At 63.5% G+C, this 57,011-nt stretch carries 54 protein-coding genes (2 of these 54 running past the window's edge); 26 read left to right on the forward strand and 28 right to left on the reverse strand.

The genetic code is table 11. The features are described 5' to 3' along the window. From ASG39_RS16940 to ASG39_RS16970, 7 genes are all read left to right on the forward strand, one after another. Nucleotides 1–1,052, forward strand: partial view of a Gfo/Idh/MocA family oxidoreductase gene (locus tag ASG39_RS16940; protein ID WP_277995973.1) — the 3' portion only. 1 nt of this gene lie to the left of the window's left edge; 1,052 of the gene's 1,053 nt are visible here — the last part of the coding sequence; its start codon straddles the left edge of the window (only 2 of its three bases are visible, at nt 1–2); the stop codon is at nt 1,050–1,052. Continuing rightward, nucleotides 1,049–1,951: a sugar phosphate isomerase/epimerase gene (locus ASG39_RS16945; RefSeq protein ID WP_062596151.1), complete on the forward strand. Its 903-nt coding sequence runs from the start codon at nt 1,049–1,051 to the stop codon at nt 1,949–1,951. The genes ASG39_RS16940 and ASG39_RS16945 overlap by 4 nt, the downstream gene beginning before the upstream one ends. Nucleotides 1,952–2,012: 61 nt before the next feature. Continuing rightward, nucleotides 2,013–3,245 carry a sugar ABC transporter substrate-binding protein gene (locus ASG39_RS16950; protein ID WP_062596152.1) on the forward strand — a complete coding sequence of 411 codons (1,233 nt, stop codon included), beginning with the start codon at nt 2,013–2,015 and terminating at the stop codon, nt 3,243–3,245. A 166-nt stretch (nt 3,246–3,411) separates the two neighbouring features. Beyond that, nucleotides 3,412–4,314 (forward strand): sugar ABC transporter permease, encoded by a 903-nt coding sequence (locus ASG39_RS16955; RefSeq protein ID WP_062596235.1) that lies wholly within the window; start codon nt 3,412–3,414, stop codon nt 4,312–4,314. Further along, nucleotides 4,311–5,138, forward strand: coding sequence for a carbohydrate ABC transporter permease (locus ASG39_RS16960; RefSeq protein ID WP_062596153.1), 828 nt, complete (start codon nt 4,311–4,313; stop codon nt 5,136–5,138). Before ASG39_RS16955 ends, ASG39_RS16960 begins: the two co-directional genes overlap by 4 nt. Next, complete coding sequence (ugpC, locus tag ASG39_RS16965; protein WP_062596154.1) at nt 5,135–6,229, forward strand: sn-glycerol-3-phosphate ABC transporter ATP-binding protein UgpC; 1,095 nt, start codon at nt 5,135–5,137, stop codon at nt 6,227–6,229. The genes ASG39_RS16960 and ugpC (ASG39_RS16965) overlap by 4 nt, the downstream gene beginning before the upstream one ends. A 179-nt stretch (nt 6,230–6,408) precedes the next feature. Further along, nucleotides 6,409–7,251, forward strand: coding sequence for a GGDEF domain-containing protein (locus tag ASG39_RS16970; RefSeq protein ID WP_062596155.1), 843 nt, complete (start codon nt 6,409–6,411; stop codon nt 7,249–7,251). Nucleotides 7,252–7,278: 27 nt separating this feature from the next. Here the strand turns inward: ASG39_RS16970 and ASG39_RS16975 are convergent, their stop codons facing one another. The 3 genes from ASG39_RS16975 to ASG39_RS16985 all read right to left on the reverse strand — a co-directional run bounded on the left by ASG39_RS16975 (nt 7,279) and on the right by ASG39_RS16985 (nt 11,080). After that, nucleotides 7,279–8,802 (reverse strand): altronate dehydratase family protein, encoded by a 1,524-nt coding sequence (locus ASG39_RS16975; protein ID WP_062596156.1) that lies wholly within the window; start codon nt 8,800–8,802, stop codon nt 7,279–7,281. Nucleotides 8,803–8,804: 2 nt separating this feature from the next. Then, nucleotides 8,805–9,815 (reverse strand): zinc-binding alcohol dehydrogenase family protein, encoded by a 1,011-nt coding sequence (locus ASG39_RS16980; protein WP_062596157.1) that lies wholly within the window; start codon nt 9,813–9,815, stop codon nt 8,805–8,807. Between the two features lie 110 nt (nt 9,816–9,925). Beyond that, nucleotides 9,926–11,080 carry a D-mannonate oxidoreductase gene (locus tag ASG39_RS16985; protein WP_062596158.1) on the reverse strand — a complete coding sequence of 385 codons (1,155 nt, stop codon included), beginning with the start codon at nt 11,078–11,080 and terminating at the stop codon, nt 9,926–9,928. A gap of 192 nt (nt 11,081–11,272) precedes the next feature. On the opposite strand from ASG39_RS16985, the gene ASG39_RS16990 reads away from it, so the two are divergent. From ASG39_RS16990 to ASG39_RS17005, 4 genes are all read left to right on the forward strand, one after another. Further along, the gene (locus ASG39_RS16990; protein WP_062596159.1) at nt 11,273–12,184 is read left to right on the forward strand and encodes a GntR family transcriptional regulator; all 912 of its coding nucleotides are present in this window, start codon (nt 11,273–11,275) and stop codon (nt 12,182–12,184) included. Between the two features lie 96 nt (nt 12,185–12,280). After that, complete coding sequence (locus ASG39_RS16995; RefSeq protein ID WP_062596160.1) at nt 12,281–12,565, forward strand: WGR domain-containing protein; 285 nt, start codon at nt 12,281–12,283, stop codon at nt 12,563–12,565. Nucleotides 12,566–12,679: 114 nt separating this feature from the next. Then, nucleotides 12,680–13,786, forward strand: a complete 1,107-nt coding sequence (locus ASG39_RS17000) for a PAS domain-containing protein (RefSeq protein WP_062596161.1) — start codon at nt 12,680–12,682, stop codon at nt 13,784–13,786. Continuing rightward, nucleotides 13,783–14,262: a response regulator gene (locus ASG39_RS17005; protein WP_062596162.1), complete on the forward strand. Its 480-nt coding sequence runs from the start codon at nt 13,783–13,785 to the stop codon at nt 14,260–14,262. Before ASG39_RS17000 ends, ASG39_RS17005 begins: the two co-directional genes overlap by 4 nt. A gap of 55 nt (nt 14,263–14,317) precedes the next feature. On the opposite strand, the gene ASG39_RS17010 is transcribed toward ASG39_RS17005, so the two are convergent. The 3 genes from ASG39_RS17010 to ASG39_RS17020 form a co-directional block, all read right to left on the reverse strand. Beyond that, on the reverse strand, nt 14,318–16,543 hold the full coding sequence (locus ASG39_RS17010) for a PAS domain S-box protein (protein ID WP_062596163.1): 2,226 nt from the start codon (nt 16,541–16,543) through the stop codon (nt 14,318–14,320). Between the two features lie 232 nt (nt 16,544–16,775). Further along, entirely contained in the window at nt 16,776–17,501 is a 726-nt protein-coding gene (locus tag ASG39_RS17015) for a hypothetical protein (protein WP_062596164.1), read from the reverse strand. 58 nt (nt 17,502–17,559) lie between these two features. After that, on the reverse strand, nt 17,560–18,363 hold the full coding sequence (locus ASG39_RS17020) for an NAD(P)-dependent oxidoreductase (RefSeq protein WP_062596165.1): 804 nt from the start codon (nt 18,361–18,363) through the stop codon (nt 17,560–17,562). A 124-nt stretch (nt 18,364–18,487) separates the two neighbouring features. On the opposite strand from ASG39_RS17020, the gene ASG39_RS17025 reads away from it, so the two are divergent. From ASG39_RS17025 to ASG39_RS17055, 7 genes are all read left to right on the forward strand, one after another. Next, a complete protein-coding gene (locus ASG39_RS17025) occupies nt 18,488–19,222 on the forward strand; it encodes a FadR/GntR family transcriptional regulator (protein ID WP_062596166.1) in 735 nt (244 codons plus the stop codon). Between the two features lie 70 nt (nt 19,223–19,292). Then, nucleotides 19,293–20,198 (forward strand): 5-dehydro-4-deoxyglucarate dehydratase, encoded by a 906-nt coding sequence (gene kdgD / locus ASG39_RS17030; protein WP_062596167.1) that lies wholly within the window; start codon nt 19,293–19,295, stop codon nt 20,196–20,198. Between the two features lies 1 nt (nt 20,199). Continuing rightward, nucleotides 20,200–21,348 (forward strand): mandelate racemase/muconate lactonizing enzyme family protein, encoded by a 1,149-nt coding sequence (locus ASG39_RS17035; RefSeq protein WP_062596168.1) that lies wholly within the window; start codon nt 20,200–20,202, stop codon nt 21,346–21,348. Further along, nucleotides 21,348–22,229 (forward strand): amidohydrolase family protein, encoded by an 882-nt coding sequence (locus ASG39_RS17040; protein WP_062596169.1) that lies wholly within the window; start codon nt 21,348–21,350, stop codon nt 22,227–22,229. The genes ASG39_RS17035 and ASG39_RS17040 overlap by 1 nt, the downstream gene beginning before the upstream one ends. Nucleotides 22,230–22,291: 62 nt before the next feature. Next, nucleotides 22,292–23,266, forward strand: coding sequence for a TRAP transporter substrate-binding protein (locus ASG39_RS17045; protein WP_062596170.1), 975 nt, complete (start codon nt 22,292–22,294; stop codon nt 23,264–23,266). An 87-nt stretch (nt 23,267–23,353) separates the two neighbouring features. Further along, complete coding sequence (locus ASG39_RS17050) at nt 23,354–23,875, forward strand: TRAP transporter small permease (RefSeq protein ID WP_062596171.1); 522 nt, start codon at nt 23,354–23,356, stop codon at nt 23,873–23,875. Beyond that, on the forward strand, nt 23,875–25,155 hold the full coding sequence (locus ASG39_RS17055; RefSeq protein WP_062596172.1) for a TRAP transporter large permease: 1,281 nt from the start codon (nt 23,875–23,877) through the stop codon (nt 25,153–25,155). The genes ASG39_RS17050 and ASG39_RS17055 overlap by 1 nt, the downstream gene beginning before the upstream one ends. Before the next feature lie 383 nt (nt 25,156–25,538). Here ASG39_RS17055 and ASG39_RS17060 read toward each other — a convergent pair whose 3' ends face one another. Next, entirely contained in the window at nt 25,539–26,510 is a 972-nt protein-coding gene (locus ASG39_RS17060) for a 3'-5' exonuclease (RefSeq protein WP_062596173.1), read from the reverse strand. A 115-nt stretch (nt 26,511–26,625) separates the two neighbouring features. Here ASG39_RS17060 and ASG39_RS17065 point away from each other — a divergent pair, with 115 nt between their 5' ends. After that, complete coding sequence (locus ASG39_RS17065) at nt 26,626–26,832, forward strand: hypothetical protein (RefSeq protein WP_062596174.1); 207 nt, start codon at nt 26,626–26,628, stop codon at nt 26,830–26,832. Nucleotides 26,833–26,972: 140 nt separating this feature from the next. Beyond that, a complete protein-coding gene (locus ASG39_RS24265; RefSeq protein WP_092936807.1) occupies nt 26,973–27,140 on the forward strand; it encodes a Thivi_2564 family membrane protein in 168 nt (55 codons plus the stop codon). Between the two features lie 62 nt (nt 27,141–27,202). Here ASG39_RS24265 and ASG39_RS17070 read toward each other — a convergent pair whose 3' ends face one another. After that, the gene (locus tag ASG39_RS17070; RefSeq protein WP_062596175.1) at nt 27,203–27,970 is read right to left on the reverse strand and encodes a siderophore-interacting protein; all 768 of its coding nucleotides are present in this window, start codon (nt 27,968–27,970) and stop codon (nt 27,203–27,205) included. A 207-nt stretch (nt 27,971–28,177) separates the two neighbouring features. On the opposite strand from ASG39_RS17070, the gene ASG39_RS24270 reads away from it, so the two are divergent. Next, nucleotides 28,178–28,396 (forward strand): hypothetical protein, encoded by a 219-nt coding sequence (locus tag ASG39_RS24270; RefSeq protein ID WP_062596176.1) that lies wholly within the window; start codon nt 28,178–28,180, stop codon nt 28,394–28,396. After that, nucleotides 28,393–28,797 carry a PadR family transcriptional regulator gene (locus ASG39_RS24275; RefSeq protein WP_062596177.1) on the forward strand — a complete coding sequence of 135 codons (405 nt, stop codon included), beginning with the start codon at nt 28,393–28,395 and terminating at the stop codon, nt 28,795–28,797. The genes ASG39_RS24270 and ASG39_RS24275 overlap by 4 nt, the downstream gene beginning before the upstream one ends. A gap of 66 nt (nt 28,798–28,863) precedes the next feature. On the opposite strand, the gene ASG39_RS17085 is transcribed toward ASG39_RS24275, so the two are convergent. The 18 genes from ASG39_RS17085 to ugpC (ASG39_RS17170) form a co-directional block, all read right to left on the reverse strand. Then, entirely contained in the window at nt 28,864–29,244 is a 381-nt protein-coding gene (locus tag ASG39_RS17085; protein ID WP_162242445.1) for a PRC-barrel domain-containing protein, read from the reverse strand. Between the two features lie 237 nt (nt 29,245–29,481). Beyond that, complete coding sequence (gene ugpC / locus ASG39_RS17090; protein ID WP_062596179.1) at nt 29,482–30,585, reverse strand: sn-glycerol-3-phosphate ABC transporter ATP-binding protein UgpC; 1,104 nt, start codon at nt 30,583–30,585, stop codon at nt 29,482–29,484. Nucleotides 30,586–30,588: 3 nt separating this feature from the next. Next, nucleotides 30,589–31,419, reverse strand: a complete 831-nt coding sequence (locus ASG39_RS17095; RefSeq protein WP_162242446.1) for a carbohydrate ABC transporter permease — start codon at nt 31,417–31,419, stop codon at nt 30,589–30,591. Continuing rightward, the gene (locus tag ASG39_RS17100) at nt 31,416–32,342 is read right to left on the reverse strand and encodes a sugar ABC transporter permease (protein ID WP_062596181.1); all 927 of its coding nucleotides are present in this window, start codon (nt 32,340–32,342) and stop codon (nt 31,416–31,418) included. The genes ASG39_RS17095 and ASG39_RS17100 overlap by 4 nt, the downstream gene beginning before the upstream one ends. A gap of 84 nt (nt 32,343–32,426) precedes the next feature. Next, nucleotides 32,427–33,686: a sugar ABC transporter substrate-binding protein gene (locus tag ASG39_RS17105; protein ID WP_062596182.1), complete on the reverse strand. Its 1,260-nt coding sequence runs from the start codon at nt 33,684–33,686 to the stop codon at nt 32,427–32,429. Between the two features lie 34 nt (nt 33,687–33,720). Continuing rightward, a complete protein-coding gene (locus ASG39_RS17110; RefSeq protein WP_062596183.1) occupies nt 33,721–34,902 on the reverse strand; it encodes a PLP-dependent transferase in 1,182 nt (393 codons plus the stop codon). Further along, nucleotides 34,899–35,591: a FadR/GntR family transcriptional regulator gene (locus ASG39_RS17115; RefSeq protein WP_062596236.1), complete on the reverse strand. Its 693-nt coding sequence runs from the start codon at nt 35,589–35,591 to the stop codon at nt 34,899–34,901. Before ASG39_RS17115 ends, ASG39_RS17110 begins: the two co-directional genes overlap by 4 nt. 345 nt (nt 35,592–35,936) lie before the next feature. Continuing rightward, a complete protein-coding gene (locus ASG39_RS17120; protein WP_062596184.1) occupies nt 35,937–36,821 on the reverse strand; it encodes a ribokinase in 885 nt (294 codons plus the stop codon). Then, nucleotides 36,818–37,693, reverse strand: coding sequence for a MurR/RpiR family transcriptional regulator (locus ASG39_RS17125; RefSeq protein WP_062596185.1), 876 nt, complete (start codon nt 37,691–37,693; stop codon nt 36,818–36,820). The genes ASG39_RS17120 and ASG39_RS17125 overlap by 4 nt, the downstream gene beginning before the upstream one ends. Further along, a complete protein-coding gene (locus ASG39_RS17130; protein ID WP_062596186.1) occupies nt 37,690–38,670 on the reverse strand; it encodes an ABC transporter permease in 981 nt (326 codons plus the stop codon). The genes ASG39_RS17125 and ASG39_RS17130 overlap by 4 nt, the downstream gene beginning before the upstream one ends. 50 nt (nt 38,671–38,720) lie before the next feature. Beyond that, complete coding sequence (locus ASG39_RS17135; RefSeq protein ID WP_062596187.1) at nt 38,721–40,232, reverse strand: sugar ABC transporter ATP-binding protein; 1,512 nt, start codon at nt 40,230–40,232, stop codon at nt 38,721–38,723. A gap of 60 nt (nt 40,233–40,292) precedes the next feature. Continuing rightward, nucleotides 40,293–41,357 carry a substrate-binding domain-containing protein gene (locus ASG39_RS17140; protein ID WP_062596188.1) on the reverse strand — a complete coding sequence of 355 codons (1,065 nt, stop codon included), beginning with the start codon at nt 41,355–41,357 and terminating at the stop codon, nt 40,293–40,295. Between the two features lie 82 nt (nt 41,358–41,439). Then, a complete protein-coding gene (locus tag ASG39_RS17145; protein WP_062596189.1) occupies nt 41,440–42,423 on the reverse strand; it encodes a sugar phosphate isomerase/epimerase family protein in 984 nt (327 codons plus the stop codon). A 199-nt stretch (nt 42,424–42,622) separates the two neighbouring features. Then, nucleotides 42,623–43,078, reverse strand: coding sequence for an RbsD/FucU family protein (locus tag ASG39_RS17150; RefSeq protein WP_062596190.1), 456 nt, complete (start codon nt 43,076–43,078; stop codon nt 42,623–42,625). 52 nt (nt 43,079–43,130) lie between these two features. Then, nucleotides 43,131–43,991 carry a carbohydrate ABC transporter permease gene (locus ASG39_RS17155; RefSeq protein WP_062596237.1) on the reverse strand — a complete coding sequence of 287 codons (861 nt, stop codon included), beginning with the start codon at nt 43,989–43,991 and terminating at the stop codon, nt 43,131–43,133. 80 nt (nt 43,992–44,071) lie between these two features. Continuing rightward, the gene (locus tag ASG39_RS17160) at nt 44,072–45,181 is read right to left on the reverse strand and encodes a sugar ABC transporter permease (protein ID WP_132536656.1); all 1,110 of its coding nucleotides are present in this window, start codon (nt 45,179–45,181) and stop codon (nt 44,072–44,074) included. Between the two features lie 103 nt (nt 45,182–45,284). Next, nucleotides 45,285–46,955, reverse strand: coding sequence for a hypothetical protein (locus ASG39_RS17165; protein ID WP_062596192.1), 1,671 nt, complete (start codon nt 46,953–46,955; stop codon nt 45,285–45,287). A gap of 82 nt (nt 46,956–47,037) precedes the next feature. Then, nucleotides 47,038–48,099: a sn-glycerol-3-phosphate ABC transporter ATP-binding protein UgpC gene (ugpC, locus tag ASG39_RS17170; RefSeq protein ID WP_062596193.1), complete on the reverse strand. Its 1,062-nt coding sequence runs from the start codon at nt 48,097–48,099 to the stop codon at nt 47,038–47,040. Nucleotides 48,100–48,367: 268 nt separating this feature from the next. Here ugpC (ASG39_RS17170) and ASG39_RS17175 point away from each other — a divergent pair, with 268 nt between their 5' ends. The 4 genes from ASG39_RS17175 (at nt 48,368) to ASG39_RS17190 (ending at nt 54,123) form a co-directional block, all read left to right on the forward strand. Beyond that, nucleotides 48,368–48,808 carry an RbsD/FucU domain-containing protein gene (locus ASG39_RS17175; protein ID WP_062596194.1) on the forward strand — a complete coding sequence of 147 codons (441 nt, stop codon included), beginning with the start codon at nt 48,368–48,370 and terminating at the stop codon, nt 48,806–48,808. A 148-nt stretch (nt 48,809–48,956) separates the two neighbouring features. Then, the gene (locus tag ASG39_RS17180) at nt 48,957–51,035 is read left to right on the forward strand and encodes an ATP-dependent helicase (protein WP_200943899.1); all 2,079 of its coding nucleotides are present in this window, start codon (nt 48,957–48,959) and stop codon (nt 51,033–51,035) included. Between the two features lie 94 nt (nt 51,036–51,129). Continuing rightward, a complete protein-coding gene (gene dinB, locus ASG39_RS17185; RefSeq protein ID WP_062596239.1) occupies nt 51,130–52,263 on the forward strand; it encodes a DNA polymerase IV in 1,134 nt (377 codons plus the stop codon). A 477-nt stretch (nt 52,264–52,740) separates the two neighbouring features. Continuing rightward, entirely contained in the window at nt 52,741–54,123 is a 1,383-nt protein-coding gene (locus ASG39_RS17190) for an FAD-containing oxidoreductase (protein WP_062596195.1), read from the forward strand. Nucleotides 54,124–54,186: 63 nt separating this feature from the next. Here ASG39_RS17190 and ASG39_RS17195 read toward each other — a convergent pair whose 3' ends face one another. Together ASG39_RS17195 and ASG39_RS17200 are read right to left on the reverse strand one after the other, a co-directional pair. Beyond that, nucleotides 54,187–56,193 carry a HAMP domain-containing methyl-accepting chemotaxis protein gene (locus ASG39_RS17195; RefSeq protein WP_062596196.1) on the reverse strand — a complete coding sequence of 669 codons (2,007 nt, stop codon included), beginning with the start codon at nt 56,191–56,193 and terminating at the stop codon, nt 54,187–54,189. Between the two features lie 154 nt (nt 56,194–56,347). Then, a protein-coding gene (locus ASG39_RS17200) for a bile acid:sodium symporter family protein (protein WP_082477324.1) crosses the window boundary here: on the reverse strand, nt 56,348–57,011 show its 3' portion. 332 nt of this gene lie beyond the right edge of the window; the window shows 664 of its 996 coding nt (coding positions 333–996); the start codon falls outside the window, past its right edge — the gene reads right to left on this strand; the stop codon is at nt 56,348–56,350.

Below are 57,011 nucleotides of genomic sequence, written 5' to 3' on the forward strand. Positions count from 1 at the left end.
TGACAGCATACAGAGCCGTTTTATGCGGGTGCGGAGCTATGGCCAAAGGCTGGCTGAAGGCGCTTGCCGCAGACCCGCTTCTCCGCAGCCGCATCGAGATCGTCGGCCTGGTCGATCTCGATCGCGCCACGGCGGAAGCGCTCGCCCGCGAGTTCGGCCTCTGCGATGCCGCGATCGGAACCGACCTGCCCTCGATGCTGGAAGCGACGCAGCCGCAGATCGTCTTCGACGTCGTCATTCCCGCAGCCCGCCGCGCCGTCGTCTCCGCCGCGCTCGCACAGGGATGCCACGTGCTGAGCGAAAAGCCGATGGCGACCTCGCTCGACGAGGCCCGCGAGCTTCTCGATCTCGCCCGAAAGGCCGGCCGTCTCCACGCCATCGTCCAGAACCGCCGTTTCATCTCCGGCGTGCGGCGCATGAAGCGGCTCGTGGAGAGCGGCGCGATCGGCGCGCTGACGGCGGTCCATTGCGACTTCTTCCTCGCCCCGCATTTCGGCGGCTTTCGCGACCAGATGCAGAACGTGCTGCTGCTCGACATGGCAATCCACACCTTCGATGCCGCCCGCTTCGTGTCCGGCAAAGTGCCACTGTCGGTCTATTGCGTGGAAACCAACCCCGTGGGCTCGTGGTATGCGCATGGCGCTGCGGCCAATGCCGTCTTCAAGCTGTCGGACGATGCCGTCTTCACCTATCGCGGTTCCTGGTGCGCGGAAGGCCGACGCACGAGCTGGGAGAGCGAATGGCGGTTGGTCGGTTCGAAGGGCATGATGACCTGGGACGGCGAGGACATGTTCGATGTCACGGTTTCCGGTCACGAGCTCGGCCTTCTCCACGGCGCCCGCGCCCTGCCGATGCCGGACGCCGCCGACGCAGCGGAAACGCTCGGGCATACCAGCGTCCTCCTCGATTTCATCCGCGCGATCGAGACCGGCGGCGAGCCGGAGACGATCGGGCACGACAATATCAAGAGCCTCTCCATGGTGTTCGGTGCCATCGAGAGCGCCCGGACCGGCCTTGCCGTCGATCTTTCAGCAGAAGGACAAAAGTCTTGAACAATCCCGCAAATTCCATCCGCGTCGGCACCATGATCAGCGCGAGCGCCGGACAGGCGGCCACCCGCATCGGGCAGATCGCCGATCTCGGCTTCGAAAGCTTCGAGCCCTTCTTCTGGCAGACCACCAACGGGCAGGATCTGGCAGACCTCGGCAAGCGCTGCCGCGAGGCGATCGGGGATCGCGACATCACGATCTCCACCATCGGCATGTTCGGCAATCCGCTGGAGGAGCAGGACCTCGACCTGCAGACGCTGCAGGGATGGAAGGACTGCATCGACAATGCCCATCACTTCGGCGCCACCTGCGTTGCCGGTTTCACCGGCCGCGTTCGCGACAAGCCCCTGCCCGAGAGCCTGCCGCGCTACCGCGAGATCTGGAGCGAGCTTGCCCGCCGCGCCGCCGACAAGGGCGTGAAGATCGCCTTCGAGAATTGCGCCATGGACGGCAACTGGCAGAGCGGCGACTGGAACATCGCTCACAACCCGGATGCCTGGGAGCTGATGTTCAACGAGACCCCGGACGACAATATCGGGCTCGAATGGGAGCCCTGCCACCAGATGGTCTACCTGATCGACCCGCTGCCGCAGATCCGCAAATGGGCATCCAAGATCTTCCACGTTCACGGCAAGGACGCGACGATCCGCTGGGATGTCATCCGCGAGCATGGCATCTTCGGCAAGGAAAAGTTCGTGCTCATGCGCACGCCGGGCTTCGGCGACAGCAACTGGACCGACATCATCTCGGAACTGCGCCTCGCCGGCTGGTCCGGTTCGATCGACATCGAGGGCTGGCACGATCCGGTCTATCGCGACGCGCTGGAAATGACCGGGCAGGTGCACGGCCTGAACTATCTTAAGACATGCCGGGGCGGAACTTTCGTGACCGACCCGCAGTGAGACGGCCGGGCGCCATGGAGGATGGCGCCCGGAGGAAAACCCGTAAACCAAGGAGGAGAACATGACCATGAAGACCTGGCTTGCCGCCGGTGCGCTCGCACTGGCCACCGCTTCCACGTTCGTGCCCGTCGCGCACGCCGAAGACGTGAAGATCACCGTCTGGACGCTCGACCGCGATATCCAGCCGGCACCGAACCTCATCAAGGATTTCAACGCGCTGAAGAACGGCATTACGGTCGAACATCGCCAGATCCAGTTCGACGACGTTGTCAGCGAGGCCATGCGCGCCTATTCGACCGGTCAGGCGCCCGACATCATCGCGATCGACAATCCGGAGCACGCGCTCTTCTCGTCGCGCGGCGCCTTTCTCGACCTGAGCGACAAGATCGCTGCCTCGACCGTGGTCAAGACCGAGAACTATTTTCCCGGCCCGCTCGCCTCCGTCATGTGGGACGGCAAGTATTTCGGCATTCCGAAGGCCACGAACACGATCGCGCTCTACTACAACAAGGACATGTTCAAGGCGAAAGGTCTCGATCCCGACAAGCCGCCGCAGACATGGGCGGAGCTGCTCGATGCCGCGCGCAAGCTGAACGATCCGGCCAAGAACGTCTATGGCCTGGCCTTCTCGGCAAAGGCCAACGAGGAAGGCACCTTCCAGTTCCTGCCCTGGGCGCAGATGGGCGGCGCCTCCTATGAAACGATCAATGCGCCGGGTGCCGTGAAGGCGCTCGAAACCTGGAAGACCATCATGGACGAGAAGCTCGCCTCGCCCGACACGCTGACGCGCGGCCAGTGGGATTCCACCGGCACCTTCAATTCCGGCAATGCCGCCATGGTCATCTCCGGTCCGTGGGAGCTCGACCGCATGAGCACCGAGGCGAAGTTCGACTGGGCCGTGACCCTGCTTCCCGTGCCGGAAGCCGGCGCCGAGCGCTCCTCCGCCATGGGCGATTTCAACTGGGCGATCTTCTCGACCACACAGCATCCGGACGAAGCCTTCAAGGTGCTCGAATATTTCGCCTCGCAGGACGACCGGATGTTCAAGGACTTCGGCCAGCTGCCCGCCCGCTCCGATATCGCCATTCCTCCGACCGGCAACGACAAGAAGGATGCGGCGCTGAAGGTGTTCGTGGAGCAGCTGAAATATGCCAAGCCGCGCGGCCCTCATCCGGAATGGCCGAAAATCTCCAAGGCCATCCAGAATGCCATCCAGGCCGCGCTGACCGGGCAGATGAGTGCGCAGGACGCGCTCGACCAGGCGGCAGAGAAAATCAAGTCGGTTCTCGGCTAAACGGGCTTCCTCCCGGAGAGCATGGTGACCGGAGGAGGTCCAAGGTCCGCTTGCCTCCTCCGGTGCCGTGTTCGGGCACCGCCTGCACCCTGTCCAACCTCATTCCGACGCATGACCACCGCGGGACCGCGCCCCGTTGCCCGGAAAAGCTCTGATGGGAGCGACGATGAAACGCATCTTCTCCAGTCTTGCGGACGGAAAAGGCTTCGATATCGCCTTGATCGTCTTCCCCTTCGCCTTCCTGTTCGTGATGGCGGGTCTGCCGCTTGTCTATAACGTCATCATGAGCTTCCAGGAGGTCGACATGTTCAGCCTCGGTTCCTTCGCGCGGCCCTTCGTCGGTTTCAAGAACTACGTGACGCTGTTCTCGCAGCCGGAGACCTGGCCGATCCTCAAGAACACCGCGATCTTCGTCTGTGCCTCGATCGCCGGTCAGTTCGTCGTCGGCTTCGGGCTCGCGCTGTTCTTCTGGACCAATTTTCCCGGCGCCTCGTGGCTGCGCGGCCTGTTTCTCGTCTCCTGGGTCATGCCCGGCCTCGTGGTCGGCGCCATCTGGAACTGGATTCTCTCCGGCGATTTCGGCGTTCTCAACTACCTCCTGAACACGCTCGGCATCATCGACGGCAACATTTTCTGGCGTTCCGATCCGGCCTATGCGCTCTGGGCCGTCATTATCGCCAATATCTGGCTCGGCACCTCGTTCAACATGATCCTCCTGTCGGTCGGCCTTTCCGCCATTCCGAAAGACCTGTTCGAGGCGGCGGAACTCGACGGCGCCAATGCCATCCAGCGATTTACGACGATCACCCTGCCGATGATGCGCTCGACCATCGGTGCCGTCATCTCCCTCGGGCTGATCTTTACCCTGCAGCAATTCGACCTGTTCGCAGCCATCACTTCCGGCGGGCCGAACAATGCCTCCAACGTCACCCAGTACTGGGCGTGGGAGCTGTCGTTCCGGCAATACGACTTCGCGCAGGGCGCGACCATTTCGGTGGTCATGATCGTCTTCGTGATGATCGCGTCCATCGTCTATGTCAGGTCCACACGGCACGAGGTGCGCGGATGAGCGACGTGTCGAAACACCGGCTGATGCTGGCGATCGCCTGCATCCTCGCGGCCGTCTATCTCTTTCCGCTCTACTGGATGTACGTCACGTCGCTGAAAAGCGGTTCGGCGATGTTTGCAACGCCGCCCGGCCTGTTCCCGGTCGATCCGCAGTGGAGCGTCTACAGCTATGTCTGGGAATCCCGGGACATGGGTCGCTACATGTGGAATTCGCTGGTGATCGCTGCCGGCTCGGTCGCGCTCATCGTGCTTCTCGGCACGGGCTGTTCCTATGTGCTGGCCCGATACCGCAGCCGCTGGGTCGATGTCGGCCTGTTTCTCATCCTCATGCTGCAGGTTCTGCCGGCCTCGCTGCTGATCACCCCGATCTTCGTCGGCTTTTCCCAGCTCGGTTTGCTGAACACCCCGCGAACCGCCGTCATCATCGCCATCGCGGCAAAGAGCATGCCGTTCTACGTGGTGCTTGTGCGCTCGACCTTCATGAGCGTGCCGATGGAGCTCGAGGAAGCCGCGCTCGTCGATGGCAATTCGCGCGTCGGTGCGTTCTTCAACATCGTGCTGCCGCTCGCCCGCAACGGCATTCTCGTCAGCGGCATCCTCATCTTCATGCAGGCCTTCGGCGAGTTCGTCTATTCCAAGTCGATGATCCAGAACATCGAGCTCCAGCCGGCCAGCGTCGGGCTCAATTCCTTCATGGGGCCGAACACCAACGAGTGGAACAACATCCTGGCGTTTGCCTCGATGTATGTGACGCCGATCCTGGCCATCTTCGTCCTGCTTCAGCGCCGCATCGTCTCCGGCCTCACCTCGGGAGCCCTCAAATGAGCAACCAGACCGACCTGCAGATCGCGTTGACAGCCGTCAACAAGCATTATGGCGCCTATCACGCCCTGAAGAATATCGACCTGCGCATCGCGAAGGGCTCGTTCGTCGCGCTTGTCGGCCCGTCCGGCTGCGGCAAGTCCACGCTGCTGCGCTCCATGGCAGGGTTAGAGTCCATCACCAGCGGTGACCTCTTCATCGCCGGCGAGCGAATGAACAACGTGCCGCCGCGCAAGCGCGATCTTGCCATGGTCTTCCAGTCCTATGCGCTCTACCCGCACATGACGGTGGAGGAGAACCTGACCTACAGCCTGCGCATTCGCGGCGTGAAGAAGGCCGAGGCGAAGAAGGCGGCCGAGGACGTCGCGGCCACCACCGGTCTTTCCGGCCTCATGGGTCGCTATCCGCGCGAACTCTCCGGCGGCCAGCGCCAGCGCGTCGCCATGAGCCGCGCCATCATCCGCCATCCCAAGGCGTTCCTGTTCGACGAGCCGCTCTCCAATCTCGATGCGGCCCTGCGTGTCCACATGCGCAAGGAGATCCGCGCGCTGCACGACCGGCTGGGCGCCACCTCCGTCTACGTCACGCACGACCAGATCGAGGCGATGACCATGGCCGACCATGTCGTGGTGATGCGTCAGGGCATCATCGAGCAGCAGGGTGCGCCGCTCGATCTCTACGACCGACCCGTCAACCGCTTCGTCGCCGGTTTCATCGGTTCGCCGGCCATGAACTTCGTGCCGGCGGTCGCCGGCGACGACGGGCGGTCGCTGCTGCTCGATCTCGGCGACGGGCAGAGGCTTGCCCTCGATCGCCCGATCGCCGCCGGCCGGCCGCTGATCGCGGGCCTTCGACCGGAGCATCTGGTGATCGATCCGACCGGCGCGGGCCCGATCCGGCTTCGGGTCGCCGCCGTCGAAAGCACGGGCTCCAGCAGCTACATCACCACCGCCAGCAAGCCGGAGATCGTCCTCGTCACCAATGGCCGCAGCCCGGTCGCGCCCGGGGACATGATCACAATCGGTATCGCTCCGCAGCACGTTCACGTCTTCGACGCGGAAACCGAGGCCCGCATCGAGATGCTGACAGGATGATGCGACAACGAGGGAAGCGATAAGACTCCGTAAAGCACGCCGAGCGACTTCCGTGAATTGCGAGGCTTTCAGGCGTGAAGTGAAAACCTTTCAGGGCTCAAGAGAAGGAGGACCGCCACATCTAGGGTAATTTATTAGAAGATGCTCACTAGGCTGCGGCATAAAGGAGATCTCACGCCATGATCGGCTGGGTGAAACGCCAGATACTCGCCTTCTGCGCAACCAACGCCTTCGCGTCGCGTCGCGATGTGTTTTCGATCGCCATGCGCTCCGCCGTCGGTGTCATCTTCGTCGGCGATATCCTGAATGTGATCGGACATGTGGTCCTCGATCGGTTCGGCCTGCTGCCCTACCCGCTCGTGCCGGCGGCCACCGTCGGCGCGCTGATCACCACCCTGCTCGGCATACCGCTGATCTTCACCGTCCTCTATATCGTCGGTCTCGCGATCCACGACCTCTCGATCTCCCGCGCACGCTTCGAGGAACTGAGCCGGACCGACCAGCTGTCTGGCCTCCTCAACCGCCGCGCCTTCCTCGATGCCTATGCGCACCATCGAGGCCCCGCGTCCCTCGTCATTTTCGACATCGACCGCTTCAAGGCGCTGAACGACAGCTTTGGACATGAGGCCGGCGATCGGGCGATCGTGTCGGTCGCCGCCGTTCTCAAGGCGATTTTCCAGACGCCGCACGTGGTTGCCCGGATTGGCGGCGAAGAATTCGCGGTGCTCGTCACAGGCATGCACGACGCGGATCGCCTGGCCCTTGCCGGAGCAGCCGTGAGCCGTATCGCGGGCACCGTTATCGACCTTGGCGATGTCGATACGGTCGTTACGGTCTCTGCAGGGGTCGCGGAGTTTGCGCAGCACACAGAGTTCGCGCAGCTCTTTGCAGCAGCCGACAAGGCCCTCTATCTCGCCAAGTCGTCCGGCCGAAACCAGGTTCTGCACGAGACCGAAATCCCCGAGCCGATCCGCAGGGGTTCCAGCCACCATTCTCCGGTGCACTCGGTCCAGTCGGCGTAACCGGGCCCGCGAGTCTAACGCTCCCTGTTACATCGTGGCGCCCAGCTGCCAGGGAACGAATTCGTTTGCGCCATAGCCGAGCTCCTCGGACTTGGAGCGCTCGCCGGAGGCAACGCGCAGGACGGTCTGAAAGATCTCGCGACCCTTTTCCTCGATCGAAACGCCTTCGAGGACGTCCCCGCAATTGATGTCCATGTCCTCTTCCATGCGGCGGTAGAGATCGGAATTGGTGGCAAGCTTGATCGACGGAGTCGGCTTGCAGCCATAGGCCGAACCGCGGCCGGTGGTGAAGGCGATGACATTGGCGCCACCTGCCACCTGCCCGGTGGCGGCGACCGGATCGTAGCCCGGCGTGTCCATGTAGACGAACCCCTTGCGATCGATCCGTTCGGCATAGCCGTAGACGCCGCGCAGGGTCGACGTGCCGCCCTTGGCGACGGCGCCGAGCGACTTTTCGAGGATCGTGGTCAACCCGCCTGCCTTGTTGCCGGGCGAAGGATTATTGTTGAGCTCGCCACCGGCCCGCGCCGCATATTCCGTCCACCAATCGATCAGATCGACGATCTTCCGGCCGACCGCCTCGCTTTCCGCCCGCCGCGTGAGCAGGTGCTCTGCGCCGAAGATTTCGGGCGTTTCGGAGAGGATGGCCGTGCCGCCCTGCCGCACGAGCTGATCCACCGCCGCGCCGAGCGCCGGATTTGCCGTGAGGCCGGAATAGCCATCGGAACCGCCGCACTGGAGCGCGAGCGTGATTTCGGACGCAGCGACGGTTTCGCGACGCGCCTTTGCGGCAACCGGCAGGAGATCGCGGACGCGTGCCACACCGGCCTCGATCGAGCGGCGTGTGCCCCCGGTTTCCTGGATCGTCAGGCTCTGGAAATGATCGCCCTCGACGATCCCATATTGCTGCTTCAGGCGCGGAATCTGAAAGACTTCGCAGCCAAGGCCGACGAGCAGGACGGCCGCGAGATTGGGATGCGTGGCATAGCCCCACTGGGTGCGTGCAAGGATGTCGTACCCCTCGCCCGTGGAGGCCATGCCGCAGCCGGTGCCGTGGGTGAACGGGATGACGCCGTCGATCTCCGGATAATCCCGGAGAATGCCGGAGCGTTCCACCGCCTCGGCAATGAAGCCGGCGACGGTGGCGGAACAGTTCACCGACGACAGGATGCCGATATAGTTGCGCGTGCCGACGCGCCCGTCCGGGCGGCGAAAGCCCTGGAATGTCTCCGGCACCTCGCCCGCCAAGAGGCCGCCGTCGGGGCGAGCCTCGGTGGCAAAGGCGTAGTCGCGAGCGAAATCATGGATCGCCACATTGTGCTCGTGCACCCAGTCGCCCGGGGCGATCGCGGCCGCGGCGAAGCCGATGATCTGGCCGAACTTGCGGATCGGCTCGCCTTCGGCGATCGGCACGAGCGCGATCTTGTGCCCCTTGCCCACCGCGCTGCGCGCCGCCACGCCGTTTGGCAGACGGTCGCCCTTCGACACGCGGTCGATGGCGATGACCACGTTGTCGGCATCGTTGAGGCGCAGGACACGGGGCGTCGGCATGGTCAGACCTCCAGAATGGCTTTGATGGTGCCGGCGTCCGGGCGCAACCACTGCGGAAACAGCTCCGGTCCGTCGGCCAGTGCGCCACGATGCGTGATCAGCGCGTCGACCGGCACGCGGCCGGCCGCCAACTGGCGCACGACCTCGGCAAAATCGTCGGCCTGCGCGTTGCGGCTGGCAAACAGCGTCGCCTCGCGTTTGTGAAACTCGGGGTCCGAGAAGGTGATGTCCGTGCGCACGACGCTGACGAGCACGTATCGCCCGGCATGCGCGAGGAAACCGAAGCCGCGCTGCATGGCGGTGGCATTGCCGGTCGCGTCGATGACGACGTCGAAGAAGTCGCCGCCCGTCATTCGCGACGCCTCTGCCTCCGCCGACGCATCGGCCCTGATCGTCGCATCGGCGCCCAGCCGGTCGAGGGTAAAGCCCAGGCGATCCTCGCGGACATCCATGACGGTGACATGGGCGCCGCGCGCCTTGGCGAAGATGATCGCCGACATGCCGATCGGCCCGGAACCGACCACGAGAACCCGGTCTGCCGCGGACACGCTGCCGCGCTTCACGCCATGCGCGCCGATGGCCAGGAACTCGATGGTGGCGGCGGCATCGAGCGAGGCGCTTCCGGCGGACACCACGTTTCCTTCCGGCACGCAGAGATATTCCGCCATGCCGCCATCGCGATGGACGCCGAGCACGGCGATGGTCTGGCAGGCATTCGACACGCCCTTGCGGCAGGCATGGCAGGTTCCGCAGGAGAGATAGGGCACGATATAGACGGCTTCGCCAGCTTTCAGGGCGCTGCCCTCGGGCGCGCGCTCCACGGTGCCCGAGAGTTCATGTCCCATGATCCGGGGATATTCGAGGAAAGGATGCTTGCCCTGGAAGATGTGGTAGTCCGTTCCGCAGATTCCGACGCGACGGATGCGGACGAGCACCTCGCCCGGCGCCGCCACGGGAACGGGACGGTCGATGACCGAAAGACGGCCGGGCTCGTTGCAGATCAGGGCTTTCATGACATCACCTTAGCAGATCGTTCGTCGTCTCGTCTCGTCTCAGGGCAGAAGCCGGAAGACCCGGCTTCTAGAATAGCGTCGTCATCAGGTCTGGGCAGGGTCGCCGTCGCTCAAGCCTTGGCCCTTCCCGTCTCGATCGTGGCGTCGCTCTGTGCGGCGACGAGGTTGCGCAAAATCGGTGCCGGAGGCGTTTCACCCGACTGTGCGACCCAGGCCAGGAAGGCCGCGATGCGCCGCTCGATCTTGACGCCGTGGTTCTGAGCGATGTCGGCCACGCGATGATCGAGAAACGGGTTGTCGAACCGTTCGAGTGTGACATCGACATAGGCCTTGGCCGCGTCGGCCATGCCGTGTGCGCCAAAGCCCGGCACGACCTCCTGCCGATAGACGGCGAGCAGCCGTTCGCGAATGGCGGCATCCTGCAGGAGGGCCCGGACCGTTTCGTCCGGCGCGCGGCCTTCGCGCAGCCAGATCTCTGCGAGAACGGTGTGGCCGAGGTTGAGGATGTGCAGTTTCAGCCGTTCGAAGGATTCGAGATCGTCCGTCAGGACGACCGAGGGATGGTGAAACGGCAGCGACAGCCCCGGCTTGGCCTCGATCGCCCAGAGGGCGTAGGGCTCGGCCACCGCGCCGACGGGTTCGATCGGCTCGGAAACGATGCGGTCCACCAACGTGTTGGCGAAAAGGATATCGGTCTCGACAGAGGCGCGGAACGCGTCGTCCGCGCCGGCGTCCGTGGCAAGCGAAAGGACCGCCTCTTTCAGCCTGTCGCCGTTGCGGTTCAAGAGCTCGCAGGGCAGCACGGTGAGCGGACCACCCTGCGACCGCCAGCGATGATGCAGCAATGCGGTGAGCTTGCCGACGAAGGAAGCAGGCACGCGGCCTGACAAAAGCGCCGCGCTGCGATCGCCTGCCGGCACCTCGTATCCGCGGTCGCCCGTATTCGAGACGACGAAGGCCGCGTCCGCGGCGAAAAGCGCTTTCAGCCTTGCCCAATCGGCCTCGGCCGAGAGACCGCCATCGACGGATGTGACCGCGATCCGACGCTCGACCCTTTCGCCGGCTTCGATGCCGCGAATGATGACGGGGTACCCTTCGGGTCGGCCGAAGGCTGCGACGCGACCGGCACGCTCCGGGGCGCCCGACACCTGCACGATGGTGATGGGTCCGATCGCCTGACCGGCCTCCCGCGCCTCGTGAACGAAAAGATCGACATGCGCCTGGAGAAATCGGCTCGTTCCGAACTGGATGATCCGGGTGCTCACGTGCGCATGGTCCTGACGCGGAGCACCAACCCGATGGTCCCGTCGCTCCGTCTTTTCGTCATGCGCTTGACCCTCCCCGGTCTTCCTTGCATTTTATATGCAAAGAGCAAGGCGGCGCGCAACGTTTTATTGTGTTTGCTTGATGCAATAGACAGGATGGGCTGCTGACGAAACAGGCTGGGAGGCACTGGGGTGAAAGGGAATGCCGTCTACAAGCGGAGCTACAATGGCTGCCTTTCGATCTGCGAGACCCTTGCGCCTGGCGCCGAGATGCCGTCCGAAAACGAGATTTCGCAGTCTCTCTCGGTCAGCCGCACGACGATCCGGGCGGTCATGGCCGGGCTGGAAGCCGCGGGCATCCTCACGCGCCAGGGGGCATCGCGCCGTCTGACGCGTCGTCCCGAACCGACGGATGCCTTTCCCGATACGCAGACCGTGTCCACCAGCGCCACGGTCGAGCGGCGCTTCCTCGAATGGATCCTGCAAGGCCATATCGGCCCCGGCCATTTGCTGACGGCGGCGGAACTGGCGCGGCAATTCGGGACATCGACCACGATCATCCGCGAGCATCTGCCGCATTTCCAGCATTTCGGCCTCATCGAGCGACGGCCAAACAGCGCCTGGCTCTTCAAAGGCGTCACGCCGGCCTTCGCCCACGAGATCTATGACGTGCGCGAAATGTTCGAGCTGCGCGCGGCGCGCAGCTTCATCGCCCTTCCCGATCCGTCACCGCCCTGGCAGCGCATGCGGACGATCGAGAGAGAACATCGGGCGCTGCTGGCGGACATCGACACGGGCTATGCCCTGTTTCCGGATCTGGACGAGCGCCTCCACCGCACGGTGCACGAAACCGCCGACAATCGCTTCATCAAGGATTTCTACGACATCATCTCGATGCTGTTTCACTACAACGCGCAGTGGGACGCCGAGGACGAGAAGCAGCGCGCCTTTACGGCGCTGAGCGAACACCTCGCCTATATCGAGGCTCTGCTGCGCCGCGACCTGAAGGCGATCGACCGTGCCTGCCGCCAACATCTGAAGACGGCTCGCTCCAATCTGCTGCGCTCCATCGAGCTGCGCCTGAAGAAGCCGCCGTCGCTCTGAACGTTTCCAGTATCGATCACGCGGATGAATCGGACGCCTAGGATCGATTCATAAGTTTGGTTGGACGCTGCAGGGCTGCCGGGCGATTCTTGTGGCATGAGCCAGCACCCCTTCTATCTCTACATCGAGCGCACCCAGCCTGCGAAAAATATGGCCCGGTTCTATGCCCTCTCGATCGAACCATCTCTGTTCGGGAAGACGTCCCTGGTGCGTCGTTGGGGTCGGATCGGGACCACGGGACGCGAGAAGATCCATCTTTTCGAGAACGAGGCAGACGCCGTGACGCTGTTCCTGGCCGTCGCGCGCCGGAAGCGAGATAGAGGCTACGTGCCGAGAGCCGTGAAATCCAATCACGCCGCCGCCGCGTATTGCCTTGCGTGACCGAGACTCAGACCTGGCAATTTCGCAGATTCTCATATGGCCGGAACAAAGGGCGGTACGAGGGCATTGTGAGGTGCCGTTGTAACTGCCTTCTTTTCGGCGCCTGGAGTACGCATGAGCCAGAAAGACGATTGGCATCTGACGGAAATCCTCGATTACGAGCATGGCCGCGGTGACCCGTTTGCCGCAGCTGTCCGCGCGACGCGTATGGCGATGGTCATTACCGATCCCGCGCAGCCCGATAATCCGATCGTCTTCTGCAACGAGGCGTTCCAGCACCTGACCGGTTACAGCCGCGAGGAGATCATCGGCCGGAACTGCCGTTTCCTACAGGGCGAAGGCACAGACCGGTCCAGCGTCGCAAGGATCCGTGCCGCCATCGATGCCGCGGAAAGCATTCACGTTGATCTGCTGAACTACCGAAAGGACGGCTCGACCTTCTGGAACGCTTTGTTCCTCAGCCCCGTTCGCGGCGAAAGCGGCGATGTCCAGTTCTTCTTCGCCTCTCAACTCGATGTGACCGACCGCGTCATGGCACAGGAGACGATCGCCGCTCAGAAGGCGGCCGTCGACAGCGAGGTGAAGCGCCGGACGGCCGATCTCGAAAAAGCGCTGGAAGCCAAGACCCTGCTGCTTCACGAGGTCGATCATCGCGTCAAGAACAACCTGACGATGATCGGCGCGCTGCTGCGGCTGCAGGTCCGCTCGATCGACGATGCGGATATACGCGCAAAGCTCGAGACCATGATGGAGAGGATCGATGCGCTGGCCACCGTTCACCGCCGGCTCTACCAGGCGGATGACGTGACGCGCTTCGACGTTGCCGCCTTCGCCGCCAATCTCGCCTCCGACGTGATCGGCGCAAGCGGCCGCAGCAATATCCGCCTGCGATGCGATATCGAGCCGATCGAAGTGCGTTCCGAGCATGCTTCGGCGCTCGGACTGATCCTCAACGAAGTTCTCACCAACGCCATCAAGCATGGGCTGCGGGAGAACAGGGCGGGATCGGTTTCCATCTTCGCGACGCGAGACGGCGAGGAAGCCACCTTGTCGATCGAGGACGACGGCGTCGGTCTGATCATGGATCCGGCGTCCTCAGGCCTCGGCCATGCCTTGATCAAACGCCTGTCGCCGCAAAGCGGCACGACCGTCGCCTGGGACCGCCTGCCGACGGGCACCCGCGTGACGTTGAGAATACCGGAAATGGAGCACACATCATGACCCCCTCCCCCACACCCTTCAAGGCTTTGCAGGTGCTCATCGTCGAGGACGAGCCCCTGTTGGCGATGGATGTGGAGATGATGGTCGAGGAAGCGGGCCACAGCGTCGTCGGCGAGGCTGCATCGCTCTATGAGGTCGAGGCAATGCCGACCGAGCCGGCGCCGGACCTTGCTTTGGTCGATATGCAGCTTGCCCGCGGCACCAACGGGCTCGATGTTTCGCGGCTGATCCAGGACCGCTGGCCGTCTGCCGTTATCGTGTTCGTCACCGCGAACCCGAAGAAAATTCCGGAGGATTTTTCCGGCGCGCATGGCGTCATCGCCAAGCCGTTTTCCCGAAGCGGGTTCATGTCTGCGCTCAACTACCTCGGCGAAGGCATCGCCGATCCGCCACCTGCGTCCAGCCAACCGTCGAGCTTCGTCGCCGCGCCATCGGTGCTCGAAATCTGGTCGGCCAGATCCCAGATGGACGGATAGGTTCGAAGGAAGGGAGCGCCACTCGAGCTCTCTCGCAAGAAACGCCGGAGCGCACCTACTCCGTTTGCTGAAGCTGCGTCAGCAGAGCCTGCATTTTCACAACGAGGCCCGACGGTGCGTAATCGACATCCGTGCCGCCGGAGCCTGCCAGGCCCATGCGCAGCAGCTTCGAGCCGAAGCCTTTACGCTCGGGCGGCGTGACCGACGGTCCATCGGTCTCCTGCCACGTCACGTGCAACGAACGTTCCGGGCCCTTCCCCTCGATCAGCCAATCGATCGCGACGCGGCCATGCTCGTTCGACAAGGCGCCGTATTTGACCGCATTGGTGCCGAGTTCGTGCAACAGCAAGGCGAGCGACAGCGCACCCTTCGGCCCGACGATCGTGCGGGGGCCGCGCAGATCGAACCGTTCCGCAGGGGCCACGCTTTCGAGCGTGGTCGCCATGATCGCCTGGATGGGCGCCGAATCGTGATTGTCGTGCAGCAGGACGTCATGGGCACGGCTGAGCGCATGCAGCCGCTTCTCGAAGGTGCGGACGTGCGCCTGCTCGGTCACCGGTCGCAGGGTCTGCGTCGCGATGGCCTGCACCATGGCGAGCATGTTCTTCAGCCGGTGCGCCATCTCCCGGTTGATCAGTTCCTTCTCGGCCTCGACCACCTTGCGGTCCGAAATGTCCGTCACGGCGACGACGGCGCCCGAAAGTTCGCCCGATAGATCCTTGATCGCCTCGCCCACGATCGAGAGCCAGGTCTTGCTGCCGTCCGGCCGGTGATAGAGCACCTCGGCCTTGGCGCGGTCGCACTCCCAGGCCATGATCCGCGCCAACGGATAGTGTCGCGGGTCGAAAGGCGAGCCGTCATGGTTGGTGGCGACGAAGATGTCGTAGTCCTCGACCGATCGTGCTGCCGTCGCATCGTGACCCAGCAATTGCTGTGACCGTTCGTTCTGGAGGATGATGCGACCCGTCGGCGCCTCGGCCAGAAGGACGCCGACCGGCATGGTATCGATGATCGTGGAGAGCTGTCTCTGCTGGTCGCGAAGTTCGGCTTCGAGCTTCAGCCGCTCGGTCACCTCGACGAAGAGAACGACGAAGCGTTCCTGGTCGAGAGGCTGCGCATGCCCCTCGTACCAGCGACCGGTCTCGCCGACCTGCCGCACGAAGACGAGCGGTTCCCCGGATCGGACGACCTCTGCAAACGCGGGAATCCACGCGTCTTCGGCCCCTGCAAAAACGTCCCGAACCGTTCGCCCGACGGCAGAGGACGGCGCGACGCCGACGAGATCGCCCCAGGCTCGGTTGACCTCGACATAGCGCCAGTCGATCACCTCGCCATCGCTGCGGCGGATGAGTTCGCCGAGGATGAACCCTTCCTCCAGCTGCTCGAAGAGCCCGCGCCAATGCGCCTCGCTCTTCTGCAGGCGTTCTTCCGCCTGTTTGCGGGCGGTCACGTCGGAAAAAACGGAGGCGATCTGGTCCGCACCGATCCGCCGGATGCGGTTCTCGAACCATTTTCCGCCGATTTCGGTGGCCCTGTTCACGTGGACGATCGGCTCGCCATGCTCGAAAACCGTGCGATAGGCCGGCATCATGTCGTCGAGAACCCCCGGCGCGACCTGCGAGAGCGTCGCCCCGCGGACCGTGTTCGGCGTCATCCCCGTCAGACGCTGGAAGGCCGGATTGACGTCCTCGAAGCGGATGTCGACGATATCGCCGGTGGCGTCGCGCACGGCGCTGGCGACGTAATAGCCCTCCTGCATGTCGTGAAAGAGCGAGCGATACATGAGTTCGGAAACGCCGACCTCGATCTGCTTCTCGACGACGTTTGCAAGCGTTTCCAACGCGTGTCGGTCCCGCTCCACCCAAATGCGTGGCTTGGTATCGATCGCCGCGAGCGCGCCGATGAGCTGCCCGTCCGGCAGACAGATGGGAACGCCGAGATAGGCGACGACGCCGAGATCATCGATCGCCATATTGTCGCGAACAAGGTCGTCGATCCGCGCGTCCTCGATCGTCAGAACGGCGTTCGTGCTCACGACATGCTGGCAGAAAGAGTGGGTGATCGGTGTCTCGCCCAGCGACGCCCAAGGTTCCGGTAGGCCGCAATGTCCGGCAAAGACCTGTCGTTTCTCGTCTACGATGGAAATGATGGCGACGGGAACGCCGAGTGCGACGCGAACGTGCTCGGTCAGATGTCCGAATTGTTCGTTTCCGGCCTTGTCGAGAAGGCCACTGCGACGGATCGCGGCGATGCGTTGGGCGGCAAGTTCTTCGGCGTTCATCCTGACCTTGTCGACCTTGATACGATCGATCTTCCCGGACCCGCGCCAGAGGGACTATCCAGCGGCTGCGACGTTCGGCTGAGACATACGACCGAATGCCGGTATTTCAAGCATGTTCTGAAGGAAACATGCGTCCGGCCCCGTCGATGGCGACGAAGAACGGCAAAAATGTCGATCTGTGGTGAACCGCCGGTCTTCGCGCGCGGGACCGGATCGTCTGGCGCGGCACCGCCTAGCCGAGGATATCCATCGCCCAAGCCTGACGCCCGAGGCGGATCGAGGCGGTCGCGGGTCTCAATATCAGCAGGCCGCCGCAGAGCGAACCCGTCGTCACGACAGTGCCCCGTCGCAATGTCTCTGCCGGGCGGTGCCCGTCATTGGCATAGGCAACGAGGGCGGCCAGCGGGTCTTTGTCCGGATGCCGGCCCGGCGCATCGAAGAGAGACTGGTCGCCCGCTGTGACCTGCAGATGTTCCGCATCATGATCTTCATCGAGGACTGCGACATCGAGTGCCGGTCCGAGACGGTAACCGGCATTGCTCATGAGGTCCGCAACCAGAAAGCCCGTTCGGCCCTGCGGCCCGCCGACATAACGGCTGCGGACGAACTCGATCCCCATGCGCACGTTCGAGATCGCCTCCCGGATCTCCTGCCGGCTGTAGGACTGCGCCCGCACCGGGAGATCGCGGCCGAGAACGATCGCGATCTCGACTTCCAGCTTCACCTCGGGTTGATAGGGAAAGCTGGCGGTCTCGGTGGCTGACAGAAGCGGTGCGCTCAGCACGCCGTCGTCGCGCAGCGAGAGCTTGCAGCCTTGCGGTGTAACGCCGAGCTGACCAATCACGGCCGACTGGATGGCGTAGGCCTCCGCGAGGTCCGGTTGCGAGATGGCGTCGCCGTCGATCGTCCCGTCGTTCCGGATGGCCTCGACCAGAATGTCTGCCAGATCCCTGCCCATGTGCGCCTCGCTTCTCTGTTCTCGATCGTAGCGGTACAATCCGGACGTCGTCCCGGGATCAGGCCTTGCGATCTCTATGGATCGGCTCTGCCACGAAAGGTCCGCCCTGGTAAAGTGCGGCCGGGTCGTCTTTCGGGGGCATGGGGATCGCCGCGTCGAGTTCTCCCCGGAATGTCTCGGCATTGTCCTTCGGACGCCAGCCGAGATAGGCGGCTGCGCTGTTGTCCCACCAGGAGCAATCATTGTTCGAGACGCCCCAGATGATCGGGCAACCGAGCATCGGCGCATGGAAGACCCGGCCGATCAGAGCCTCGAAATCGTCGAACGACATCCAGGTTGCCAGCATCCGATGATTTCTCGGCTTTTCGAAGCAGCTGCCGATGCGGACCAGCGCCGTCTCCTGGCCGAATTTCTCATAATACATCCGCGCCAGAGCTTCGCCGAAGCATTTGGAGACGCCGTAAAGCCCGTCGGGCCGCATCGGCGATCGGGTGTCGATATGCTCGTCCTGCCGGTAGAAACCGATCGTGTGGTTGGAGCTGGCAAAGAGAATCCGTGGCTGTCCATGCGCCTGCGCGGCCTCGTAGAGATTGTAGAGGCCGGCAATGTTGGCGTTGAGGATCTTGGAGAACGTGTCCTCGACCGAGATGCCGCCGAGATGCAGAATGCCGTCGCAGCCCTCGACCAGCGCCATCACCGCATCGGCATCGCCGAGGTCGCAGGGCATCAGTTCCTCGTTCGGCGCGGCATCTCCGAGATCGGCGATGTCCGACAGCCGAACGATGTCCGCCAACTTGCCCAGTCGTTCGCGCATCGCACGGCCGAGGCCACCTGCAGCGCCCGTTACCAGCAGTCGTTTCAACGGCAATTCCTCCTCTGTTGTCAAACTTATCATACAGGTTGCTGGAATCGCGTCAACAGATCGGCTATATCAGTGGCGTCGGATGCACGTATACTGCATCGAATTTCAGTCGGGGACGTGAAGAATGAACAGGACCGGCGCCATGGGACGCACCCTGACGGCAAAGCTCGGCGAGAGCCTGCGCGCAGCGATCGTCGATGGCCAGTTTCCACCCGGCACCAAGCTTCCGAGCGAGGCGCAACTGGGAAAATCGCATGGCGTCAGCCGGACCGTGGTGCGTGAGGCGATCGCCAGCCTGCGCGCCGATCGTCTGGTGGACACACGCCAGGGTGCCGGCGTCTTCGTGCTGGAGCCTCCGCAGCCGATGATTCCCGCAGCGCTTTCGCTGCAGAATGTCGATCCGGCGCGCGTCTCCTCCATGATCGAGGTTTTGGAACTCCGAACCGCTGTCGAGGTCGAATCAGCCGGTTTGGCGGCACTTCGTCGCTCCCCGCTTCAGGAAGAGGTCATTCTCGAACGCCATTATGCCGTTCGCGCCTGCCTGGAAGCGGGCACGTCGAGTTCGGAGGCCGACTTCGCGCTCCACCTTGCGATCGCCGAGGCGACGAACAATCCCCGCTTCCGCGATTTCCTGTCGATGATCGGCGCCAGCGTCATTCCGCGCGCCGCTTTGCGGACGGGTGAGGAGGAGGTCGACCAGACAGCCTATCTCAAACTGATCGACGAAGAGCATCGCGCCATCGTGTTCGCCATCTCCAATGGCGACGAGGATGCGGCGCGCGAGGCCATGCGGCGCCATCTGCGCGGCAGCCAGACGCGATACCGCTCCCTGCTGCGCGAGAGCCGCAAAGCTGTATGACAGGTTATTGACACCCGTCTGACGAACTTGTAGATCTTGGGGTGCCGGAGGAGGCAAAGAGGATACCCCGATGAACCCGCAAGACGTAAAGCGCGCGCTTGGCGCCGGCCTGTTGTCATTTCCCGTGACCCATTTCGATGGAAACGGCGTTTTCCAGGCGGAGAGCTATCGCCGGCATGTCGAATGGCTTGCCGGCTTTCCCGCACCCGTCCTGTTTGCGGCCGGCGGCACGGGCGAGTTCTTCTCGCTCGCCCCCCGTGAAATCCCCGACATCATCCGGGCTGCAAAGGAAGCGGCCGGCAAGACCGCCATCGTGTCCGGCTGCGGCTACGGCACGGAGATCGCGATCGAGATTGCCCGCGGCGCGGAGAAGGCGGGCGCCGACGGCATCCTGCTGCTGCCGCATTATCTGATCGATGCGCCGCAGGAAGGCATCTTCGAGCATGTGCGCCGCGTCTGCCAGTCCGTCGGCATCGGCGTCATGGTCTATAATCGCGACAATTCGGTCATCCAGGTCGAGACGCTGCAAAGGCTTTGCGACGCCTGTCCGAACCTGATCGGCTTCAAGGATGGAACCGGGGATATCGGCCTCATCCGCCAGGTCTCTGCAACCATGGGCGACCGGCTGACCTATCTCGGCGGCATGCCGACGGCCGAGCTGTTCGCGGAAGCCTATCTTGCGGCCGGTTTCACCACCTATTCCTCGGCCGTCTTCAACTTCGTGCCGAAACTCGCCGTCGAATTCTACGATGCCCTGCGCGGTGGCGACCGGGCGCGCTGCGAAACGATCCTGAAGGATTTCTTCTACCCGTTCATGGCGCTGCGCAGCCGCCGGAAGGGCTATGCCGTTTCCGCCGTCAAGGCCGGTGTCCGGTTGCAGGGCTTCGATGCCGGCGCCGTCCGCCCTCCCCTTTCCGACCTGACGGCCGAAGAAGAGGGCATTCTCGACCGGCTGATCGATCCCTGGAGGCGCTGAGGTGAAGATCGCGGCCGTCCACACCCATCTTCTGGAATATCGGCTGCCGACACCGTTCGAAAGCGCGTCGATGCGGTTCGACCGGCGGGCGCATATTCTGGTCGAGGTGGTCTGCGATAACGGCCTCGTCGGCTGGGGCGAATGCCTCGGCCCTGCCCGGCCGAATGCGGCGGTGGTCAAGGCCTATACGCAATGGCTGATCGGCGCCGATCCGCTGGAGACCGAGAAGATCTGGGCGGTGCTCTACAATGCGCTGCGCGATCAGGGCCAGCGCGGGCTGGCCATCACGGCCCTCTCCGGCATCGATATCGCGCTCTGGGACATCAAGGGCAAGCATTTCGGCGTGCCGGTCTCGACCCTGCTCGGCGGCCGCTTCCGCGAGAGCGTCAAGGCCTATGCCACCGGCAGCTTCAAGCGCGACGGCGTCAACCGTCTGGACGACAACGTCGCCGACATCACCCGCTACCAGCGCGAAGGCTTTCACGCGAGCAAGATCAAGATCGGTTTCGGCGTTTCGGAGGATCTCGCGATCGTGCGGGCGGTGCGCGATGCGGTCGGCCCGGATTTCCGGATCATGGTCGATGCCAATCACGGTTACGACGCGCTGGATGCCATCCGCTTCGGCAATGCGGCGGCCGAGCTGGATATCGATTGGTTCGAGGAGCCGGTCGTGCCGGAGCAGCTTGCGGCCTACCGCGAGGTGCGCCATCGCCAGCCGATCCCCGTTGCCGGCGGCGAGACCTGGCACAGCCGCTGGGGCATGCGCGAACCGATCGAGACCCGCGCGGTCGATATCCTCCAGCCCGATCTCGCCGGCACCGGCGGTTTTACCGAGGCCCGGCGCATCGCGGATCTCGCAGCGCTTCATGGCGTCCGCGTCGTGCCGCATGTCTGGGGCACGGCCGTGCACATCGCCGCCGCCCTCCAGTTCATGGCGGCGATGGTGCCGAGCCCGGTTCGCGTCAACCCGATCGAACCGATCCTCGAGTTCGACCGCACGGAAAATCCCTTCCGGCAGGCGGTGGTCAAGACGCCGATCGATCATGTCGGCGGCGTGGTCGCCATCCCGGACGGCCCGGGCCTCGGCATCGAGATCGATCGCGACGCGCTCACCGAATACCGCATGCCCGACGCCGGAAAGGACATATAATGCTCGTCAGACCCCTCTCAGGAGCAAAACCGGCGTTCGCGTTTCCCGCGGGTGCGGTCGATGCGCAGATGCATATGTACCTGCCGGGGTATCCCGCGCTGCCGGGCGGACCGGACCTTCCCGCAGGCAGTCTTCCCGATGCCGATCAGTACCGCGCCTTCATGGCCTGGCTCGGTATCGACCGCGTCATCATCACGCAGGGCAATGCCCACCAGCGCGACAATGGCAATCTCCTTGCTTGTCTCGATGAAATGGGGGACGTCGCGCGCGGCGTTGCCGTCATCGACGAGACAACCAGCGAGAGCGAGCTCGACCGGCTCTCGGCCGCCGGCGTCGTCGGCGTCCGCATCATGGATCTTCCGGGCGGCGCCGTCGGTCTCGACGCGCTGGAAGCGGTGGACGCGAAGGCGGCGAGCCGCGGCTGGATGCTGGCCGTCCAGTTCGACGGCAACCGCATCCTCGACCATGCCCCGCGCCTGCAGGCGTTAAAGTCGCGCTGGGTGTTCGATCACCACGGCAAGTTTTTTGCCGGCGCCATGCCCGATGGCCCCGAGATCACGGCCCTGCGGCAGCTGATGGAGGGCGGCCGATGCTGGTTCAAATTTGCAGGCGTCTACGAATCCTCCCGCTCCGGCGGTCCGGATTACGCTGACGTGGCCGCGTTCTCGAAGGTTCTGACGGCCCATGCGCCGGAACGCATCGTCTGGGGAAGCAACTGGCCGCACAATCTGGCGAAGACGCAGGATACCTATCCCGATGACGTCGCCCTGGCGGACACGGTTCTCGGCTGGATCGGCGACGAAGCCGCCCTTCGTCAGGCGCTGGTCGACAATCCCGAAGAACTCTTCGGCCTTCCCGCATGGCAGGGCAGCCGAACGTAGGATCGATCGTCCGTTCGGCAGTGGAGTGCCGGACGATTCTTTAAAAAAGTGGAGGAGAACACATGAACATCGCAAGCAAGTTGATCATGGCGCTGGGCATCGCCCTCGCCGCATCGACCGCACAGGCGCAGGAAATCACCCTGCGCTCGGCGGACATCCATCCGGATGGCTATCCGACCGTCGAGGCGGTCAAATACATGGGCCAGCTGGTCTCTGAACGGTCCAATGGCCGCATCAAGATCGAGGTGTCCAACAATGCCGTGCTCGGCAACGAGAAGGACACGATCGAGCAGACCCGTTTCGGCGTCATCGACTTGAACCGCGTTAACGCAGCGCCGTTCAACAACCTGGTGCCGGAAACCACGGTGCTCGGCCTGCCCTTCCTGTTCCGCTCCACCGAGCATATGCATCACACGGTCGATGGACCGATCGGCGAGGAAGTGCTCAAGGCCTTCGAGCCGCACGGTCTCGTCGGTCTGGCCTTCTACGATAGCGGCGCCCGCTCCTTCTACACGACGAAGAAGCCGATCGAGAAACTGGACGATCTCAAGGGCATGAAGATCCGCGTCCAGCAGTCCGACCTCTGGATCGCCATGATGCAGGCCTTCGGTGCCAACCCGACGCCGATGCCGATGGGCGAAGTCTACTCGTCGCTGGAAACCGGCGTCGTGGATGGTGCCGAGAACAACTGGCCGTCCTACGAGTCCGCGCGCCACTACGAAGTTGCCAAGAACTACACGCTGACCGAACATTCCCTCAATCCCGAAATCCTGGTCATGTCCAAGATTTCCTGGGACAAGCTGACCCCCGAAGATCAGACGCTGCTGCGTCAGGCCGCGAAAGACTCCGTCGGCAAGATGCGGGAACTCTGGACGGCGCGTGAAAAGGCATCCGAGGAAAAGGTCCGCGCGGCCGGCAACAACATCATCAAGGTCGACAAGAAGCCCTTCGCCGATGCGATGAAGCCCGTCTACGACCGCTTCGTCACCGATCCCGCCATGAAGGACCTGCTCGAGCGCGTCCAGGCCGTTCAATAACATCCGCTAACGACAGGCCCCGTCTCGGGGCCTGTCGTCGCACGTGCCGGCGCGGGCATTTCACCGGCTCATTGGGAGGACTCTGCAATGCGGCATTTCATGTCGTCTGTGCGGCCCATTCTGGCCGCGCTCAACCGGACGGCGCTCTATCTCGCCGGTCTCGGTATCATCGTGATGACGTTGATCATCGGCTGGCAGGTTTTCGGACGCTATGTCCTCAACGACACGCCGAGCTGGTCGGAGCCGCTGTCGCTGCACCTCATGTCGTGGTTCATTCTCCTCGGGGCTGCCGTCGGCGTGCGCGAAAGCGTGCATCTCGGGCTCGATCTCGTGCACCACATGGTGTCGCCCGCCATCCAGAAAGTGATGGACCAGATCAGTCTCGGCCTGATCACCCTCTTTGGCATCGCCATGGCCTATTATGCGATCCTTCTGGCCGCCGGCACATGGAGCGCCCGCATTCCGGTTCTCGGCTGGCCGGGCGGGGTCGATTTCTTTCCCATGATCGTCGGCGGCGTGCTGATCGCCTTGTTTGCGGCGGAACGCTTCGTCGATGTCTCGCTCGGCCAGGAAGTCACCGACGTCGTCGTGCTGACGGAGGTCGCATAATGGCTTACACCATCCTTTTCGGCACCTTCGTCGTTTTGATGTTCATCGGCATGCCGATCGCCTTCTGCCTCGGCATCGCCTCGGTCGCCACGGTGCTCTACATGGGCCTGCCGCCCATCGTCGTGTTCCAGCAGATGAATTCCGGCATGAACGTCTTTGCCATGATGGCGATCCCGTTCTTCATCTTTGCCGGCGACCTCATGGTGCGCGGCGGTATCGCTAACCGGCTGATCCGGTTCGCCGCAGGCCTCGTCGGCCACCTCAAGGGCGGTCTTGGCCAGGTCAACATCGTGGCATCGACCCTCTTCGGCGGCATCTCCGGATCGGCCGTCGCCGATGCCTCGGCGGTCGGCGGACTGATGATCCCGCAGATGGCCGCGCGCGGCTACGACCGCGGCTATGCGGTCAACGTCACGGTGAACGCCGCGATCATCGCCCTGATGATCCCGCCCTCGCACAACATGATCCTCTATTCGATCGCTGCCGGCGGTAACGTCTCGGTCGCCGATCTCTTCACCGCCGGCATCATTCCAGGCATGCTGCTTGCCGGTGCCCTGATGATCACCGCCTATATCGTCGCCCGCCGCCGCGGCTACCCTTCGGAGCCGTTCCCCGGGTTCTCGAGGCTCGGCTATTACCTGCTTGCGTCCTTCCCCGGCCTGCTCCTGATCGGCATCATCTTCGGCGGCGTGCGCTCCGGCGTCTTCACGGCGACGGAAAGCTCGTGCATCGCGGTGCTCTATGCCTTCCTCGTCGCCACCCTCGTCTATCGCGAACTCGACTGGGCCGGCTTCATCGAGGCGGTGCTCGGTGCGGCGCGCACCACCTCCATGGTGCTGCTCGTCATCGGCACGGCGGCGGCCTTCGGCTGGCTGATGGCCTTCCTGCAGGTTCAGACCCTGATGATCGGTGCGATCAGCGCGATCTCCGACAATCCGATCATCGTCCTCCTGGTCATCAACATCATCCTGCTGCTGCTCGGGACCTTCATGGACATGGCGCCGATGGTGATCATCGCGACGCCCGTTCTCCTGCCCGTCGTCAAGGCGTTCGGCGTTGATCCGGTGCATTTCGGCGTGGTGATGATCCTCAATGCCGGGATCGGCCTGAACACGCCGCCGGTGGGGACCGTGCTCTTTGTCGGCTGCGCCGTCGGCGGCATTTCGATCCGGGAAGCGATGAAGACGATCTGGCCCTTCTTCGGTGCCAGCGTCGCGGTGCTGCTGCTGGTCACGTACATTCCCGCCCTCTCGCTCTGGCTGCCGGCCGTGTTCCGGTAAGCGTTTCACGCGGACAGTATTGCAACGAACGCCCTGCATCGCACCGATGCGGGGCGTTTTCGGGTTGGGCATCTGCACGCCCGCTTGCTGGCGAGCAACGTGCGGAGCCAAAATTTCGGGAACACCAGAAACGGAAAAAGCCTGCTGCGGGAGGAGGTGCAGCAGGCTTTTCCGAATATACCGAACACGGGCTGGGAGGAGGAGAGCCGGTGTTCGAACAGACGTCCCTGGGAGGAGGACGGGATCGTCTGAGGAACGAAGCTTTGCGGGAGGAGGTGCATCGCTTCGTTGGTGCCGAGTATACGGATCTCTGCCGGACTTCCCAGAGACGTCTTTGCAGTGCAGCCATGCGGTAGAAGCAGGTCTGGAACGAGGATCCGCTGTCAGGCGCGAAACCGGTCGAAGGCCGTCAGCCGGCGCATCGGCGGTTCCGCTTCCGCATAGCGATAGATCTCGTTGCGCAGGAAACGCAGTTCCTCATCGACGGCCTCTTCGGCGATCTCGATCCACCAGGACTTCGGGCGTCCGTCGCTGCCATCCGCCCAGCGATAGCCCCGCGCCTTCAGGTGATCCTTCATATCGAAGGGGCTATGTTCGGCATAGATCCGGACACGGCTGACCTGGCTCGCCTGATGCAGCTCGCAAAAGGCCGTGGGCACGCCATCGACAGCACGGTCGAGGACTTCGAGAAGCGCAAAGCAATCGTCCACCGCCCTATGGCCTTCGTGGAAGAACCCGGCCTGGCCGATGAGATAGCCGAGCTTGCTGCCCTCATAGCCGCGGGCCGACCAGCCGACCTCCGCATTCGAGCAGGCCCAGGCCTTGCGGCCGAAGAGCGGATGGAAGGTCTCGCAGAAGGGGCGATCGAAGGCTGCGTTGTGCGCGATGATCAGATCTGCGGGCGCGATCATCGCTTCCAGAGCAGGGATATCGATCTCCTGCCCGGCAACCATCTCGTCGGTGATGCCGGTGAGACGGGTAATCTCGGGCGGAATGGCGGCGAGAGGTTGCCGAAGACCGCCGAAAACGCCGGAGACGTCGCCGATCGCGCCGGCCTCGTTGTAGGTGAAGGCGATCGCACCGATCTCGATAATTTCGTTGCGGCGATGATCGAGGCCCGTCGTCTCCGTGTCGAGGATGACGCCGCGCAGCGGGAAGCCGGGACGAAGCACGCTTGCGACGGCGCGCGGCTCCAGCTTGCGCAGGACCCTGTAGCGTCCGGTCCCCGTCAGGTGCTCGACGAGGTTGGCCTCGGCGACCGGGCCTGTCGGAACCGCGGCCGGCCGCGCGCGCCGCGTTGCCGGTCGTGTCGTTTCGTGCGCCTCATGCGCAAACATGTCGAACTGCACTGCCATTGCCTGCCTCATCTGCCGATCGACCGGGGCGAAGACACCCGCTTGTTCTTTGAGTCTATGCGGACTCGCAGAGACCATTATAACGTCACGAAAGACTCACGTCAGGAGGAAGCCCTTGGAAACCACTGAAATCGGCAGCCGCAGCGATTTTGCGCTTTGGGCGATCCAGCGCGCGCAGGAGATCGTCACCAGCGAGGGTGCTGCCTTCGCCATTGCCGCGCGCGACATGAACGAGGAGGCTCTGGCGGCAACCGCCGCAGCGCTGGGCACGGCCATTTCCGAAGCGATGCTCGAAGTGTTCGACGGTCTGATCGGCGATTGACGAAGCTGAACCGCACCTATCCGTAAGTTTCCATCGATTTCAGTCGGATACGCCCTTCCCTTCACAGGGAACCGCTATATCTCCCTAACAAGCGTCCAGGAGGCATTTCCCGGAGGCCTTTTATGTAAGGAGTTGGGGTTATGGGAAGTTCTGCACTGATCAGCATTCTGATCACGTTTCTCGTCGTCGTTCTGGTTCTCTATCTCGTCGCGCGCCTGCCGATCGATGGTCGTGCCAAGCAGATCGTCCAGATCATCGTCATCATCATCGGCATCATCTCGCTGCTGAAGTATCTCGCTGTATTCTAGGCGACGGACGATCGACAGGATTACACAGGCTCGGCGTCTCGCCGGGCCTGTTTTCGTTGGTGCTAGTCGAATTTTTCCTGAGTGTCCGCCTGACCCATCACCCAGTAACCGGCGGCTTTCAGCCAGCCCTGCGGCAGGCCGCGTCGCTCGACTTCGCCTCGCAGGGCCCGTGTGACGGACGCTTCCGCGGCGATCCAGACGAAAGTGTCCGGTTCGATCGGGATCGTCTCCAGCAGATCAAGCAGCGGAGCCGGATCGTTCGCGGCCGACAAAGGTCGGTAAGCCCAGAGATCCTGGAGCGATGCATGGGTCTCGAAGGACTGCTTCTCCCGAGGGTTTGCCACGGCCACGAGGCTTGTGATCACGTGATCGCCTGCCGCTTCTTCGATCCGGCGACCGATCGCCGGCAGGGCCGTCTCGTCGCCGATCAGCAGCCAACGCTTGACGTCGGGAGAGATGACGGCGGAACCGCGCGGCCCGCCGATCCGAAGCGCGTCACCGATCTTGGCGTTCACGGCCCACCGCGTCGCCGGTCCGGCATCGTGAACCGCGAAGTCGATGTCAAGACGACCCGTCTCCGCATCAAAACGCCGGGGCGTATAGTCGCGGCGCTCTTCTCGGTCTGCCTCTGCGGAAAAGATGATCTTCACATGATCGTCAGGAGACAGGCTCGAAAACCCCGCGATTTCCTCGCCCGCCAGCGTGATCCGCAACATGGCAGGCGTGACGTGCGCGATGGCGACCACGGAAAGCGTTCGGCGCGTCAGCACATGGCGGACGCGGTCGATCTGCGGTGGCGGGCAGTGGTTTACGGTGGGAGTAAGCGTCATGAGCGAGTGTCCTTTCAGAACCGACGTCAGGCTGTTGCGACTGCGAATAAGGCAGGCATGTTTGACATTCAGATATATCGTGATATATCCACGATATGACAAATAATCAACAGACGTCCTCTTCTGAAACAGACACCCCGTCGTCTCTCACGCCTCGCGACGAGACGCAGGGATCCGCAACAGCATCGCCCGGCGAAACCTCTCACGATGAAAAACAGGAGCATCGGGGCAAGCACGAACGGCACGGGCACGGGCACGGGCACGGGCATGGGCGGGGTCATGGCCATCATCGCGATCACGGGCACCACGGCGATCCCGCGGGCCACGGCGAGCGTCACGGCAGGCATGGCCCTGATGGTGAACGACGCGGCGGGCGGCATCGTCTGTTCGACTACGGCGAATTCCGTCTCCTGCTTCTCGCGATGATCGCGGACCGCCCGAGCCATGGCTACGAGCTGATCAAGGCCGTCGAGGAGAGATCCGGCGGCAGCTATGTCCCGAGCCCGGGTGTCGCCTACCCGACCCTCGCCTGGCTCGACGATATGGGCTATGCGGTGATCGAGCCGGAAGAGAAGGGTCGTAAGCTCTACCGGATCACGCCGGACGGTCAGGTATTTCTCACCGAAAATCGCGAGCTGGCGGATATTCTGCTGTCCCGGCTATCGCCATCGGCCCGCGGGCATGTTCCGCCGCCGGTCCTGCGCGCCATGGAAAACGTCAAATTCGCGCTTCGCCTCCGCCTGAAGCAGGAGACGGTCGATGCCACGACGATCGAGGCGATTGCTGTCGCGCTCGATGCGGCTGCCAAGGCGATCGAGCGGAGCTGATCCCATAACGATAACCGGCCTCGGAGTGAGGCCGGTTTCTTGTGTTTGTGCGCTAACCGATGCGGATCAGTCGTCATAGACCGGGAGCTGGGCCGCAGCGGCCGCATCGATGTCCACCACGAGGCGCAGGCCATCCTGCTTTACCTTGGTGATATCGACCACACGATGTTCCCGGCCGAGATTGGCAGAGCGTTCGAAATCGATGGCGACGCCGGTCGGCGTCGAAGCGTCGGTTCCCACGACGTCCTCGATCTCGCCGATCTTCTCGCCGGCCGCGTTATAGACGTTCATGCTTTCCAGATCGTCCGCCGTAACGTTGAAGCCCGGAACCATCGTCTTTCCCGAAATATCGACGAGAGCGGTTGCCTGCGCCTGTGCAAAGGATGTGCCGGCACCGGCAAGAAGAGCAAGGGTCGCTGTCGTGATGAGGGTGTTGAGCTTTGTCATGGTGACTCCGTCCTGTCTGATGATGATGCTGGCCACGAAAGATGCGGCCTGCAGGTCAAGGAAGGCGCGAGGCATCCGATAGGTTCCCGCCGACGCATCGCTCACTGATCACAAAGGCGCGTGTGGCGATCACGGTGACGATCACGATGTTTCCAGTCTTGTCGTTTCCGTCGCCGCTCCGGATGTGTCGTGGCTCGCGTTGCACCATGTCGCACCGCCGCCGATCATGAGGCGATATCAGGACGAGAGAGCGTCGCCGGACAGGGTTTCGAGATGCACCCGCCGGCCATCCGGGCCGAAAAGATGCAGCCGCTCGGGCGGAAAGCCGACCGTCAGGCTCGCGCCCGGCGTCAGCAGCGCCCGGTCGCTGCTGAAGATCTTGAACGGCAATCCGTGGACCGTGAGATGCAGGATAATGCCGAGGCCGGTCGGTTCCACCAGTTCGACCGTCGCCGCCACGCCGCCGGCAGGCGGGCGGATCGTGACGTGCTCGGGACGGATGCCGAGAGTGACGGAGGTTCCCTCCGGCATATCCACGCGTTGACCGAGGGAGATCGTGGTGCCGTTCATGAGGCGGACGAGGCTCGTCCCGGTCTCGGAGACGATGCTGCCCTCCAGCATGTTCATGCCCGGCGAGCCGATGAAGCCTGCGACGAACAGATTGGCCGGGCGATCGTAAAGCTCGAGCGGCGCACCGATCTGCTGCACCTCGCCGGCGTTCATGGCGACGATGCGCGAGGCGAGCGTCATGGCCTCGATCTGGTCATGGGTGACATAGACGGAGGTGGCGCCGAATTCGGCATGCATGCGCTTGATTTCCGCGCGCATCTGTTCGCGCAGGCGCGCATCCAGATTGGAGAGCGGCTCGTCGAACAGAAAGGCCTTCGGCTGGCGGACGATGGCGCGGCCCATGGCGACGCGCTGGCGCTGCCCGCCGGAAAGCGCCTTGGGACGGCGTCCGAGATAGGGATCGAGGCCGAGCTTGGCCGAAGCCGCGGCCACGGCCGCCGCGATCTTTTCCTTGGGCGTGCGGCGCAGGCGCAGGCTGTAGCTCATATTGTCGGCGACGGTCATATGCGGGTAGAGCGCGTAGGACTGGAACACCATGGCGATGTCGCGGTCCTTCGGCTTGAGGTCGTTGACCTCGCGTCCGTCGATCGACATCGTCCCGGAGGAGATCGACTCCAGGCCCGCGATCATCCGCAGCAGGGTCGACTTGCCGCAGCCGGAAGGGCCGACGAGGACGATGAATTCGCCGTCTTCGATCGACAGATCGACGCCGTGGAGGACCGGGTGGTCTCCATAGGTCTTGACGATATCGCGCATTTCGATGGAGGCCATGGATTATCCTTTCACCGCGCCGGCCGTCAGGCCCTGCACGAGATACCGCTGGATCAGGAGGAAGAAGAGGCAGGCCGGCACCAATGCCATGACGCCCGCCGCCATCATCTGCCCGAAATCGACGGAGAATTTCGAGACGAAGGTGAGCAGTCCGACCGGGAATGTCGCGCTGTCATTGCCCGAGATCAGCATGAGCGCGAAGAGCAGCTCGCTCCAGGCCGCCGTGAACACGAAGCCGAGCGTGGCCGCGATGCCGGGCAGCGTCAGCGGCAGGATGATCTGGCGAAAGGCCGTGAACCGGCTCGCCCCGTCGATCATCGCGGCATCTTCGAGATCCCTCGGAATGCCGTCGAAGAAGGATTGCATGAGGAACGTCGCGAACGGCACGTTGAAGGCCGTGTAGACGATGACGAGGCCGGTCAGGCTGTTGGTCAGCCCGAGCGGCGACAGCATCTTGAAGATCGGCGCGACCAGCATCACCAGAGGAAACATCTGGGTGATCAACATCAGCGCAACGACCGCATATTTGCCACGAAACACGAAGCGGGACAGCGCATAGCCGGAAAGCGAGGAGATCAGCGTCACCGCCAGCGCCGTGGACCCCGCAACGATCAGGCTGTTGCGGAAGAAGATCGGGAAGGCGCTGTTCTCGATGACGTAGCGATAATGCGCGAGCGTCGCATGCGACGGCCACATCCGCACGCCTTCGCTATAGAGCAGGTCGTTCGGCGTGACCGACACTTTGAGCAGCCAGTATAGCGGAAACAGTGCGAACACGACATAGGCGAGAATGGCGAGGCGATGCGCGATGGTCAGAAGAATGCCCATGGTCAATCCTTCTCGATCAGGCGCTGGCGGATGACGACGATCACCATGGAATAGGCGAGCAGCAGCACGAGCAGCACGAGCGCGATGGCGGATGCGTAGCCGAAATCGAGCCGCTTGAAGGCCTGGGTAAAAATGTAGCTTGCGACGATCTGGGTGCGGTCGGCTGGGCCGCCATTGGTCATGACGATGATGAGGTCGGCGAAATTGGCGATCCAGACGGTGCGCAGGAGGACGGTGATGGCGATGGTCGGGGCGAGGAAGGGCAGCGTGATCGAGGTGAAGCGCTGGATGGGATTGGCGCCATCGATCGCGGCGGCCTCGTAGAGATCGCGCGGGATGGCCTGAAGGGCTGCGAGCAGCGTGATCGCGAAGAACGGAATGCCCCACCAGACATTGGCGATGATCGGTCCCCACATCGCAAGCTGGGGATCGGCCAGAATGTTGTTGGGTGCCGACAGGATGCCGAGCGACACCATCCAGTGCGGCAAAGGTCCGATGACGGGGTTGAACATCCAGGCCCAGTTGAGCCCCGCAAGGAAGGTCGGAACGGCCCAGGGCAGGAAGACCAGCGCCTGTGCGAGGCCGCGCCCGGCAAAGGGCTTGTCAAGCAGCAGAGCGAGGATCAGGCCGAAGAAGAACTGTAGGAAAACGGAAGCGCCTGTCCACCAGAGCGTATTGCGCAGCGCGCGATAGAAGGCGGTGTCCTGCGAGAGCTCGCGAAAATGATCGAGCCCGACGAAGCCGCCCGAGAACGGATTGAGCAGCTGGATATCGCGAAACGCGTAGGACAGGCCGAGCACGAGCGGCACCAGCATGACGGCAATGATGAGCACCAGGACGGGTGCCGTGTAGAGCCAAGGCTCGGCGGCATCGGCGAGCCGGCGTGCGAAAGGCTTGCGCGGGCGGCGGCCCGTGGCGGAAAGGGTCATGGTGTGGTCACCTGAGGTCCGGCGCTGTCTTGGAAGGCGAGACCCGGCGCGCGCGATGTTTGCGCGCCGGGATGTCGAGAAGGCTTACTTCGACGCGAGGAACTTCTTCTGCGCCTTCGTCATGTAATCCGCCCACTGCTTGGCAAGCTCTTCCGGCGTGATGTCGCCGAGCAGGGCTTCCTGGGAGGTCTTGATGACGAGCGAGTCCTTGAAGAAGGCGAATTCCTCAAGGTAGGTCGGCATCGTCGTGGGAACGGCGTTGGTGTCGGCCAGCTCGGCAAACCAGCCCTTGAACTGTTCGCTCTGGTAGAACGGATCCTTCTCGGCCGTCGTCAGCGCCGGCAGCGCGCCGGTCTTCTTGTTCCACTCGATATTGCCTTCCGGCCCTTCAAGCGTCGAGATCAGCTTCCAGGACAGATCCTTGTTGGCGGAAGACGCCATCATCGACCAGCCGGCGAAGCCGATGGTCGGGAAGGTCTTGCCGTCAGGGCCCTTCGGCATGGTCATGACGCCGAAGTCTTCTGCCTTCATGCGCTGCGCGATGGCGATCAGCGCGTCCGGATCCTGGTCGAGGAAGGCGCAGGTGCCGGAGTAGAAGCCGGCGACGATCTCGTTGAAGCCCCAGTTGACGCTGTCCTTGGGCGCATAGCCGTTCTTGTAGAGATCGACCACATAGGTGAGGCCCTTGACCCAGCCGGGGCTGTCGAAGGTCGAGGTGCCGTCTTCGTTGAAGAAGCTGTTGGAGCCGGCCATGCTGGCGCCGAACATCACCCAGCCGTTCAGCCCGCCGGGACCGCCGCGCAGGCAGTAGCCGTACTTGCCGGGAATGGCGGACACCTTCTTGGATGCGTCGGCAAATGCTTCGAGCGTCTTCGGCGGTTCGGTGACGCCGGCCTGTTCGAGCAGCTTCTTGTTGTAGAACATCGCCCGGAGATAGAAGCCATAGGGCAGCATATAGGCCGTGTCCTTGACGTCGCGGCCGAGCTCCAGCGTGCGGGCGCTGAGATCCTTGGTGTGTTCCCACTCCTTCAGATAGGGTTCCAGGCTCTCCAGCATGCCGTTATTGGCATAGAGCGAGAGCCATGTGTCCGGCATCTCGATGACATCCGGCACGTCGCCGGCCGAGACCATGGTCGCGAATTTCTGGAAGGCGTCGCTCCAGGGAAGCGAGACGATCTCGACCTTGGTGCCCGGATTGGCGCTTTCGAACTTGGAGACGATGCTTTTCAGCGTCTCGGTGCGCTCCGGGCTGGTGATGACCTCAACGAGCTTCAGGGTGGTATCGGCCAGGGCCGTGCCGGCCATCAGGGCGGTGAAGAGTGTGGCTGCGATCAGGCGTTTCATGCTGTTCTCCCTTTTTTTGATTGATATGGCAGTGTCAGGCCGCCGCCGCGTTGGTCGCGGCGTGGATGGCGGGTTCGAGATCGGCCCAGAGCGCCTCGGTCCCTTCCAGTCCCACATGCAGGCGGACGGAGCGGGCACTGATGCCGAAGGTGTGGGCGGAATTGGGCTGTGCTTTCTGCTCCAGCACGACATCTCCGGGGACGATCAGGCTTTCGTGCCCGCCCCAGGAAACGCCGAGCTTGAAGAGCTTCAGCCGGTCGGCAAAGGCGCGGACATCGACGCCCTCGCGAAAAATGAAGGAAAACAGGCCGGACGTGCCGTTAAGCCCCGGCGGCAGCCGGTTCGCAAGGCCCGGATGGCACACGGTCTCCACCGCATCCATGGCCTGAAGGCGCGTGGCGATCTCCAGCGCGGACGCCTGATGCTGCTTCATGCGGATGGGCAGCGTGCGCAGGCCGCGCACGATCAGCCAGGCATCGAACGGCGAGAGCTTGCCGCCGAGATAGGGATAGGCCTCGCCCCGGATGCGGTCGATCAGCGCCTTCGGGCCGGCCACGACGCCGGCGACGACATCGCTGTGACCGCCGAGATACTTTGAAGCCGAATGCAGCACGAGATCGCAGCCGAGCGACAAAGGCTGCTGGAAGATCGGGCTCGCCCAGGAGTTGTCGATGACGGAAATCGCGCCGTGACGGCGGGCGATGGCTGCGAGCGCGCCGACATCATGCGCTTCCATCACCCAGCTTGTCGGGCTTTCCATGTAGAAGAGCTTGGCACCCGGCATCGCCGCTTCGACCGCAGCCTCGTCGCGACCGTCGACATAGGTGACGGCGATGTTCATGCGCTTGAAGAAGGTGCCGAACAGCCGGAAGGCATCGGGGTAGAGATGCCGGACGGCAACGATCCGGTCGCCGGGCTCCACGAAGGAGAGCACGGTCGAGGAGATCGCCGCCATGCCGCTGGCAAATCCGAGCGCATCTTCCGCGCCTTCCAACTTGACCAGCATTTCCTCGAACAGGCGGACGGTCGGGTTCAGGCCGCGGGTATAGACGGGCCGGTTGCGCTCGCCGCGATAGGTCGCGACCATCTCGTCATAGCTCGAAAAGGTGAAGAGCGAGGTTTGCACGATCGGCGGCACGACGGCCTCGAAGGCGTGGGTCTCGTCATGGGCGACGATCAGCGCGGCAGGATCGAAGAGATCGTGACCTGGGGTCATTTCGACATGTCCTTGATATCTTCCTCGACGATGGCGAGGATCTTTAGAGTTTCCATGCGCGCAGCCTCCGCATCGCCGGCGGCGATTGCGTTGAAAAGCGTCCGGTGGAAGGGAAAGGAGCGCGCCGCGAAATCCGGGCGATCGAACGGCTTCGACCAGAAGCGCTCGAAGCCGCCGCGCATTTGCTCCAGTAGCTGACCAAACAGGGGATTGTGCGTGGCATCGTAAATCGACAGGTGGAAAGAAAGATCCGCCTTGCCCGAGGTGCCCTCGGCGAGATGCACCCTCTCCATCTCGTCCAGGCGGGCCTCGATGATCTGCAGATCGGCATCGGTCCGGCGACGCGCAGCGGCCATGGACGCCTCGACCTCGATCCCACGACGAACCTCGAGCGTCATCAGAAGCGCATCGCGAAGACCGCCGGACTCGAACGAGAGCGGCATGTGAACGGTGCCGGCGGAGATCGGCTTCAGCAGGTAATTGCCGCTACCCTTGCGGCTCTCGACCACGCCGAGCGCCTGGAACTTGCCGATCGCCTCGCGAATGGTCGAGCGACCGACGCTGAGCGCCAGCATGAGTTCGCGCTCGGCCGGAAGGCGGTCCCCTGCCTTCAGGCCGGCATGCTCGACATACTGCGCGAGCGCCGTCTCCACCTGCTGCGCCCGATTGATCGGCGGCAGCGGATCGATACGTGTCGGTGCACGGTAGGGCGCACTCACAACGAAAATCCAACGCGATAGAATTGGTCTGACATCCTGCCAATTGAGGACGACGGATCAGCTTTGTCAAGTCTGTCCCGCTCACGCCCGACGGCTTGCCATGCGCAATCCACCGCCATAGCCGTCGCCGACGTCCCCTGGCGGGCGTTCCTGAAGAGTTTGGAGCGTATCGGCGGGAGCGAACACGGACTTGCGTCGGTGCCATGTTACGAGACTAGGGCCGAGTCGATCAGATGTCGTTGGTAAACGAAGGTTGCGAGGCTTGTCCTGCGGCGCAATCCGCCGCCGACGGATCCGGCCTCGGCCGGAAAAAGGCTAGCGCTCGGACTCCGGCGTCGCCACGAGGTGCGCCGCTGCCTTGTTCGCATCGGCAAGGGCACGATCGAGCGACAGGCCGCGTGCGGTCTGCGCCGCGAGCATGCCGATGAATTCATCGCCGGCGCCGTGCGTGCTTTCGACCTTCACCTTGACCGGGTCGATCGTGATCTCGCGACCGTCCGCATCCACGGCCGCGACGCCGGCACCACCGGCCGTGACGACGACCTGCGGATAGCTCGACTTGAGAATGCGCGCTGCCGAGAGGGCGCCCTCCAGCGTTTCCACGACGCCGACCCCGGCCAGCATCTCCGCCTCGATGGCATTGACGACGAGGATGTCGACCAGGGACTTGAGCGCGTCGGAAAGCGGGCGCGCCGGAGCGGCGTTGAGGAGAACGAGACCCCCGGCTGCCTTCACGCGGCGCGCGGCGAGAACGTTGGCCGCATCCGGGATTTCGTTCTGCAGAACGAGGATCGCGGTCTCGGCGAGAACCTCCGAGGCGGCCTCCAGATGGCTCTCGCCAAGGTCCAGATTGCTGCCGGAGACGATGACGGCGCCATAGTCGCCCTCGTCATCGAAGATCGCGACGCTCATGCCGGTTGCGCGCCGGGCGTCCCGGGCGACGAAGCGGTGATCGACACCCTTGCGCGCCAGATTGTCGATCAGGAAACGCCCGAAGTCATCCGCGGCGACGGCGCCGATCATGGATGTCGCAATGCCTGTCTTGGCCGCGGACACCGCCTGGTTGCCACCCTTGCCGCCACTCTTCGGATGCCAGGCCGAGCCGGTCACCGTCTCGCCCTTGCGCGGCCGGGCCGGGCCGAAAACCGCGATATCGTAATGCAGGCTGCCGAAGACGGTGACGCGGGGGGTGGATGTCATGGAAGTCTATCTTTTCGCTTGGAGCTGACGGCAGACATCGTCTGCTTGAGGTTGCGTTCCGCCGCGCGATAATCGCGCTGGGCGACGGCGACGAAAATCGCATCGAGAATGTTGAGCTGGGCGATTCGCGCGGCGGCGTTCTCGCCCATCAGGGGGGAGCCCTGCGCGGTCGAGCAGAGCACGACATCCGCCGCCTGGGCGAGCGCCGATCCGCCGTAGTTGGTGATGGCGATGGTGCTCGCGCCGTTGCGGCGGGCGAGTTGGATGCCCTCGATGACCGCCGTCGTATTGCCCGAATGGGAGAAACCGACCGCGATGTCGCCCTCCTTCAACAATGATGCCGACATCAGCATCATGTGGCTGTCGTCGAAGACATTGGCCCGGACGCCGATGCGCAGGAATTTGTGCGACACATCCCGGGCGATCTGGGCCGAGCCGCCGACGCCGTAGAAATCGCGCTGGCTTCCCGTATGGATCAGGTCCGCCGCCCGGTCGAAGGCGGCCATGTCGAGGATCGCCAGCGTTTCCTCGAGCGCATGGATCGAGGTGCGGAAGACCTTCTGCACGATTTCCTGCGACGTATCGTCCACCGAGAGTTCCCGGTGCATTTCCGCCGTCGGCTGGCTGTTGTAGAGGCTGACGGCTGCGCGAAAGTCGCGGTAGCCGGCAAAGCCGAGCTTCTTCGTGATCTTCACGACCATCGCCTCGGAGACGCCGGCCTCGGCCGCGATCTTCTTCAGCGATGTCTCGTCGTTGAAATCGCGCAGGCCGAAAACCGTATCGACCACCTTTGCTTCGAGCGGGGTCAGCAGCGGCATCATCATCCGGATGCGCGGCCCAACTGCCTTCATGTCGAAGCTTTCCGTATTCATCCCCGTCCCCTCGTTGCACGATCAATCATCATGGCGACGAGGATTATAAGGCCGGTTGCGAGAAGTTGGTAGAACGCCTGCACATTCATCAATGTCAGTCCGTTGCGCATGGTGCCGAGGATGATGGCGCCGAGGATGGTGCCGACGATGCTGCCCTTGCCGCCCATCAGCGAGGCCCCGCCGATGGCCGCCGCCGCGATCGCATCGAGTTCCCACAGGTTGCCGAGGATCGGTTCGGCAGCGCCGAGACGGCCGATGAGGATGAGCGACGCGAGAGCGGCGAGCCCACCGGAAATGACATAGGCGGTGATCTTGGTGCGGGCGATGGGAACGCCGGCGACATAGGCCGCTTCCTCGTTGCCGCCGACAGCCATCAGATACTCGCCGATCGGCGTCTTCGTCAGCAGCACCCAGGCCGCAATCGCAACGACGGCGACGATGAGGATGGGCGTGGGAATGCCGAACAGGGCGCCGTTAAAGAGCTGGCGGAAGCCCGGTGGGATGCCCAGAACCGGATTGCCGCCGGTGTAGATCAGCGCCAGCGCTCGATAGGTGCTGAGCGTGCCGAGCGTGACGATGAAGGGCTGCAGGCCGACATAGGCGACGAGCACGCCATTGATGAAGCCGCAGAGGACGCCGATTCCAAGGCCGGCAAGGATCGCCAGCGGGATCGGCGTTCCCGCCAGAAGCAGCGTGGCGGTGATGACCGCGGAGATCGCCGCCGTCGGGCCGACCGAGAGATCGATACCGCCGGAAATGATGACGAGCGTCATGCCGAGCGCAAGGCAGGCATTGATGCTCGATTGCTGGAGGATGTTGATCAGGTTTCGCTCCGACAGGAAGCCGGGGACGAGCGTGGCGAAGACGGCGACGATGACGACGAGGCCGATCAGCGTGCCGGCATCGCGCAGCGAGAAGGAGAAACGGCCAAAGCCCGATGCGGTCTTTTCGGCCGGAGCGGCAGCGGAGGGGGTCATGGCAGTGTCCTATTCGTCTTCTTCAACGTTCACTTGGTCGAAATGGTGTTTTAGGCAGCCGGCGCGGTCTCGGCGACGCCGGGAATGGCATGGGCAACGATCGCGCTCTCGCTTAGGCCCTCGCGGGGCAACTCTGCGGCGATCTGTCCGTCCCGCATCACGAGCACGCGGTCGGACAGTCGGATGACCTCCGGCAGCTCGGAGGAAACCACGACGATCGATCGTCCCTCGGCCGCCAGGGCCTCGATGAGATGATAGATTTCCGACTTCGCGCCGACATCGATGCCGCGTGTGGGTTCGTCAAACAGCAGGATTTCGGAGCGGGCCGCAAGCCAGCGGGCGATGATCGCCTTCTGCTGGTTGCCGCCGCTGAACAGCCGGATCGGTCGGTCGAGCAGAAAGGGGCGCAGGTTGACGCGTTTGAGGAGGTCGTTCGCGGTCGTCTTCAGCCGGCCCCTCGAAATGAAGCCGCTGCGGGAGAACGCCGGAAGGGAGGCGAGCGCCATGTTGAGCGCCACGGAGCGCCCGGGCACGATGCCGTCACGCTTGCGCTCCTCCGGCACGAGGCCGATGCCGGCCGCGATCGCATCCCGCGGGTTGGCGAGCGTCACCGGCTTGCCGTCGATCTCGAGGCTGCCGCCGGACAGGCGATCGACGCCGGCCATCAGGCGCAAGAGTTCCGTCCGGCCGGAGCCGACCAGACCGGCAATGCCGACGACTTCGCCCTTGCGCACGCTGAAGGAGACGTCGCGGATCTTCGGCGAGGTGAGGTTCTTCGCCTGCAGTTTCACGGTCGGCGTCGCATGCGAGACATGGGCGTCCTGCATCAGTTCGCGCCCCACCATCATGGTGATCACGTCGGTGTGCGAGACCTTGGAAAGATCGAGCACATCGATCAGGCGGCCGTCGCGCATGATGCTGGCGCGCTGGCAGATGCGAAAAACTTCGTCCATCTTGTGGGAGACGTAGACGATCGAGACGCCGCTTGCCGCAAGACGGGCGATGACCTCGGCCAGCCGCTCGAACTCGCTCGGCGTCAGGCTGGACGTCGGCTCGTCCATCGCGATGATGCGGGCCTTATCGAGCAGGGCGCGGCCGATCTCGACGATCTGGCGCTGCGCGACCTTGAGCGTGGAAATGGGGGCGCCGGGATCGATGCCCGGATCGAGCATCGCCAGGGCTTCGGCGGCGCGGCGCTCTTGTTCGCGGCGCGCGACCAGAAGGCCGCCGGCTTTCGTGACGGAATGTCCGAGGAACATGTTCTGCGCCACGGTGAGGTGCGGAACCTGCTGCAACTCCTGATGGATCATCGCAATTCCCGCCGTGCGGGCATCCATCGGCTTCTTGAACGTGACCGGGGTCTCATCGACAAGGACGGTCCCGGAGGTCGGCTTGAAAACGCCGGAGAGAATTCGCAGAAGCGTCGATTTGCCGGCCCCGTTTTCGCCGAGCAGGCCATGGATCTCGCCGGGCTGGACGTCGAAGGAAACATCCGACAGCGCCTTGACCCCAGGGAAAGCCTTGGTAATCCCCTGAAAACGCAATCGTGCAACGGTGCTCATCGGTCTCTCCTGCCCTATGCGAAAGAGACGCCGACGGGTGCCGGCGTCTCGATCTCGTGCTTACTTCGCAGCCTTGGCGTCTTCCATCAGCACCTTGCGCACGTCGACGCCTTCGCCCTGGTACTTGGCGAGGTTGTCGGCGGTGATCAGCGCCTGCGGTGTGGCGACGACGCGGGGCAGCTTCTGACCGGCGACGAGGCGCAGCGCGGTTTCCAGCGCCACTTCGCCGGTGAGAACCGGGAAGCTGTCGACGGTGCCGGTAAGCTCGCCTGCCTTGATCGATGCGTAGGCATCCGAAATGCCGTCGGTCCCGAACACGGCAACCTTGTCCTGCAGGCCGGCAGCCTTCACGGCCTCGACGATGCCGAGCGCCATTCCGTCATTGTTGGCATAGAAGCCGACGAGATCGGGATGCTGGTTGAGAATGTTGGTGGCGGCGTCGTAGGACGTCTGGCGATCCCAGTTGCCGGGAACGCTGGCGACGACCTCGAACTTGCCGTTCTCGGTGATGGTCGACTTGAAGCCGTCCGTCCGCTGAACGGCGGCGTAGACGCCGGCCTGGCCCTCGACGATCGCGACCTTGCCGCCCTGCGGGCGGTTCTCGATGAACCATTTGGCGACGCGCACGCCGTTGTCGCGCTGGACGTTGCCGACGTAGTGCTCCGCCTGCGGAATGACGGCGTCGTTGACGTTGACGACCGGGATGTTGGCAGCCTTGGCCTGTTCCATCACCGGCTGAAGGTTCGCATCCGTCTGGGGCGAGACGAGCAGCACGTTGTAACCCTGCGTGATCATGCCTTCGGCGATCGTCAGCTGACCGAGCTGGTCGCCTTCGCTCTGCGCCGCCTGGTAGACGACGGGCACGTTGTGCGCCTTGCCGAAAGCCTCATAGCCCTCTCCGAGCGAGCGCCAGTATTCGTTGGTCAGCGTCTTGGAAACGGCGCCGGCCTTCGTGCCTTCCGGCACCTTGGGGAACGCGCCGAACTTGGCTTCGACCTGCGACCAGTCGATCCGGTCCTTTTCGGTGTCGGAGTTCAGCGGCGCGAGGTCCTGCGCGAATGCCGCGCCGAACAAGAGGCTGGCGGCAAAGCCGGCGGCGATCGTCGTCTTCAGAAATGTCTTCATGGTTTCCTCCCGAGTTTCATCGTCCCGCATGCGCCGTGGCATGCCGGTTCCGATGTTCAAAATGTTGCAGGCGTAAGCGACTTCAGTTGCCGAGCATCAGCTCCTGGACGACGGCCTGTGCGGAGACGGCGTCCTGGCGGTCAATCGCGCCGGAAAGGCGATTGTCCTGTTCGAGGCGGTCCACGACCTTCAGCATGCGCTTGACGGTCTGGATGTTCACCTCGCATTCGTGGACCGGATCGAGACCGGTCATGTCGGGGAACGTATCGAAATAGATCGCGCCGTCATATCCGTCGCGGCGGATCTGGCGGAGAAGCTCGATCGTCTGCTGGGGATGGACCGAACCGACCATCAGGCCGTCGTCGCGCTTGGCGTAGCCATCATTGAGGTGAACGCCGAGGACGCGGCTGTAGCGGGCGATGAGCGCTGCGGCGAAGGCCGGCTGTTCGTCGGCGTAGAGCACATGGGCGAAGTCGAGCGTCACGCCGAGGTTCGGCAGTCCGACGTCCTTGATCGCGAGCAGCGTCGTCGCGCAGTCGGGCATCAGGCTGTAAGAGCGCGGCTCGTTCGGCTTATATTCGATGCTGATCAGGCATTCCGGATCATGTTCGCAAACTTCACGAATACCGTCGATTTCGTGTTGCCAAAGCGTCGCGTAATCTGCCTGGAACGCGTAATCGAAACCATCCTGGCCGAGCCAGAGCGTCATCAGCTTGGCGCCGGCTTCGCGGGTGGCGTCGATGCCCTTTTTCGTCAGCTCGATTGCCTCACGACGAACAGCGGCGTCCGGATTGGTGAAGGCCCCGATCTTGAAGGCAGGATTGGTGTAGTAGCGCATGGCGAAGCCATTGACCGAAAGTCCAAGATCTTGGATGCGACGGGCCAGTTCCGCCGGTTTGTCGGCACCGTGGTCGGGATAATTGAGGTCGAGGTCGGTCAGGCCATCCACCTTCGCCGCACGCGCAACCATCTGCATGACACTCGGTTTGCCCACAAGATCCGGCCATTCGGCCTGCGGGCGCGATGCGAAGGAATTGAGGCGGGTCGCAAATTTGAGATCGGTCACGGCAGGGGCTCACATCGGTTTGTTCGTGAGCCAACTTCACATCAAATATAAAAGTTGTAAAGTTTAAATCTGTTGTGCATCGCACCAATTCGATGGTCCCAACGGCAATTTCAGGTGCGGAGCCGTAGAGTCCCGTGTCGGACGTCGGCCGGGCAGCGTTCCGCCGGCCGACGTCTTCATGGCCTTGAGGGCGTTGGCTTTACGCGCCGGCGGGCGGAATGACACCTTTCGTGAAGAGGAAGCAGCCGTAGAAGCGCGTCTCGCCGGTCGAGATGACGCAATAGGCCTTCTTTGCCAGATCGTAAAAGGCGAAGCGCTCGATGCCGTACATCGGGCAAGGCTTGCCTTCCGCGCGATCGATCTCCGCCTGCACGTCACGCTGCACGTCCGGCTGTTCGTCCGGTGCGCCCATCACTTCCATGCGTCCGGCGGAGTTCTGCAGCGGCGTGTCGAGCGGCAGCACCGAGAGAATCGCGGCGATGGCCTGCGGCGCGCTCAGGTTTGCCATCGTCAGCGGCCGTCCGATCACCGTCTGCCGGCCGACGCTGTCCGTCGGGAAATTGGTGTCCGAGACGACGAGCGTATCGCCATGCCCCATCGATCGCAGTGCGTGCAGGACGTCGGCGCTGAGCGCCGGATGAATGTTCTTCAGCATGAATGCCTCCCATTGCGTCTTGGTCGCGGCCCTCGCCGCAACCCTTGTCGGCCTATTTCACGGCGCCCGCCGTGAGGCCTTTCACGATGTAACGCTCCAGGAAGATTCCGACCAGCACCAAAGGCATGATTGCCGCGGTGGCGATCGCCGCCATCGACCACCAGTTGATGCCCTGCGATCCCGTCTGGCTTGCGACCATCACCGGCAGCGTCTTCGCATTGGAGCTCGTCAGCAGTGCCGCGAAGAAATACTCGTTCCAGCAGAGGATGACGGAAAGAATGAACGCCGCCACCATGCCCGGCAGCGCGATCGGCAGAACGATGCGCAGGAAGGCGCCCCAGATCGAGCATCCGTCGACCAGGGCGGCCTGTTCGAGTTCGAGTGGGATCGTGTCGAACTGGTCGCGCATGATCCAGATCACGATGGGCAGAACCATCAGCGTATAGACGAGGATAAGGCCGACCAGCGTGTCGAGCAGCATGAGATGCTTGTAGAGAACGAGGAACGGCATGGCGAGAACGACGGGGGGCAGGATAAGCTGCGACAGGAAGAAGAACGAGATGTCCTTGTTGCGCATCCAGAGGAATTTGTACGAGAATCGGCTGAGGCCGTAAGCGGCGAGCGAGCCGATGACGACGGCGAGGAACGAGGCGCCCGCCGAGGCGACGATGCTGTTGAAGAAGCGGCGGACGAACTCGTCGCGCACGGTCGATGGCGCCGAGATCGTATCCGGCGACAGGCCGAGCGAGCGCCATCCTTTCCAGTCGGGCGTAAAGTCCACGAAGGGAATGAGGTGCCCCTGCGTCACGTTGACGGCCGTCTTGAACGAGGTGGTGATCGTCCAGTAGATCGGGAAAAGCGAGATGAACGCCCAGAGGATGAGCGCGGCATAGATGAGCAGGCTCGGCGTCATGAAGCGCGGGCGCCGCGACCAGAGGTTCGTCCGGCCTTCGTCTCCTGCGGGGGCGTAAGGGATGCTTGCCATGGCGGGCCTCAGTTCGAACGCTGCATCCACCGGCTCGCCCCTTTGAGGATGAGCGCGACGAAGATGATGATGACGACAAGATAGAATTCCGCGAGCATCGTGCCGTAGCCGACGTTCGATCGATCGCGATACTCCCGGAAGATGAAGCTGGAGACCGTGTCGGTCGCGCCGCCCGGTCCCCCGGCGGTGACGTTGATGACGATGTCGGCGAGCTTTAGCTGGAAGATGATGCGCAGGATGACCACGGTCATGCTGACCGGCAGCATCAACGGAAAGGTGATCTCCTTGAAACTCTGCCAGCCGGACGCACCGTCCACCTTGGCGGCTTCCTTGACCTCGGCAGGCAAGGCCTGAAGGCCGGCGAGGAGCAGGATCATCATGAAGGGGATCGACACCCAGGCATCCATCGCGATGATGGAGGTCCGCGCGAGCCAGGGTGTCGAGAAGAAGGCCGGGTTATCCCAGCCGAGATGCCGCGCAAGCGTCGCCGCGGGGCCGAAACGATATTCCATCAGCGACTTGCCGATCATCCAGCTCACTGCGACCGGGCTGAGCATCAGCGGCAGGAGGAACGCGACCCGGAAGAATTTCCGCGCCCGGATCTCCGCGTTCAGGAGCAGCGCTAAGCCGAAGGCGATCGCATATTGCACCAGCACGGCGGCGACGTAGTAGACCATGTTGAGGAGCGCGTTCCAGAAGTAGACATCGGCAAACAGGGTCCGGAGGTTGTCGAGCCCGTTGAACCGTCGTCCGGCTGCCGCGCTCAGGTTCCAGTCGGTAAAGGCGATATAGAGGCCGAAGACGGTCGGGAAGACCACCATCGCGACGGTGAAGAGCACGGCCGGCAGCACGAACGCGGCCCGCTGGCCGTCCTCGCCCCGGATCAGGATCTGCGCCGCGCAGAGCGCCACAGCCCAGAGGATGTAGGCAAACAGAAGCGGCCGCCAGCTGACGAGGCCGATCGCGGTGACGCCGGAGGCTTCGAGCACCTGCAGAGCGAGCACGGCAAGGAGGAGGATCGTTGCCGCCGTAAACAACAGACGGCCGCGCCTTGCGGAAATCAGCTGAAGCTCCGCACGGTCGGGAACGGCCGACGACGGCGTTGTGCCGGCAGGCATGGTTGTATGGGACATCGGCAAACCCTTGGGCGCACATCAGAGCAGTGCGTCATGCACGAATGAGAGCGCCGGGCGACGCACAGGCGCCGCCCGGCTTTGTCCGTCAGGCTCCAAGCGAAGCCTTGTAGAGTGCGACCTGCTTTTCGCGACCGAGCTGGTCGGTGATCTTTTCCCAGGCCGTCGCGATCGCGTCGGCGCCCGCCTGTGCCGTTGCCTGTCCGGCAAAGACCTTGGCCAGTTCGTCTTCCGCCACGCTGTAATATTGGAAGATGCCGGGAATGCGCGGTTCGATCGCGGCGTTCGGGTGGTTGTAGGAGTTCGACTGCGAGGCGAGGTAGCTCGTGATGAACGCCTCGTCGTAGCCGGCCGAGACCCATTCCTTGATGTCGAACTGGCTCTTGCGGTAGCACTGGAAGCCCGAGGGATAGGCCGCCGTCCAGAGGGCAAGGTCCTTGCCGCCGAGATGGGCTGCCGCACTCCAGGCCGCCTTCTTCTTCTTTTCGTCGCTATCGACGCGGGCCATGACATAGACGCCCCAGCCGAGATAGGCCATGTTCGGCGCGTGGTTCGGGCCGCTGGCGAGCTTGTCCCATTGGCCGGTCTTGGCGTTGTAGACGTCGTCCGAGCCCGGCAGGATGTCGAAACCGATCGTGTCACCGACGACCGAGCTGTCGCTCGTGCGTGCGCTCGCACCCACATCGCCCCACCAGGAGACCATGGAGCCCGTGCCGGCAAGGAACTGCTGGAAAGCGGTGGTGCCCGGATCGGCGTTCAACTGGTCGCCCGCTTCCGACGGCAGGGCGTCGATGACGTCCTGAATGGCGCGAACCCAGGCGGGGTTGTTGATGCGCGGTTTCATCGTATCGACGTCGAACAGCCAGGCCTTGTCGTCGGGATGCTTGGCATAGGCCGTCGCGCGGCTGCCGAGGAAGTAGAAGCCGAAGCCGCCCCACGCCTTCGGCGCATCGAGGTAACCGACGGCTTCCATGCCGCCGACGGTCTTGCCCTTGAGGAACTTGGTGACCTCCTGGACCTTCTGCCAGGTCTTCGGCACGCCCCACTCGCCCTCGTGTCCCTCGTCCTTCCAGGCCTTCGCCAGGTCGGCATCGCTGAAATAGTCGGTGCGGTAGTTGAAGTTGTGGCAGTCGCCATCCACCGAGATCCGGTAGGTCTTGCCGTCCCAGGTGCCGACCGGCGCCTTGAGGTAGTCGACATAGTCGTCCATGTCGATCTGGGCCTTGACCCAGTCCGGCATCTCGGAGGCGAGACCCTTGCCGCAGACGTCGCCCTCGAAGGGTGCTCCCATCTCCAGGAGATCGAAATCGACGGTGCCGGTGGCGATCGCCTGCTGCAGGCGCGGATTGTAGTCGGCCTGTGCAAGGTCGATCCAGGTGATCTTCGCGCCGGTATAATCTTCCCAGGGCTTGAGGAAGCCGCGGAAGAGGACGTTGTGAAGGTTCTGGTTGTTGAGGCCCATGAAGGAGAGCTCGATGCCGGCAAATTCGCCCTGCTTCACGCTCTTCTTCGTCGCCTCCAGGCACATTTCACCGACCTTCTGCCAGTCGGCATCTGTCGGCGAACCCTTGCCGACGCCCGGGATCTGCAGCAGCTGGCTGCGGAACGAGGCGTCCTGTGCGAAGGCCGCGTTGAAGCCGCCGAGCCCGTCGAGCATCGTGCTGGCCGCGGCGACGGCCCCAAGGCTCGCGCCCGTCTTCAGAATGGCGCGTCGGCTGAGGCCGATTGCCATCATTCGTTCGAAGTCACTGACTTTCATTATGGTCTCCTCCCATGTGAAACATCTGAGCCACATCGCGTGGCATGCCGGCACCCCGCCCAGGCGCGCCGGTCTATCGCAATCAGCCGAGCCGCAGCCCGGACGCACCGTCGAACAGGTGCACCAGAGCGGGGTTCGGCGTCATCGTGATGATCTGATCGGTGTCGCCGGCCACCCGGTCGCGAAACACACCGATGATCTTCTGTTGCCCGAGCCGGGCGAAGACCTGCGTTTCCGAGCCCGTGGATTCGATCACCGAAATCCTGGCTTCCACAGATCCGCCGAGCGAAAAGTGCTCCGGCCGGATGCCGTAATAAGCGGGCTGCCCGTCGGAGCCTGCCGGGGCTGTGGTCAGCGGCAGGACGATGCCGTCGTCCGTCTCGAAGCTCGGCGCTGCGCCGGCACGGATGCGGCCCTTGATGAGGTTCATCGAGGGCGAGCCGATGAAGCCGGCAACGAAGACATTGGCCGGGCGGTCGTAGAGGTCGAGCGGCGAGCCGATCTGCTCGACGCGGCCGTCGCGCAACACCACGATCCGGTCGGCCATCGTCATGGCTTCCACCTGGTCGTGCGTCACGTAGATCATCGTCGTTGCGAGGCGCCGCTGGAGTTCCTTGATCTCGGCACGCATCTGCACGCGCAGCTTGGCATCGAGGTTGGAGAGCGGTTCGTCGAACAGGAAGACCTTGGGATCGCGCACGATCGCCCGCCCCATCGCGACGCGCTGCCGCTGGCCACCGGAGAGCTGGCGCGGGTAGCGCGCAAGGTAGGGAACGAGATCGAGGATCTCGGCGGCCTTGCGCACGCGTGCCTCAATCGTCGCCTTGTCGTCGCCGCGCATCTTCAGGGCAAAGCCCATATTGTCGGCCACGGTCTTGTGCGGATAGAGCGCATAGCTCTGAAACACCATGGCGATATCGCGGTCCTTCGGCGGCAGGTCGTTGACGACCTTGCCGTCGATGCGGATGTCGCCCGAGGAAATCGGCTCGAGGCCGGCCACCATGCGCAGCAAGGTGGATTTTCCGCAGCCGGACGGCCCGACGAGCACCACGAACTCGCCGTCCGGAATCTCCACGGACACGCCATGGATCACGGCAAGGCTGCCATAGGCCTTACCGACGTTTTCAATATTCATCGACGCCAAAGGGGGCCTCCTACCCACTTACGCTGTGCACTCCCTCACAGCCCCGGCGCCATCGACGCCGTTCGTCAGCAACTTCACACACAATAACATTGTTGTAAATTGCTATTCGCCAGATGCGTTGAGGTTTGTTGCATGAGGGGTTCATTCCGACTGCGAGAGCACGCAGAGGACTGCCGGAGCCTCATTTCGGCACGGTTGAGAAGAAAGAGGCTTGGATACATCACAAATTATAGTAGAAACGTGAAGTGAGGATGAAGGAGGAGACAGCATGCTCAAGGGAATCGATCCGGTGATCCACGCGGATCTCATGCACGCGATGATGCGGATGGGCCATGGCGACGATCTCGTCTTGTGCGACATCAATCACCCCGCGGCCACCATTGCAGCCCACACGACTTACGGCCGCCTGCTGGACCTCTCCGGTTGCGGGCTGACGGAGGCTGCGCGCGCCATTCTGACGCTGTTCCCGCTCGATACCTTCGTCGAACGCCCGGTCAGCCGCATGCAGGTCGTTGGCGATCCCGAGGCGCGCATGCCGATCTTCGATGCCATGCAGGACGTGGTGGATGCGTCGCAGGGGCGAGCCATCCCGATGGAGGCGCTGGAGCGCTTCGCGTTCTACGAGGCGGCCAAGCGATCTTTCGTCATCGTGCGGACCTCCGATCCCGGCCCCTATGGCTGCTTCATCTTCAAGAAGGGCGTGATCTGAAGCTGGCCGCATCTCTAAAGGTTACCCCGGTCTTCCCCGAGGCCCTGTTCAAGCTTTTCCCCGGCTGATATGTTCGTTATTTGTTCCGAAAGCCTTCGCGTGCCGATTCTGTGCGAGGCTGGGCGGTCGGCAGGACGGGGAAGACGGCATGGTGGCGGTAGCCTATCTGGATACGTTGAACGAGCAGCAGCGCCAGGCCGTCGAACACGGCATCGTTTCGGGTGATGCCTCCTCCGACACGGTCGCCGGGCCGCTCCTGATCATTGCCGGTGCCGGATCGGGCAAGACCAACACGCTCGCGCATCGCGTCGCCCATCTCATCGTTCACGGCGCCGATCCGCGGCGCATTCTTCTACTGACGTTTTCCCGCCGTGCCGCCTCGGAGATGGCCCGGCGGGTCGAGCGCATCTGCCGCAAGGTGCTCGGGGCCAATGCCGGCGTTCTCATCGATGCGCTGGCCTGGTCCGGTACTTTTCACGGGATCGGTGCGCGGCTCCTGCGGATCTATGCGGAGCAGATCGGCCTCGACATCGACTTCACCATTCACGATCGCGAGGACAGCGCCGACCTGATGAACCTGGTGCGTCACGAACTCGGTTTCTCCAAGACGGAAAGCCGATTCCCGACGAAGGGCACATGCCTGTCGATCTATTCCCGCGTCGTGAATTCGCAGGCGCCGCTTGCCGAGGTTCTGCGTCTGCATTTTCCTTGGGTCGCGGGATGGGAGGCGCAGTTGAAGAGCCTGTTTTCTGCCTATGTCGCGGCGAAACAGGCGCAGAACGTGCTCGATTACGACGATCTCCTGCTCTACTGGGCGCAAATGGTCTCCGACCCCGACCTTGCCCTGGATATCGGCGAGCGGTTCGACCATGTCATGGTCGACGAGTACCAGGATACGAACCGGTTGCAGGCCTCGGTGTTGATGGCGCTGAAGCCCGGCGGCCGGGGTCTGACCGTGGTCGGCGACGATGCGCAGTCCATCTACGCATTCCGGGCAGCCACCGTTCGCAATATCCTCGATTTCCCCGGCGCCTTCAGCCCGGCGGCCGACGTGATCACGCTCGACCGCAATTACCGCTCGACGCAGACCATTCTCGCCGCAGCCAATGGCGTCATCGATCTTGCGCGCGAGCGCTTCACCAAGAACCTGTGGACGGAGCGTCAGTCAGCCGAGCGGCCGAAGCTGGTGACGGTCAAGGACGAGACCGACCAGGCCGTCTTCATCGTCGAGCAGATTCTCGCCAATCGCGAGACGGGCATGACGCTGAAGCAGCAGGCCGTGCTGTTCCGCTCGTCCCATCACAGCGGGCCCCTCGAAGTGGAGCTGACGCGGCGCAACATCCCGTTCGTCAAATTCGGGGGCCTGAAATTCCTCGACAGTGCCCATGTGAAGGACATGCTGGCCGTACTGCGGTTTGCCCAGAACCCGCGGGACCGCGTGGCCGGCTTTCGCCTGCTGCAGATGCTGCCGGGCGTGGGGCCGCAGACGGCAGGCAAGATTCTCGACGCCATCGCGGCGGATCCCGAGCCGCTCGCAGCCCTTGCCGAAATCCCCGCGCCGCCCCGCACCGGCGGCGACTGGAGCCCCTTCGTCACCATGCTGGAGAGCCTGCGGAAATCCGGACCGGGCTGGCCGGCGGATATCGGGCTCGCGCGGATCTGGTACGAGCCGCATCTCGACCGTCTTCACGAGGATGCGGAGACCCGTAAGGCGGACTTGCTGCAACTGGAGCAGATCGCGGGCGGCTACGCCTCGCGCGAGCGCTTTCTAACCGAGCTGACGCTCGATCCGCCGGATGCCACCAGCGACCAGGCCGGCGTGCCGCTGCTGGACGAAGACTATCTCATTCTCTCCACCATTCATTCCGCCAAGGGACAGGAATGGCGCTCCGTCTTCATGCTGAACGTGGTGGATGGCTGCATCCCGTCCGATCTTGGAACCGGGACCACGCAGGAGATCGAGGAAGAGCGGCGTCTTCTCTATGTCGGAATGACGCGGGCGAAAGACAGCCTTTCGCTGATCACGCCGCAGCGCTTCTTTACCCATGGACAAAATCCGCAGGGCGACCGGCACGTCTATGCCGCGCGGACCCGCTTCATTCCGGCGACCCTTCTGCAGTTCTTCGAACAGGCGACATGGCCGCTGGTATCGGCGTCCGCTTCGGAACGCAGCGCGCGCGAGATCCGCATCGACGTTGCCGCCCGCATGCGCGGCATGTGGAGCTGAAGCCATGCAGCCGGGCACGCTGGATATGGCCGCACGAGAGGCGGCGCGCGAAGCGGCCGAACTCGCCGAAGCGCTGGCCGCTCCGGCTGCCGAGATGGCCCCTGAACCCGATCCGGGTGCGACCACGACCCCGCCGACAGGCGATGCGCCGGTGCGAAAGATCATCCATGTCGATATGGATGCTTTTTACGCTTCGGTCGAGCAGCGGGACGATCCCGAGCTTCGCGGCAAGCCCGTCGCCGTCGGCGGCTCCGCGGCGCGCGGCGTGGTGGCGGCCGCGAGCTATGAGGCGCGGGTTTTCGGCGTGCATTCGGCCATGGCCTCGGTCACCGCCAAACGCAAATGCCCCGATCTGATCTTCGTCAAGCCGCGCTTCGAGGTCTACCGCGCCGTCTCCCAGCAGATCAGGGAGATCTTTGCGGATTACACGCCCTTGATCGAGCCGCTGTCGCTGGATGAGGCCTATCTCGATGTGACCGAAAATTTGAAGGGCATGGAGATTGCGACCGAGATCGCCGCGGAAATCCGCGCACGGATTTTCGCCGTGACGGGCCTCACGGCCTCGGCCGGCATCAGCTACAACAAGTTCCTGGCCAAGATGGCGTCCGATCAGCGAAAGCCGAACGGGCAGTTCGTCATCACGCCCCGAAACGGTCCGGCCTTCGTGGAGGCCCTGCCCGTCAAGAAATTTCACGGCGTGGGTCCTGCGACCGCCGAGCGGATGAAGAAGCACGGCATCGAGACGGGGATGGACCTGAAGACCAAGCCGCTCGCCTATCTCCAGCAGCATTTCGGCAAGTCCGGCGCGTACTTCCACGGCATCGCACGGGGGATCGACGAGCGGCGCGTTCGCCCGGATCGCATCCGCAAATCGGTCGGCGCGGAAGACACGTTCGGTGAGGATATCTCCGACCTTGCTCTCGCCGAGGCAGAGTTGCGGCCGCTGGCCGAGAAAGTCTGGCGTTACTGCGAGGCGCACGATATCGCCGGCAAGACCGTGACGGTGAAGATAAAATATGCAGACTTCACGCAGGCGACGCGTGCGCGAACGCTTCCCGTAGCCTTCGCCCGGATCGAAGATGTTCTCGACGTCGCCGACCAGCTTCTGGCGACGGTCCATCCCTTTCGCCGGCCGGTGCGGCTTCTCGGCGTTACGCTATCCTCCCTGACGACAGCCGGCTCGGAATCCGACGCACGCGAGGAGCCGCAACTCGATCTCGGTCTTTAGGCTGTTCGGTCGCCACGGATGGCGGGCAGATTGAAACAGGCAGGCCGAAGCTCAAAACGAAAAAGCCTGCCGCGGGAGGAGGTGCGGCAGGCTTTCCGATAAGAACCGAACGGCGGCTGGGAGGAGGATGCCGCCATTCCTTCGAACGATCCTGGGAGGAGGAGTGGAGCGTTCGAGATACGAAGGATGCGGGAGGAGGTGCATCGCTTCGTTGGAATGAGATATACCCTCGTACGCATGCCCTTACGAGATGCAATGTTGCAGTGCAGCTATGCAGAAAGCGAAGGTCGGGCGGACAGGACCAGCGCGCCGACAGACGGCCCGTGAGGAACGTGCCCCCCATGCGGCAGCCTTGTTCCGAATGTCGGTCTGTGATTGCATTGAACGTGTCGATCCAGCCTTTGGAGATTTCATGTTTCTGCTGACACCTTTGACTCTCGGTGCCCTCCCCGTCCTCGTTTCCAAATCGTTTTCCGCATGAGAACGTTCGACGCGATCATCATCGGTGCGGGCCAGGCCGGTCCTTCGCTTGCCGCCCGTCTTTCGGCTGCCGGCCGCTCCGTCGCGATCATCGAGCGCAAGCATGTCGGGGGAACCTGCGTCAACACCGGCTGCAAGCCGACCAAAGCGCTCGTTGCCAGCGCCCATGCCGCCCATATCGTGCGGCGGGCGGCGGATTTCGGCGTGGTCGTCGGCGGCGATTTCACCATCGATATGCCCTCCGTCTTTCGCCGGTCGCATCAGATCACGCTCGACAGCCGCCGAAGCAACGAGGACTGGCTCGAGGGTCTCGATAACTGCACCCTGATCCGCGGCCATGCCCGCTTCGAGGATCGGACCATCGTGCGGGTGGGCGAAGAGCGTCTGACGGCCGCGCAGATTTTCATCAACGTCGGCGGCCGGGCCGCCATTCCCGATTTCCTGGGCATCCGCGATGTGCCCTTCATGACGAACAGCGATATCGTCATGCTCGACCGCGTGCCGAAACACCTCGTCGTCGTCGGCGGCAGCTATATCGGGCTCGAGTTCGCCCAGATGTACCGGCGCTTCGGCGCGGCGGTCACCGTGGTCGAGAAAGGACCACGCCTCGTCGCGCGGGAAGACACGGACATTTCGGATGCGATACGGGCGGTGCTGGAAGCCGAGGGCATCGACGTCCGGACCGCGGCGGAGTGCATCCGTTTTTCCCGCGAGGGAGACGACCTTGTCGTCGGCGTCAGCTGCACGGAAGGCGAGCCCGACATTCGCGGGTCCGACATCCTGCTCGCCACGGGGCGCACGCCCAATACCGACGATCTCGGTCTCGATGCTGCCGGGGTGGCAACGGATGGCCGCGGCTATATCGTCGTCGATGATACGCTCGCCACCAGCATTCCCGGCATCTGGGCGATGGGCGATTGCAACGGGCGCGGCGCGTTTACCCACACGGCCTATAACGATTACGAGATCATCGCCGCGAACCTGCTAGATGGAGAGGCGCGCAAAGTGTCGGATCGTCTGCCCGGCTATGCGCTTTATATCGACCCGCCGCTCGGTCGGGTCGGAATGAGCGAACGGGAGGCTCGCGCCTCGGGCAGACGGATCCTCGTCGGCCGACTGCCAATGACACGGGTCGGCCGGGCTGTCGAGAAAGGCGAGACGCAAGGTTTGATGAAGATCGTCGCCGATGCGGACACGCGGCAAATTCTGGGTGCGGCCATTTTCGGCACGGGCGGCGACGAGGCCATTCACGGCGTGCTCGACCTGATGAATGTCGGCGCCCGCTACGACGATCTGCGCTGGGCCGTGCCCATTCATCCTACCGTCTCGGAGTTCTGGCCGACTCTCGTTCTCGGCATGACGGCTGTGGATGCGACCTGATGAGAAGAGGCCCTCGACCGTCGTCGAGAGCCTCGCTTTTCCGGTTCTGATGCCGTCAGGGGATCAGAATTCTTCCCAATTGTCGGCCGCTGCCGATGGTGCAGCACTGGCGGAGCCGCCGGAGAAGGCGCGCGCGAGCGTGTTCGCCATCTTTCGCGCGGGCGACGCCACGGGTACGGCGCGGGTGGCGCTCGCGACGACCGGCCAGCTCGTGGTCTTCGCACGGGGTGCCGGCCGGGACGACACGGAAGCCGTAGGCGCGTAGCCTGCCGCCGACGCGCCGCCGAACTGGAAGCGGGCGATGAGATCCTTCAGACGTGTCGCTTCGGTGGCGAGCGTGGCGCCGGCCGCATTGGCTTCCTCCACCATCGCCGCATTCTGCTGCGTCACCTGATCCATCTGGTTGACGGCCGTGTTGACTTCGGCAAGGCCGATCGACTGTTCGCGCGCCGATGTCGCGATCGCATCCATGTGCTGGTTGATGGTGACGATGTAACCCTCGATCGTCTTCAGCGCTTCGCCCGTTTCGCTGACGAGCTTCACGCCGCTCTGCACTTCGCCGGAGGAGTTGCGGATCAGGTCTTTGATTTCCTTGGCGGCCTTGGCCGAGCGCTGGGCGAGTTCGCGCACTTCCTGGGCGACGACCGCAAAGCCCTTGCCGGCTTCCCCGGCGCGTGCGGCTTCGACACCGGCGTTGAGCGCGAGCAGGTTGGTCTGGAAGGCGATCTCGTCGATGACGCCGATGATCGAGGAAATCTGGTTGGACGACTGCTCGATCTTGCTCATCGCGTCAACGGCACTGGTCACGACCGCACCGGACTGGCGGGCATTATCGTTGGCCTGTACGGCGACGGTGCGGGCTTCCTCGGCGCGCTTGGAGGAATTGGCGACATTGGCGGTGATCTGGTCAAGCGCCGCTGCGGTTTCCTCCAGCGAGGCCGCCTGCTGCTCGGTCCGGCGGGACAGATCGTCGGCGCTCTGGCTGATCTCACGCGAGCCGCTGTTGATCGAGCCGGTCGCATCGGCAACGGCGCTCAGCGTGCTGCGGAGCTGCTCGACGGCGCGGTTGAAGTCGGTGCGCAGGGTTTCGAAGTCGTCTGCAAAGCGTTCGTTGAGCTGGACGCTCAGATCGCCGGAGGCGAGATGCGCCAATCCCTTTGCAAGCCCGCTGGTGGCCTGCGCCATCGCTTCGGCACGCTCGTGCTCACGTTCGGCCTGGCGACGCCGCTCGGTTTCGCTGAGGGAACGCTGCTCATTGGCGGCGGTTTCCAACTGGCGTGCCTTCAGGCCGTTCTCCTTGAAGACCTCGACGGCCCGTGCCATGCCGCCGACTTCGTCGCGACGCTCGGTGCCCAGAACATCCGCGTCGAGGTCGCCCGTCGCAAGGCGCTGCATCACGCTGTCCAGCGCATCGATCGGCCGGACAAGCCATGCGCGAATGGCGAAGAAGGCTGCAAGGATGACGATGAGCGTGCCGAGCACGACGAGGGCGAAGGTGACCCAATATGTGTTGATCGATTCGGCCGTCAAGCCGTCATTCACCGTGCTTGCGACCGCCAGCAGGTCTGCGGTTTCCTCTGCCAGTGCCTGGCTCATGGCCGGAAAGTTCATCTCGCATTCGCGCAGGAAGGCGCCTTGCGCGCTCAGGCGGTCCTGCGACCCTTTGGCGGCGGCGGCACGGCTGAAGGCGTTGCCGCAGGCTTCGTTCAGGATCGACAGACCCTTGACCTTCAGCTCCGAGATCGTCGCATTGTCGGGCGTTGCGGCGAGGGCTGCGTCCATTTCCGTGGCAAACTCTGCCTTGGCAGACTGAAGTTCCGCCGACGCCGTGGCCTTGGCTGCCTCGGAGTTGACGATCATCAGCGTGCCGGCTGCGGCACGGGCGTTCTGAAAGGCGCGGTTCGCCAGTGCCAGTTCGGTCGCTGCTTTCGCTTCCTTGCTCAACAGTGCGGAATAGGCGGCATCGGTCTTCATGATCCGGTCGCCGGAATAGAAGGCGACACCCAGGGAGAAGAGCGCGAAAACGCCCATCAGGCTCAGAAATTTCCCAATGATCGGAATGTGTTTCACAGAATGCCTCAAGCCTTACGGGACAACGATTGCGCTGCAACATAGGCATTGAGATTTAAGTGATGGTTTACATCTAAGGCTCAGATCGCAAATGCGAACACATTTTCCGTTTCGTCATAAATCGACATTGTGAGGCGCCGGGGCGACCGCAGCGTCAGGCCGCAACCGGCTCTGCCGCCTCCCGCTCTTTCAGCCGCGACGCATATTTCTGCGCGATCACGGCACAGGCCATCAGTTGGATCTGGTGGAACAGCATGAGCGGCAACACGATGGCGCCGACGGAAGTCGAGGCATTGCCGAAGATCGCATTGGCCATGGGAACGCCGCTCGCAAGCGATTTCTTCGAGCCGCAGAAGGTGATGGTGATTTCATCTTCCTTGGAGAAGCCCAGAAGGCGGCTGCCGAACATGGTGATGCAGAGTACGGTCGCCAGAAGCAGCATGTCGACCACGATGACGGCGGCGATGTCGGCGAGCGAAAACGTGTGCCAAAGCCCTTCCATCACCGCTTCGGAAAAGGCGAGATAGACGACCATCAGGATCGAGCCGCGATCGACCGGCATCAGCAGTTTCTTGCGCGAGCGGATCCAGTTGCCGATCCAGGGCTGGAGAAGCTGTCCGATCACAAAGGGCAGCATCAGTTGCAGGAGAATGCTCTGCAGCGCACTCCAGGAAAACCCGCCGCTGCCCGTGGTGGAGAGAACGAGGCCGGTGAGGAGCGGCGTCAGGAACATGCCGAAGATGTTGGAACCCGAGGCCGAGACGATGGCCGCGGGCACGTTGCCACCCGCCATGGAGGTGAACGCGATCGAGGACTGC

The organism is Rhizobium sp. Leaf371 (genome assembly GCF_001424045.1).
GTDB lineage: Bacteria > Pseudomonadota > Alphaproteobacteria > Rhizobiales > Rhizobiaceae > Ferranicluibacter.

Excerpts from the sequence above, each read along its gene's own strand:
- ASG39_RS16950 (WP_062596152.1), top strand. The coding sequence starts at position 2,013 with ATGACCATGAAGACCTGGCTTGCCGCCGGTGCGCTCGCACTGGCCACC.
- ASG39_RS16955 (WP_062596235.1), top strand. The coding sequence starts at position 3,412 with ATGAAACGCATCTTCTCCAGTCTTGCGGACGGAAAAGGCTTCGATATC.
- ASG39_RS16960 (WP_062596153.1), top strand. The coding sequence starts at position 4,311 with ATGAGCGACGTGTCGAAACACCGGCTGATGCTGGCGATCGCCTGCATC.
- ugpC (WP_062596154.1), top strand. The coding sequence starts at position 5,135 with ATGAGCAACCAGACCGACCTGCAGATCGCGTTGACAGCCGTCAACAAG.
- ASG39_RS16970 (WP_062596155.1), top strand. The coding sequence starts at position 6,409 with ATGATCGGCTGGGTGAAACGCCAGATACTCGCCTTCTGCGCAACCAAC.
- ASG39_RS16975 (WP_062596156.1), bottom strand. The coding sequence starts at position 8,802 with ATGCCGACGCCCCGTGTCCTGCGCCTCAACGATGCCGACAACGTGGTC.
- ASG39_RS16980 (WP_062596157.1), bottom strand. The coding sequence starts at position 9,815 with ATGAAAGCCCTGATCTGCAACGAGCCCGGCCGTCTTTCGGTCATCGAC.
- ASG39_RS16995 (WP_062596160.1), top strand. The coding sequence starts at position 12,281 with ATGAGCCAGCACCCCTTCTATCTCTACATCGAGCGCACCCAGCCTGCG.
- ASG39_RS17000 (WP_062596161.1), top strand. The coding sequence starts at position 12,680 with ATGAGCCAGAAAGACGATTGGCATCTGACGGAAATCCTCGATTACGAG.
- ASG39_RS17005 (WP_062596162.1), top strand. The coding sequence starts at position 13,783 with ATGACCCCCTCCCCCACACCCTTCAAGGCTTTGCAGGTGCTCATCGTC.
- ASG39_RS17010 (WP_062596163.1), bottom strand. The coding sequence starts at position 16,543 with ATGAACGCCGAAGAACTTGCCGCCCAACGCATCGCCGCGATCCGTCGC.
- ASG39_RS17015 (WP_062596164.1), bottom strand. The coding sequence starts at position 17,501 with ATGGGCAGGGATCTGGCAGACATTCTGGTCGAGGCCATCCGGAACGAC.
- ASG39_RS17025 (WP_062596166.1), top strand. The coding sequence starts at position 18,488 with ATGAACAGGACCGGCGCCATGGGACGCACCCTGACGGCAAAGCTCGGC.
- kdgD (WP_062596167.1), top strand. The coding sequence starts at position 19,293 with ATGAACCCGCAAGACGTAAAGCGCGCGCTTGGCGCCGGCCTGTTGTCA.
- ASG39_RS17040 (WP_062596169.1), top strand. The coding sequence starts at position 21,348 with ATGCTCGTCAGACCCCTCTCAGGAGCAAAACCGGCGTTCGCGTTTCCC.
- ASG39_RS17045 (WP_062596170.1), top strand. The coding sequence starts at position 22,292 with ATGAACATCGCAAGCAAGTTGATCATGGCGCTGGGCATCGCCCTCGCC.
- ASG39_RS17050 (WP_062596171.1), top strand. The coding sequence starts at position 23,354 with ATGCGGCATTTCATGTCGTCTGTGCGGCCCATTCTGGCCGCGCTCAAC.
- ASG39_RS17055 (WP_062596172.1), top strand. The coding sequence starts at position 23,875 with ATGGCTTACACCATCCTTTTCGGCACCTTCGTCGTTTTGATGTTCATC.
- ASG39_RS17060 (WP_062596173.1), bottom strand. The coding sequence starts at position 26,510 with ATGGCAGTGCAGTTCGACATGTTTGCGCATGAGGCGCACGAAACGACA.
- ASG39_RS24265 (WP_092936807.1), top strand. The coding sequence starts at position 26,973 with ATGGGAAGTTCTGCACTGATCAGCATTCTGATCACGTTTCTCGTCGTC.
- ASG39_RS17070 (WP_062596175.1), bottom strand. The coding sequence starts at position 27,970 with ATGACGCTTACTCCCACCGTAAACCACTGCCCGCCACCGCAGATCGAC.
- ASG39_RS24270 (WP_062596176.1), top strand. The coding sequence starts at position 28,178 with ATGAAAAACAGGAGCATCGGGGCAAGCACGAACGGCACGGGCACGGGC.
- ASG39_RS24275 (WP_062596177.1), top strand. The coding sequence starts at position 28,393 with ATGATCGCGGACCGCCCGAGCCATGGCTACGAGCTGATCAAGGCCGTC.
- ASG39_RS17085 (WP_162242445.1), bottom strand. The coding sequence starts at position 29,244 with ATGACAAAGCTCAACACCCTCATCACGACAGCGACCCTTGCTCTTCTT.
- ugpC (WP_062596179.1), bottom strand. The coding sequence starts at position 30,585 with ATGGCCTCCATCGAAATGCGCGATATCGTCAAGACCTATGGAGACCAC.
- ASG39_RS17100 (WP_062596181.1), bottom strand. The coding sequence starts at position 32,342 with ATGACCCTTTCCGCCACGGGCCGCCGCCCGCGCAAGCCTTTCGCACGC.
- ASG39_RS17105 (WP_062596182.1), bottom strand. The coding sequence starts at position 33,686 with ATGAAACGCCTGATCGCAGCCACACTCTTCACCGCCCTGATGGCCGGC.
- ASG39_RS17110 (WP_062596183.1), bottom strand. The coding sequence starts at position 34,902 with ATGACCCCAGGTCACGATCTCTTCGATCCTGCCGCGCTGATCGTCGCC.
- ASG39_RS17120 (WP_062596184.1), bottom strand. The coding sequence starts at position 36,821 with ATGACATCCACCCCCCGCGTCACCGTCTTCGGCAGCCTGCATTACGAT.
- ASG39_RS17125 (WP_062596185.1), bottom strand. The coding sequence starts at position 37,693 with ATGAATACGGAAAGCTTCGACATGAAGGCAGTTGGGCCGCGCATCCGG.
- ASG39_RS17130 (WP_062596186.1), bottom strand. The coding sequence starts at position 38,670 with ATGACCCCCTCCGCTGCCGCTCCGGCCGAAAAGACCGCATCGGGCTTT.
- ASG39_RS17135 (WP_062596187.1), bottom strand. The coding sequence starts at position 40,232 with ATGAGCACCGTTGCACGATTGCGTTTTCAGGGGATTACCAAGGCTTTC.
- ASG39_RS17140 (WP_062596188.1), bottom strand. The coding sequence starts at position 41,357 with ATGAAGACATTTCTGAAGACGACGATCGCCGCCGGCTTTGCCGCCAGC.
- ASG39_RS17150 (WP_062596190.1), bottom strand. The coding sequence starts at position 43,078 with ATGCTGAAGAACATTCATCCGGCGCTCAGCGCCGACGTCCTGCACGCA.
- ASG39_RS17155 (WP_062596237.1), bottom strand. The coding sequence starts at position 43,991 with ATGACGCCGAGCCTGCTCATCTATGCCGCGCTCATCCTCTGGGCGTTC.
- ASG39_RS17160 (WP_132536656.1), bottom strand. The coding sequence starts at position 45,181 with ATGCCTGCCGGCACAACGCCGTCGTCGGCCGTTCCCGACCGTGCGGAG.
- ASG39_RS17165 (WP_062596192.1), bottom strand. The coding sequence starts at position 46,955 with ATGAAAGTCAGTGACTTCGAACGAATGATGGCAATCGGCCTCAGCCGA.
- ASG39_RS17175 (WP_062596194.1), top strand. The coding sequence starts at position 48,368 with ATGCTCAAGGGAATCGATCCGGTGATCCACGCGGATCTCATGCACGCG.
- ASG39_RS17180 (WP_200943899.1), top strand. The coding sequence starts at position 48,957 with ATGGTGGCGGTAGCCTATCTGGATACGTTGAACGAGCAGCAGCGCCAG.
- dinB (WP_062596239.1), top strand. The coding sequence starts at position 51,130 with ATGGCCCCTGAACCCGATCCGGGTGCGACCACGACCCCGCCGACAGGC.
- ASG39_RS17190 (WP_062596195.1), top strand. The coding sequence starts at position 52,741 with ATGAGAACGTTCGACGCGATCATCATCGGTGCGGGCCAGGCCGGTCCT.